Source organism: Rossellomorea sp. GAMAL-10_SWC, assembly GCF_049568075.1.
In the GTDB taxonomy this organism is placed as follows: Bacteria; Bacillota; Bacilli; order Bacillales; family Bacillaceae_G; genus Gottfriedia.
Map to the genome: position 1 here is coordinate 3,632,326 of NZ_CP144911.1, position 57,671 is coordinate 3,689,996.

The 57,671-nt window shown below is 34.1% G+C and carries 46 protein-coding genes, 1 pseudogene and 1 other annotated feature (2 of these 48 only partly in view); of the genes and pseudogenes, 3 read left to right on the forward strand and 44 right to left on the reverse strand.

All coding sequences use genetic code 11. The features are described from left to right. Nucleotides 1–246: the 5' portion of an ABC transporter ATP-binding protein gene (locus V5E38_RS17980; protein ID WP_499210980.1), read on the reverse strand. The gene continues 1,467 nt to the left of window position 1, outside the view; the window shows 246 of its 1,713 coding nt (coding positions 1–246); its start codon is at nucleotides 244–246; the stop codon falls past the left edge of the window. 336 nt (nucleotides 247–582) lie between these two features. Here V5E38_RS17980 and V5E38_RS17985 point away from each other — a divergent pair, with 336 nt between their 5' ends. Beyond that, nucleotides 583–3,609 (forward strand): efflux RND transporter permease subunit, encoded by a 3,027-nt coding sequence (locus tag V5E38_RS17985; protein WP_499210981.1) that lies wholly within the window; start codon nucleotides 583–585, stop codon nucleotides 3,607–3,609. Between the two features lie 141 nt (nucleotides 3,610–3,750). On the opposite strand, the gene V5E38_RS17990 is transcribed toward V5E38_RS17985, so the two are convergent. The 20 genes and pseudogenes from V5E38_RS17990 to V5E38_RS18085 form a co-directional block, all read right to left on the reverse strand. Next, nucleotides 3,751–3,903: a hypothetical protein gene (locus V5E38_RS17990; protein ID WP_176522634.1), complete on the reverse strand. Its 153-nt coding sequence runs from the start codon at nucleotides 3,901–3,903 to the stop codon at nucleotides 3,751–3,753. Further along, nucleotides 3,900–5,159 carry a helix-turn-helix domain-containing protein gene (locus V5E38_RS17995; RefSeq protein WP_499210982.1) on the reverse strand — a complete coding sequence of 420 codons (1,260 nt, stop codon included), beginning with the start codon at nucleotides 5,157–5,159 and terminating at the stop codon, nucleotides 3,900–3,902. The genes V5E38_RS17990 and V5E38_RS17995 overlap by 4 nt, the downstream gene beginning before the upstream one ends. A gap of 166 nt (nucleotides 5,160–5,325) precedes the next feature. Then, nucleotides 5,326–6,033: a carbohydrate deacetylase gene (gene chbG / locus V5E38_RS18000; protein ID WP_499210983.1), complete on the reverse strand. Its 708-nt coding sequence runs from the start codon at nucleotides 6,031–6,033 to the stop codon at nucleotides 5,326–5,328. Further along, nucleotides 6,030–7,361, reverse strand: coding sequence for a 6-phospho-beta-glucosidase (locus tag V5E38_RS18005; protein ID WP_499210984.1), 1,332 nt, complete (start codon nucleotides 7,359–7,361; stop codon nucleotides 6,030–6,032). The genes chbG and V5E38_RS18005 overlap by 4 nt, the downstream gene beginning before the upstream one ends. 18 nt (nucleotides 7,362–7,379) lie before the next feature. Further along, nucleotides 7,380–7,700, reverse strand: a complete 321-nt coding sequence (locus V5E38_RS18010; protein ID WP_499210985.1) for a PTS sugar transporter subunit IIA — start codon at nucleotides 7,698–7,700, stop codon at nucleotides 7,380–7,382. A 158-nt stretch (nucleotides 7,701–7,858) separates the two neighbouring features. Next, the gene (gene celB, locus V5E38_RS18015; RefSeq protein ID WP_097978232.1) at nucleotides 7,859–9,175 is read right to left on the reverse strand and encodes a PTS cellobiose transporter subunit IIC; all 1,317 of its coding nucleotides are present in this window, start codon (nucleotides 9,173–9,175) and stop codon (nucleotides 7,859–7,861) included. A 22-nt stretch (nucleotides 9,176–9,197) separates the two neighbouring features. Next, nucleotides 9,198–9,503 (reverse strand): PTS sugar transporter subunit IIB, encoded by a 306-nt coding sequence (locus V5E38_RS18020; protein WP_069035316.1) that lies wholly within the window; start codon nucleotides 9,501–9,503, stop codon nucleotides 9,198–9,200. A 488-nt stretch (nucleotides 9,504–9,991) separates the two neighbouring features. Continuing rightward, nucleotides 9,992–11,332: a germination protein YpeB gene (ypeB, locus tag V5E38_RS18025; protein ID WP_499210986.1), complete on the reverse strand. Its 1,341-nt coding sequence runs from the start codon at nucleotides 11,330–11,332 to the stop codon at nucleotides 9,992–9,994. 16 nt (nucleotides 11,333–11,348) lie between these two features. Beyond that, nucleotides 11,349–12,062 carry a spore cortex-lytic enzyme gene (gene sleB / locus V5E38_RS18030; RefSeq protein WP_098233190.1) on the reverse strand — a complete coding sequence of 238 codons (714 nt, stop codon included), beginning with the start codon at nucleotides 12,060–12,062 and terminating at the stop codon, nucleotides 11,349–11,351. 156 nt (nucleotides 12,063–12,218) lie between these two features. Further along, nucleotides 12,219–13,985: an LTA synthase family protein gene (locus V5E38_RS18035; protein ID WP_499210987.1), complete on the reverse strand. Its 1,767-nt coding sequence runs from the start codon at nucleotides 13,983–13,985 to the stop codon at nucleotides 12,219–12,221. Nucleotides 13,986–14,034: 49 nt separating this feature from the next. After that, nucleotides 14,035–16,287, reverse strand: coding sequence for a glycosyltransferase (locus V5E38_RS18040; protein WP_499210988.1), 2,253 nt, complete (start codon nucleotides 16,285–16,287; stop codon nucleotides 14,035–14,037). Between the two features lie 7 nt (nucleotides 16,288–16,294). Then, nucleotides 16,295–16,633: a hypothetical protein gene (locus tag V5E38_RS18045; RefSeq protein ID WP_499210989.1), complete on the reverse strand. Its 339-nt coding sequence runs from the start codon at nucleotides 16,631–16,633 to the stop codon at nucleotides 16,295–16,297. A 160-nt stretch (nucleotides 16,634–16,793) separates the two neighbouring features. Beyond that, entirely contained in the window at nucleotides 16,794–17,714 is a 921-nt protein-coding gene (locus tag V5E38_RS18050) for a DMT family transporter (RefSeq protein WP_499210990.1), read from the reverse strand. A 225-nt stretch (nucleotides 17,715–17,939) separates the two neighbouring features. Beyond that, nucleotides 17,940–19,418 (reverse strand): protein adenylyltransferase SelO, encoded by a 1,479-nt coding sequence (locus V5E38_RS18055; RefSeq protein WP_499210991.1) that lies wholly within the window; start codon nucleotides 19,416–19,418, stop codon nucleotides 17,940–17,942. A 255-nt stretch (nucleotides 19,419–19,673) separates the two neighbouring features. Next, nucleotides 19,674–20,225: a VanZ family protein gene (locus V5E38_RS18060; RefSeq protein WP_499210992.1), complete on the reverse strand. Its 552-nt coding sequence runs from the start codon at nucleotides 20,223–20,225 to the stop codon at nucleotides 19,674–19,676. Beyond that, nucleotides 20,222–21,133 carry a M15 family metallopeptidase gene (vanY, locus tag V5E38_RS18065; protein WP_499210993.1) on the reverse strand — a complete coding sequence of 304 codons (912 nt, stop codon included), beginning with the start codon at nucleotides 21,131–21,133 and terminating at the stop codon, nucleotides 20,222–20,224. The genes V5E38_RS18060 and vanY overlap by 4 nt, the downstream gene beginning before the upstream one ends. Before the next feature lie 102 nt (nucleotides 21,134–21,235). Next, complete coding sequence (locus V5E38_RS18070) at nucleotides 21,236–22,348, reverse strand: HAMP domain-containing sensor histidine kinase (RefSeq protein WP_499210994.1); 1,113 nt, start codon at nucleotides 22,346–22,348, stop codon at nucleotides 21,236–21,238. Then, on the reverse strand, nucleotides 22,341–23,039 hold the full coding sequence (gene vanR / locus V5E38_RS18075; RefSeq protein ID WP_499210995.1) for a response regulator transcription factor: 699 nt from the start codon (nucleotides 23,037–23,039) through the stop codon (nucleotides 22,341–22,343). The genes V5E38_RS18070 and vanR overlap by 8 nt, the downstream gene beginning before the upstream one ends. Nucleotides 23,040–23,220: 181 nt before the next feature. Next, a pseudogene (locus V5E38_RS18080) lies at nucleotides 23,221–24,332 on the reverse strand (RNA-guided endonuclease InsQ/TnpB family protein). Nucleotides 24,333–24,687: 355 nt separating this feature from the next. Further along, nucleotides 24,688–27,219, reverse strand: coding sequence for a vitamin B12-dependent ribonucleotide reductase (locus V5E38_RS18085; RefSeq protein ID WP_499210996.1), 2,532 nt, complete (start codon nucleotides 27,217–27,219; stop codon nucleotides 24,688–24,690). Between the two features lie 366 nt (nucleotides 27,220–27,585). Here V5E38_RS18085 and V5E38_RS18090 point away from each other — a divergent pair, with 366 nt between their 5' ends. After that, the gene (locus V5E38_RS18090) at nucleotides 27,586–28,080 is read left to right on the forward strand and encodes an acyl-CoA thioesterase (protein ID WP_056468078.1); all 495 of its coding nucleotides are present in this window, start codon (nucleotides 27,586–27,588) and stop codon (nucleotides 28,078–28,080) included. Between the two features lie 192 nt (nucleotides 28,081–28,272). Here the strand turns inward: V5E38_RS18090 and V5E38_RS18095 are convergent, their stop codons facing one another. The 5 genes from V5E38_RS18095 to V5E38_RS18115 all read right to left on the reverse strand — a co-directional run bounded on the left by V5E38_RS18095 (nucleotide 28,273) and on the right by V5E38_RS18115 (nucleotide 32,957). Then, nucleotides 28,273–28,980, reverse strand: coding sequence for a M48 family metallopeptidase (locus V5E38_RS18095; protein WP_499210997.1), 708 nt, complete (start codon nucleotides 28,978–28,980; stop codon nucleotides 28,273–28,275). Nucleotides 28,981–29,137: 157 nt separating this feature from the next. After that, entirely contained in the window at nucleotides 29,138–29,953 is an 816-nt protein-coding gene (locus V5E38_RS18100) for a DUF5995 family protein (RefSeq protein WP_499210998.1), read from the reverse strand. Nucleotides 29,954–30,158: 205 nt separating this feature from the next. After that, nucleotides 30,159–30,401, reverse strand: coding sequence for a hypothetical protein (locus V5E38_RS18105; protein ID WP_499210999.1), 243 nt, complete (start codon nucleotides 30,399–30,401; stop codon nucleotides 30,159–30,161). 320 nt (nucleotides 30,402–30,721) lie between these two features. Then, nucleotides 30,722–32,449: an FtsH/Yme1/Tma family ATP-dependent metallopeptidase gene (locus tag V5E38_RS18110; protein ID WP_499211000.1), complete on the reverse strand. Its 1,728-nt coding sequence runs from the start codon at nucleotides 32,447–32,449 to the stop codon at nucleotides 30,722–30,724. A 211-nt stretch (nucleotides 32,450–32,660) separates the two neighbouring features. Further along, a complete protein-coding gene (locus V5E38_RS18115) occupies nucleotides 32,661–32,957 on the reverse strand; it encodes a hypothetical protein (RefSeq protein ID WP_069035332.1) in 297 nt (98 codons plus the stop codon). Between the two features lie 368 nt (nucleotides 32,958–33,325). Here V5E38_RS18115 and V5E38_RS18120 point away from each other — a divergent pair, with 368 nt between their 5' ends. After that, nucleotides 33,326–34,057: a hypothetical protein gene (locus tag V5E38_RS18120; RefSeq protein ID WP_499211001.1), complete on the forward strand. Its 732-nt coding sequence runs from the start codon at nucleotides 33,326–33,328 to the stop codon at nucleotides 34,055–34,057. Between the two features lie 110 nt (nucleotides 34,058–34,167). Here V5E38_RS18120 and V5E38_RS18125 read toward each other — a convergent pair whose 3' ends face one another. From V5E38_RS18125 to V5E38_RS18210, 18 genes are all read right to left on the reverse strand, one after another. Continuing rightward, nucleotides 34,168–34,839: a GNAT family N-acetyltransferase gene (locus V5E38_RS18125; protein WP_499211002.1), complete on the reverse strand. Its 672-nt coding sequence runs from the start codon at nucleotides 34,837–34,839 to the stop codon at nucleotides 34,168–34,170. 15 nt (nucleotides 34,840–34,854) lie between these two features. Beyond that, nucleotides 34,855–35,526 (reverse strand): GNAT family N-acetyltransferase, encoded by a 672-nt coding sequence (locus tag V5E38_RS18130; RefSeq protein WP_499211003.1) that lies wholly within the window; start codon nucleotides 35,524–35,526, stop codon nucleotides 34,855–34,857. A 34-nt stretch (nucleotides 35,527–35,560) separates the two neighbouring features. After that, nucleotides 35,561–36,415 (reverse strand): carbon-nitrogen hydrolase family protein, encoded by an 855-nt coding sequence (locus V5E38_RS18135; RefSeq protein WP_335484259.1) that lies wholly within the window; start codon nucleotides 36,413–36,415, stop codon nucleotides 35,561–35,563. A gap of 111 nt (nucleotides 36,416–36,526) precedes the next feature. Further along, nucleotides 36,527–37,201: a ribose-5-phosphate isomerase A gene (gene rpiA / locus V5E38_RS18140; protein ID WP_499211004.1), complete on the reverse strand. Its 675-nt coding sequence runs from the start codon at nucleotides 37,199–37,201 to the stop codon at nucleotides 36,527–36,529. Nucleotides 37,202–37,664: 463 nt separating this feature from the next. Continuing rightward, complete coding sequence (locus V5E38_RS18145) at nucleotides 37,665–39,014, reverse strand: FAD-binding oxidoreductase (RefSeq protein ID WP_499211005.1); 1,350 nt, start codon at nucleotides 39,012–39,014, stop codon at nucleotides 37,665–37,667. A 104-nt stretch (nucleotides 39,015–39,118) separates the two neighbouring features. Continuing rightward, on the reverse strand, nucleotides 39,119–40,450 hold the full coding sequence (locus tag V5E38_RS18150; protein ID WP_499211006.1) for a cytochrome P450: 1,332 nt from the start codon (nucleotides 40,448–40,450) through the stop codon (nucleotides 39,119–39,121). 309 nt (nucleotides 40,451–40,759) lie between these two features. After that, the gene (locus V5E38_RS18155; protein ID WP_499211007.1) at nucleotides 40,760–42,547 is read right to left on the reverse strand and encodes a response regulator; all 1,788 of its coding nucleotides are present in this window, start codon (nucleotides 42,545–42,547) and stop codon (nucleotides 40,760–40,762) included. A gap of 94 nt (nucleotides 42,548–42,641) precedes the next feature. After that, nucleotides 42,642–43,220, reverse strand: coding sequence for a sensor domain-containing protein (locus tag V5E38_RS18160; protein WP_499211008.1), 579 nt, complete (start codon nucleotides 43,218–43,220; stop codon nucleotides 42,642–42,644). Between the two features lie 199 nt (nucleotides 43,221–43,419). Continuing rightward, nucleotides 43,420–44,760: an erythromycin esterase family protein gene (locus V5E38_RS18165; RefSeq protein WP_499211009.1), complete on the reverse strand. Its 1,341-nt coding sequence runs from the start codon at nucleotides 44,758–44,760 to the stop codon at nucleotides 43,420–43,422. A 459-nt stretch (nucleotides 44,761–45,219) separates the two neighbouring features. Next, on the reverse strand, nucleotides 45,220–46,203 hold the full coding sequence (gene asnA / locus V5E38_RS18170) for an aspartate--ammonia ligase (protein WP_097973088.1): 984 nt from the start codon (nucleotides 46,201–46,203) through the stop codon (nucleotides 45,220–45,222). Nucleotides 46,204–46,272: 69 nt separating this feature from the next. Beyond that, nucleotides 46,273–46,533, reverse strand: a binding site (T-box leader). 1,387 nt (nucleotides 46,534–47,920) lie between these two features. Further along, nucleotides 47,921–48,823 (reverse strand): DMT family transporter, encoded by a 903-nt coding sequence (locus V5E38_RS18175; protein ID WP_056471539.1) that lies wholly within the window; start codon nucleotides 48,821–48,823, stop codon nucleotides 47,921–47,923. Between the two features lie 976 nt (nucleotides 48,824–49,799). Further along, a complete protein-coding gene (locus tag V5E38_RS18180) occupies nucleotides 49,800–50,339 on the reverse strand; it encodes a hypothetical protein (protein WP_499211010.1) in 540 nt (179 codons plus the stop codon). Nucleotides 50,340–50,693: 354 nt separating this feature from the next. Then, nucleotides 50,694–50,969 (reverse strand): hypothetical protein, encoded by a 276-nt coding sequence (locus V5E38_RS18185; protein ID WP_499211011.1) that lies wholly within the window; start codon nucleotides 50,967–50,969, stop codon nucleotides 50,694–50,696. Between the two features lie 159 nt (nucleotides 50,970–51,128). Continuing rightward, nucleotides 51,129–52,301, reverse strand: a complete 1,173-nt coding sequence (locus V5E38_RS18190) for a sugar ABC transporter permease (protein WP_097973430.1) — start codon at nucleotides 52,299–52,301, stop codon at nucleotides 51,129–51,131. A 15-nt stretch (nucleotides 52,302–52,316) separates the two neighbouring features. Beyond that, complete coding sequence (locus V5E38_RS18195; RefSeq protein WP_499211012.1) at nucleotides 52,317–53,831, reverse strand: ATP-binding cassette domain-containing protein; 1,515 nt, start codon at nucleotides 53,829–53,831, stop codon at nucleotides 52,317–52,319. 111 nt (nucleotides 53,832–53,942) lie between these two features. Then, nucleotides 53,943–55,091 carry a sugar ABC transporter substrate-binding protein gene (locus V5E38_RS18200; protein WP_335448389.1) on the reverse strand — a complete coding sequence of 383 codons (1,149 nt, stop codon included), beginning with the start codon at nucleotides 55,089–55,091 and terminating at the stop codon, nucleotides 53,943–53,945. A 374-nt stretch (nucleotides 55,092–55,465) separates the two neighbouring features. Then, entirely contained in the window at nucleotides 55,466–57,007 is a 1,542-nt protein-coding gene (locus tag V5E38_RS18205; protein WP_499211013.1) for a response regulator, read from the reverse strand. Nucleotides 57,008–57,024: 17 nt separating this feature from the next. Continuing rightward, nucleotides 57,025–57,671: the 3' end of a sensor histidine kinase gene (locus tag V5E38_RS18210; RefSeq protein WP_499211014.1), read on the reverse strand. 775 nt of this gene lie beyond the right edge of the window; 647 of the gene's 1,422 nt are visible here — the last part of the coding sequence; its start codon lies beyond the right edge, outside the window; the stop codon is at nucleotides 57,025–57,027.

Here is a 57,671-nt window from a genome sequence, read left to right on the forward strand (position 1 = left end):
ACCAAGTTTATGACCCCAATAATTCACAACAAATTGCATACCAGAACTTACTAAATAAAGTACTAAAAGTCCGATACTAATCGAGATTATTTTACTCCAATTCCCTTCTGGCAGCAGTTTATCAATAAACCAAGATACTGCTAAAGGAAATCCAAGCTCCATTAATCCTACTAATATTGCACAGAAAAAGTCTATATAGAATAGCTTTTTGTGCGGGCGATAATAACTAAAAAAACGTTTAATCAAAATACTGCACCTCGAATTCTATTGATTAATCTAGTTCGTTAGATGTTATTACCTTACCACATGTGATTTAAGTGTGCTATTATTTCAGAATTTTCCAACTGACCAGCAAAAATATCGTAATACTGAATATCATTAAACAAGTATAAAAGACAAATTGTCTCATATTTTAATAAAGTATGTACTAATTCATTTATCTGTTTCCCTGTTCAAATGTCGAATTGTGCTTTTAAATATTTTGTAAATTCTAAATAAAATGTATTTTATTTTCAACATTAGTGTGTTACGATTCAACTTGTGTGTTACTGGATATTTTTACCATAAGGGAGGAAAACATGAATGTCGTGGTTTACAAAATGGGCCTTTAATAATAAAGCCGCCATTACCTTTTTATCCGTTCTCATTTTATTAATTGGAGTATTAAGTTATAAAAAGCTTCCAATGGAATTCTTACCTGCTGCAGACCAACCAATTGTTTCTGTCATTGTTATGGGCCAAGGTACTGATTCGAAAACAATGGAGGATCAAGTAACTACTCCGATTGAAAGTGCTGTCTCTGGTGTGAAAGGTAAAAGTCATATTTATTCAAGCACAAGCAATGGTTTTTCAAAAATTGATGTATATTATGAATCAGGTACAAATATGAAGGACGCTAAACAAGAAGTCCAAGAATCTTTAAATAAAGTCACACTACCTCAAAATGTTAGTAAACCTACAATTGTTCAATTAAACACTTCCATGATCCCTATCGCAGATGTTGCAATCACTTTCGAGGATGGATTAAGTCCGAATAATATTGATTTTGCAAACAAAAAAGTTATTCCCTATTTCAAAGACATAAAAGGCGTAGCTGACGTTCAAACATACGGTACAGAAAAATCTTTTGTTTCTGTAAAAATCGATAATGCGAAGCTAGCACAGAATAAAGTATCACTAGAAACTGTCATGGGTATTATTCGCGGCCAAAATTCTGCAGTTTCAGTTGGCGAAGGTATTATAAATGATAAAACTAGTAATATTAAAGTCGTTGGGAATTTAGATAATATAGACGAAGTAAAGAATCTTACGGTCGCTGATCATGTTAAATTAGCTGATATTGCAACTGTTGAAGTGAAAAAGCCAGCTAACAATCTAACAAGAATCAACGGAAAAGACGGATTATTATTAATCGTCACGAAGGATAGTAATTCTAATGCAGTTAGTATTACAAAGGATGTAAGAGAAGCTACTAAACACTTAAATAAAAAATATAAAAATATGAATTCAGATGTCATGGTCGCAACATCAGATATGGTTAAAACTTCTGTACATGCAATGATTAAAGAAGTTTTACTTGGTGCATTATTTGCTACGATTGTCATCATGTTATTCTTAAGAAATGTACGTTCAACACTAATTACCATTGTTTCCATTCCGCTATCGCTATGTTTAACATTATTTTTACTTGCAGAGTCTGGCATTACACTGAATGTTTTAACACTTGGTGGAGTAGCAGTAGCAGTTGGACGATTAGTTGATGATAGTATTGTCGTTATTGAGAATATTTTTAGAAAAACTCAATCAGAGAAATTTTCAGTTCAAATGATTATTGATGCTACGAAAGAAGTCGGAATTGCAATTACAGCCTCTACTTTAACGACTGTTGCTGTATTTTTACCAATAGGAATTATTAGCACGGGACTTAAAGATTTCATGCTTCCATTTGCCTTAACCATTACTTACTCTTTATTAGCTTCATTGTTTGTTGCATTGACTGTCGTTCCATTATTAAGTGCATTCTTCCTTAAAAAGGCTAAATTAAAAGCTCATAATCCTTCAGTACGATATAAAAAAGTTCTTACTTGGTCATTGAATCATAAATGGGTAATTATAGTCGTTTCATTCTTATTATTTGTCGGCTCAATTGGTACTTACTTTGCTATGCCAAAAGGTGCAACAGATAATTCTTCTTCAGATTTTGTTCAAACAACTTTAACGTATCCGAGTGATACACCAGTCGAAAAAGTAAAAGAAAATACTCTTAAATTAGAAAAGTATATTCTTGAACAAAAAGGAATAAAAGGAGTTTACACTCAATTAGGTAGTACAGCTGATGCTGCAAAATATGGAGATGTCCGCTCTACTACCCAAGCAATCTATTTAATTACATTAGATGATAAAAAACTGACTGATCAAGTTGTAAAGAAAATCAATACGCAAAAATCTAACTATGCGGATGCAGAATTAAGTACGATGGCATCTAGTTTATTTGGAGGTTCTAAAACTCAAATTACGATCGATGTTGTCGGAAATAATTTAAATGATTTAGAGAATACCGCAAGTGAAATTAAAAATAAAATCAAAAATATTGATGGGGTTAAAAAGGTAACAACAAATGAGGAAGATAAAAAAACTGTTTATTCATTAGAGGTTGACCCTTCAAAAGGTAATGCTGAGCAACTATCGCAACAATTATTTGTTATGTTGAATCGAACGCCACTTGGAACAGTTACGATTGATCAACAACCGACTGATGTTTATCTTGAACCAATATTAGATCTTAAAACACCTGAGGATATTAAATCAGTACCGATTATGACTAAAGCTGGAATGATTCCAGTATCATCAGTAGCTACACTAAAAGTCGAAGAAAAGTCTACTAATCTATATCATAAAGATGGCGATCCATATTTAAGTATATCTGCCGAAGTAAAGCCAGATAAGCTTTCAAAAATTAATGCAGATTTAAATAAAGTTATTTTTGGAGATAAAAAATCAAAAGGCATGAAAATTGCTGATGGTGTAAATGTATACATTGGTGGTGCCCTTGCACAACAATCACAAGATTTCTCAGATCTATATATGATCATGCTTGTCTCTATCGGATTAGTTTTCCTAATCATGATTATTACATTTAAAACATTCCGTGCACCTATTGCTATACTATGTTCTTTACCCTTAGCGGCGATCGGAGCTGTGCTTGGATTAATTATAAGTCGTATTTCAGTTGAACCAACTGCACTATTAGGAGCACTGATGCTCATCGGAATTGTCGTGACAAACGCAATCGTATTACTAGATCGAGTAAAACAAAAAGAAAAACAGATGATTCTACGTGAAGCAATTATCGATGCTGCAGTAACTCGTATTCGACCAATTCTTATGACGGCTGTAGCTACAATTTGTGCAATGTTACCATTACTATTCAAAAAAGCCGAAACTGGTAGCCTTGTATCCCAAAGCCTTGCAGTTGTCGTAATTGGCGGATTAACTGTTTCAACATTATTAACACTAATTGTCATCCCTGTTATTTATGAATTACTTTATTTTAGAAAATCTAAAAAACAGCGTAAACAACAAGATACTAGTAAACCAGTAAGTTTGTAAATAAACAAGGGATATCTCGATGTTTTTGAGATATCCCTTATTTTTAGTTAAAGATCTGTCACAAACACTTTACGAACTCGGCTTAATTCAAATAAAAAACACAAGGAAAATGAATTAACCTTGTGCTTGTTTATACCACCATCAACTTCCTGGAGGTTTTGGATCATCTTCCTTCTTATTGAATGCGTAAATTTCATTATTTGGCGAATGATGGCTTTGAATCGTATTTATTCCTACACTCACCAGCACAGTCATAACTAGAGAAAGAGCGATAAGTTTAATCTTCTTTTTCATCTGAAAACTCCTTTATTATGTGTCTTCTTCATTTGATGTAAACTGATTTGTAAATACTTATTAGCTAAAAGTGGGTCGCCTTCTCTTTGGTAATATTCGGCTATTCGTTCACTGTATTCATAAACCTTCATTCGATTACCGCGTTTCTCCATAATTGGTAAGCCGTCTGACATTAAATACCGGATTAATGCCTTCTCTTCGTTTTTTGCTTCAAAATATAATACTCGTAATTTCACATATTCTAATTTTGTTGTATCTTTGAATGACTCTAGTTCATGTTCTAGCATATTCACAACTTGTTCATTTTTTTGTAGCTTTAGCAAATGAGTAGCAATATTTCCTAATGTAAGGTAATAACTCTCAGTATATTTCTCTATTAATGCAAGTGATTTATAATAGCACTCCAACGCTTTTTCTGAAAAATTTTGAGTACCATATAAAAAACCTAAATTATGCCAAGCCATTTCTTCAATTGTTGTGTTTTGAATTAATTCTGCATCATCTAGTATTTCTTTTAATAAATTTTCTGCTCTTTCATATTCACCTGTTTCAGTTAAATGAATTGATAAAATTGTTTTCACATCTAACATTCTAATAATATTATTCCTTTTTTTGAAAACTTCTAGAGCTTTATTACCGAAATAGATTGCTAATGCAGATTGTCCTAATCTACAATGCATTAAGGATTTTAAATAATAATATTCAGTTATGTCATCTCGATACAGTTTCCTTAAATCTTTTACTTCTTCTAGTAAGTCTAAAGATTTAATAAAATTGTTCCTTTTATGATTAAAAATTGCATTTAATACATTCCAAACAAATAGTTCAAACCCAGAAAACATCTTCGTATTTTGACCCATTTTTTCAATTATTTGCTCTGCCAAATCGACCTGATTTAAAAACAAAGTATACCTTAGCATGTATAATTCATATACATAAAGCAATTCCGTATACTGGACAAACTCCTTATATACCGTTAGGTCTTGATAGAGTGTATTTGCTTTTTTATGATGCAGTCGTTCAATTGCGTCATAGAACTCCTGTAGTTTTATTTTTATATGACTAACTTTATTTTTTTCATCTTCAACTGATATACCTAACTTCATACACAATAAATTTAAAGTTTCGATATTAACTTCTTTTGAGTTGTTCTCAATCTTACTTAAATGAGAAATTGAACAAATTCCATCACATAGTTGCTCTTGTGTCATCTGTTGTTTTTTTCGATGGTAATTAATAATTTTTCCAATTTTCATAGGTATTTTCCTTAAATATTATTTTAATATTATTAATATTCATTATAGTGTAAAACTACTCCTATTTCATCTTACATTTTTTCCCAAGATTATAAAACTCTAATTATATATATATACCAAAAAAAACATAGAGTCGAATTCAGACTCTATGCTAGTAAATAATTATCTATAATAAATCAATCTCTTTTGGTAGTTTAACAGTAGATAAAACCAGCGTCTCTTTTACTCGATCTTTAGCGTAGGAAGAATTGTTTAGTATCTCGTAATCAAGATACCCAGGATGACACATGACTTCAACAGATTGACCGTCCTGAACTCGTGTTAATATCTTTTCAAAATAGTCATCTGTCACGCCTTCCCCGTAGAAATCATGAAGAAAAACATCCGTAAAAGGAGCGATTCCTTGTAAAGCATTTTCAGAAATGCGTCTAGCACTTAAATTATATTTTTGAGCTAACTTCTGTACGACTGGTAAAAAATCAGGCACGGTATGAACATGGTGGTGGCTATCAAAATGAGTTGGTTTTAGTCCCGATTCTAAGAATTTTTCTATTTGTGCAGTCCATTCTCTTTCTAATTCATCTAGTGATATATTTTTATTTTCGAAGAATTCATGTCTACTTTTAAAGTTACCATTTCCATTAACAAGTGTTGGAACATCATTTAAAAGTGGCTTTCCACAAGTTAAAACAAGATGGATTCCTACTTGAAGGCTTGGATTTTCTTTTGCTAGCTCTACAGCGTGACTTACGCCGGGCATATTCATCATCATGGTAGCTGAGTTAACAACTCCATTTTTATGTGCATCAATTATTCCATAATTAATTCCCCTTGAATAACCAAAATCGTCTGCATTCACAATTAGTTTAATCATTTAACTTTCACCTCTTTAAAAAATTGAGGTAAATATTTTTTATGTGCTTCTAGCATTTCATCAACAATTTCCTTAGCAACTTTATCTGATGCAACTAACGGGTTAATCGTTAATGCTAGAATGGCCAAGTCATAGTCACCTGTTACCGCAGCTTCACAAGCAACTCTTTCAAATGATTTGATTTGTTGAACGAGCCCTCTTACAGATACCGGTAGATCTACCATTACAATTGGTTTTGGCCCATCCTTTGTGATGACACAGCTTACCTCTACCGCTGAGTCATTGGGAATACTAGCAATCGAACCATTATTCATCGTATTAACCGGTTGAATATCACCTTTATCATTATAAATAGAAGAAATTAAGCGAACCGCTGCATCACTATAATAAGCCCCGCCTCGTTTTTCGAGCTGAGGTGGTTTGATTGATAGATTTGGATCTTTATAAAGTTCAAAAAGATCATCCTCTAATTTTTTAACAACTTCAGCACGAGTTCCTACAGTTTCGGCATTTTTGATATCCTTTTCAACCATTTCACGCGTTTTATAATAATAGTTATGATAAGGACAAGGTAGTGCGTTTAAAGCACGAAGAAACTCAGGTTCCCATCCATATCCTTGAATATTCTTAACAAAACTAGAGTTTTCTGGATTCGTTAATAATTCAATGACTTGATCTTTTACACTTTCGCCGTCAACAAATACATCTAACCCATAAACCATATGATTTAATCCAGCAAAATCAATCCGTACACGAGAATGCTCAACTTTTAATAATTTGGCAATTCCCATTTCCATTCCGATTGGGACATTACATAAACCAACTACTTTTCGATAGTCAGTGTAACGAAGTACCGCCTCAGTAACCATACCAGCAGGATTTGTAAAATTAACTAACCACGCATTTGGACATAGATCCTTCATATCTTTTACAATATCTAAAATGACTGGAATTGTTCGCAAACCTTTAAATAATCCTCCTGGTCCATTTGTTTCTTGACCAAGTACACCATATTTTAAAGGTATTCTTTCATCCTTTGCCCTCGCATCTAACAAACCTACGCGAAATTGAGTTGTAACAAAGTCAGCATCTTTAAGTGCCTCTTTTCGATCAAGTGTCAAATGAACTTCTACAGGAAGACCTGCCTTTTGAAACATTCGTTTTGCTAATTGACCAACAATCTCTAATTTCTCTTTGCCTTCTTCAACATCTACAAGCCATAGCTCTCGTAATGGAAGCTCATCGTACCGTTTAATAAAACCTTCTACTAGCTCTGGAGTATAACTTGATCCTCCACCAATTGTCGCAATTTTGATTGATTTACTCATACTATGTAAACCCTCCTCTTATTGGTTGCTTACTTCTTGCCGCAGTTCAATAATCTCTCTTGCTAAATCTTTAAGTGTCATTGCTGTCATTAAATGATCTTGTGCATGAATTAATAGAATAGGCGTATTAAAATCTTCTCCACCAGCCTCTGCTTGAATCAATTGAGTTTGAAAGCGATGTGCTTGACTAAACTCGCGATCTGCCTCTGCAAGCTTCTCAAAAGCTAGCTCAAAATTCTTTTCTTTTGCTGCATAGATTCCCTCCATTGAAAGACTTCTAGCATTTCCACTATGCAAGATTAACTGAAAGGAAAGGTTGTACAATTCTTCTTTTGTCACTAGAATCACACCCTTTATTAGAATGTAAGAAAACAATACCAAGAGCCTGCCTATAGGCAAGCTTCCAGTGTGTTTACGCAGAATCAAAAATCTGATTACCCAGACTTATTGAAAGTGAGCGCTTCTCAATAGTCTGGGCCAGCCCCTTTAAGCATTTCTTATTTTGGTGAGCCTTGCTCAGTTTGTAGATTTTGTTTATCCCACATTCTAAAGAATGGGAAGTAAATTAAGAAAGCTATAACAAGATTAATTAATTGCATTGCAGAGCCTCTCCAGTTACCTCCAGTTGCTAGCCAACCGCCGATAATTGGTGGAGTCGTCCAAGGAATTGCAATACCATGTGTTTTTGGAGCAAATCCCGTTTTCATTCCTATATATGTGGTTACAACAAGTACTAATGGCGTTAGAATAAATGGAACTAAAAGCAATGGATTCATTACTACAGGCGCACCGAACGTAATTGGTTCATTAATATTGAAAATACCAGGTCCAATCGATAGCCTTCCTAGTTGTTTTGCATGCTGACTCTTTGCAAATAATAGCATCATAAGTGCAAAACAAATTGTTGCTCCAGAACCACCCATGTAGATGAAGATATCAAAGAATTGTTGTGTAACGACATTTGGCATTGCATGATGAGCTTGAAGAGCTAAACGGTTTGCATCAGTTGCTGCTAACCATACTGGACCCATTACACCACCAACTATTGCCGCACCGTGTAAACCAACTGACCATAATAATTGAATTAATAATACGGCAATTAACGCGCCAGCTAATGATCCACCAAGTCTACTAAGTGGATCTTGTAATAGATCCCCAACGACATTGTGCAGCGTTTCATAGTGTGTATGTTCAATTAATAAACGAATGATCCATACTAAGAAAATAACTAGAAATGCAGGAAATAATGCAACGAATGATTTACTTACACTAGGTGGTACACCCTCTGGCATCTTAATAACAAAATTCCTTTGAATTACCCATCTATAAATTTCAGTTGAGAACAACGCGATTATAATAGCAACAAACAGACCCTTACTTCCTAAAAACGCCATAGGTAGTACTCCGCCTACTTTAATAGCAGCAGTTGCCCCATCTGGTGTAAACATTGTGAAGTATGGTGTTGATAAAATGAACGAGGCAATCGAGATCGCACCAGCATTCAATGCATCTACTTTATAATGTTCAGCGAGTCGATATGCGATACCAAATCCTGCAATGAGCGCCATTATATCAAATGAAGCACTTACCGGATAAAGAAGCTTTGTTTGCCAAGCGGCACCGAATGTTTTTGCCATAAAATCTGGATATCCGTCAAACGGTAAGAAGCCTAAGATTAAGAAAATAGAACCGACAATAATAAGAGGCAGTGTTAAAATAATTCCATCACGTAATGCTTGCAAGTGTCTTTGACCTGCAATTTTTCCAGCAATAGGCATTACTTTCTCTTCTAACATTTGAGTAAAGTTGGCCATCACAAATCACCCCTAAATGAAATTATGAACCTATTAAATCGATTGCAAATTTCAGGACCTCTGCTCCTTTACACATCCCGTAATGAACCGGATTGATGGCATCAACTGGTATTCCTTTTTGTAACCCTTCTTTTTTTAATTGTGGGAGTAGATACCTTACTTGGGGACCTACAAGTAATACATCTGCTTGATCAAGATGATTTTTAACATCATTAGCACTCACTGCCCAAATCCTTGCATCGATTCCTTCAGATTTTGCAGCAGCTTCCATTTTAGTAACTAATAAACTTGTAGACATACCGGCAGCACAACATAATAATATGTTCATTTAATCCCCCTTTCTCTCTAAAGGAAACGCTTACAATACAATTAAACTGCTACTAACAAGCAGAATCTACCCCTTACCTCTCTCCCTCTAGAATTTTAATCTCAAGAAATATATATTCGCCATTTTGGACATTAGGACAAATATAAAAAATATTTTTCCACTAATTGAACGCTATAAATTCCTGCTCCTAAAGTCGCTTAAAATAAAGCTTTGTACAAGCCTAAAGTATGATAACTTGCCAGACTTAACTGATAGGATTTTGCATTTAAACAATCTGAAAAAAGTCTCGTATTTGTAATAAATAATCCATGTATTTTGAACTGAAATGCTAGTTTGAAATTCCTTCCATTTTTAAATCTAGTAAAAAAGGAAATGGGTTTAACTCAAACCATTTCCTTTTTATCTTCATTATTATTAGGAAAATCCTTAAAATTAAATAGAGGACTTAAGTTCCATACTTAAGTCCTCATCGTTAAAAATTATTAGCTTCAGTCGTAGTTTTCGACTAAGACATTCAATTTTTTAATCTGTTCTTCTACACCAGTATCCGCATTTACGAATATTTGATATGTGTCATTACCTCTTGTTCCTACAAATTCATAGCAAAGTACTTCTTGATTCAATTTATTTAAAATGATCGCTTTGCGCTCTTCCATTATTTTTAAGTTTGAACTAATACTATTTCTCGCTTCTTCAACCGATATTTTCGGCTTTGGAATCGTTCGTTTTGTATATGCTGCTAAGTAATTTCTAGATGAAAATCCTACAATACTTCCGTCATCAAGTGCAATTTTCATCGTAACAGATTCAGGATAGATTCTTACACCATCCTGCTTTGTTACATATGTAAATACACCAATCGTATCATATTGTGAGCTTTCAGTTAGCTCCATATTAGAGAATTTATTACGTACTAAAAATTTAAGCCCATTAATAGAAGCCTGATTTAAATCGATTTTTTGCGCCTTAATATTTCGACGATCAATCACCCAAACTGGATATCCTCCTTTTTCGGTAATATCCATATAAATTTCGCTATTTGTTTTTGGTTCCCTAATTTCTAAGCTATAATACCGATCTGCTAATTTTCCCCCTGTAAGATCCACTTTTATTTGTGCTGTACTATTTAATTCAAGAAACTTTTTCGCAATGTCCTTCGCTTGCTCTGTCGTTATTTTTTCTCCTTTCACATTCGAAAGGCTAGCACGATTTACTTTATAATTTGTCAGTGAAGGATCTGCATTTGCATCGGAATATGTCATTACATTCCTTTCCACTGTCTTAAATCCATCAATAATTACGTTATTTTTTGGATTTTGATCTTTTGCATAAGCAAGCTCTACATCCATCCAACGTAATTTATTCTCAAATACCATATGCTGAACTTTCCTAATCTCACCTTGAATTTCAGCAGAGTTATCATATAACTTTTGCAATGTTGCGTATTCATTTTGGGTCAAAGGTTCTTTATCTAAATCTCTTACTGCAGTTCGATAACTAAAATCGCCAATATTTGTTAGAAATTCCTCCGTTTTATTAACTGGTAATAGTCTCAAAGGAAGTTGCCCTACGTTAGATCTTGCTTGAGAAGTTAGTCCCCATACTTCAACTAGTGCTGGAGAGAGGGATGACTTTGACTTCATTGCTAAAGTATCGCCAATCTTATCATGTAATAAATCTAACTCATAAGTTAGTTCATGAAATGCTCGTTGATAGTTGTTTTCTGCCTGGATATTGATTTCGTTTTTAGCCTTATGCTCTGTATAACCCCAATATGATGTTCCGATTAGTCCAATTGCCAAAACGCCTATTGCAGCTTCCTTAATCACTTAAAACACTCCTTTCTTATCGGCAAAATATATGTCTACCAATTTGTTTTATTTGTGGTCTGCTCCAAATCCAAGCACTTGTCGCTGTGTCTGGATTAAAATAATAAAGTGCACTTTCACTCGGATCCCAACCATTTACAGCGTCTAAAACAGCTTTTTTCGCCGTCTCATTTGGTGTTAAATAAATTTGTCCGTCAGACACTGCGGTAAATGCACCCGGCTCAAAAATAACACCTGACACTGTGTTTGGAAACGATGGATTGCTAACGCGATTTAGAATTACTGCAGCAACTGCTACTTGTCCGATATATGGTTCACCACGTGATTCACCATAAACTGCATTAGCCATTAGCTGAATATCATTTTGCGAATAACCATTCGGAACATTTGATCCAGCACCTGCATTTTCACCTTTTTCATATTTTGTAGCTTTTACGAGCATCGCTTTTGTCTTAGCTCCAACAATTCCATCGACAGGCATTCCGAAATTATTTTGGAAATTCCTAACCGCCCAATATGTGTTGTATCCAAATACCCCATCGACCTTGCTAGTGTAATAGCCGTTGTATTTTAAACGAGACTGTAATTCAATAACATCTTCTCCTGTAGCACCCATTTGAAGGACTTGGCTTGTAAAAGCATTTACATTTTTAAGTTGAACATTACAAAAGAAACTAAAAAATACGATTAGTAATATTAAAGGACCTTTTAAGAAAACTAGTTTCCTCATCTCAAACCTCCTAAAGTATAATTATCTCTTTTTGTATTTTTTTCAAGAACCACCAATTTATGTAAATACTTTTGAAAATGCAATATGATTTCTTTCCGAAGTCTAAAAACAAGTCAGTTTTTTACCCAATAAAAAAGGGACCTTTTGGCCCCATTTTTACTTTTTATTAAAGGTTATACCATCACCATATACTCGATCATAGATTACCCAATCCCAAATATCATTTGAATGATTTTCAAGTACCCAATCATACCATGAATGTTCAATCTGACCGTTTGTTAGAACTTTCATTAGAAGGGGGGCAATTTCGTAGGATTCTAATTTAAGATTTCCTTTTTCTAAAAATGGCTTTGAATAGTTTCTAATCTTGTCCATTGTACTTTTGTCATTACTCCAAATCCACATCGGTGTTTCATTATACCAATCTTCTCCTTCACTCTTCTCCACTGGTGCTCCCCAATGCTCGTATGTTGCCTTTTTATCACCAAATGTTGGACGATGATCACCATAAAAAAGGACGATTGTAGGATTCTTACGTTTTTTTATTTCTTGCCATACTGAAACAAGAGAATTGCCGCTTTTATAGATACCACTTGCATAACTCTCCACTTTTCCTTTTAACTCCTCATCCATAGGTACTCCACTAACTCTCATGTTCTCTTCAGGAAAATGACCTTTACGCCAATCAAAATGATTTTGCATTGTCACAAAAAATACAAATTGACTCCCCTTTTTATTAATTAGAGATAATGCTTTTTTCGAGCTACACTCGTCTGATAAATAGGAGCCAAATTTTTGGCAAGAAGATAAATCTGCTTCTGACAAGAACTGATTAAATCCTATATTAGGATAAACTTCTTTTCGTTTGAAAAATGATGTTTTAAATGGATGAAGGGCTATCGTATCCATACCAAAGTTTCTAACATCTCGAATGAAACTAGGTGAAAGTCTATTCCCCATTTTACCTTCTTGGTATGGTGTCCGATCTTCGAATTTACGTTTTAATTTTAGACTAGTTAATACTTCAAACTCTTCGTTAGCCGTCCGTCCTCCAAATGTATTACTAATTAGAGTTCCATGAATACCTTCTTTTATAGAGCGAAGAGGTGCATTGGGATCAGTGTTCCATTTTAATTTCATGTCATCTAGAATACTGTATGCCTCACTTTGAATCACTAAAATATCTGGTAATTGTTTAGGTTTAGAAAGTGGTTTTAAAGAATTGATTTCTTTAATGACCTCATTTTTTACTTTATTAGATACTTTAGGTTCTTCACGTTTGCTATTTACATAAGTTACTAAAAATGCTGGATACATACCATATCTTTCAACACTAGTCTCGTAATTCCAAGGTATATATTTTACATTTGAGTTTTTTACAAAATAAGCATAGCCTTCTTTTGAACCAAATGTAAAAAAGACCCCAAGTAATACGATTAGTAAAAAACGTAGACTATTTTTCCTTGCAGTAGCATTTCTCCATTTTTTATAGGCAAAGAAAGTTCCTAAAAAAAGAAATGTTATGATTCCAATTAGCCCTCCCCATTTGAGAAGAAATGGAAGCTTTGAAAATTGTAAAAAGACGATTGGGTCACGCAGGAAAAATAAATCACTTGGATGAAACGGCTCTCCAGTATATTTTATTTTCTCTGATAATGCATATGAAAAAACCCCAATTGATCCTACAATCGTAATTAAAATCCACCAAACATTAAAGCCTAGTACAGAAAGTCCAATTACTAGTATTGAAACAACAACTGACACAATCATAAAGTTCCACTTAAAAAAATCCGTGATAATCCAATTTTGATAAAGATTTACATTGTTCTTCCACAAATAATTATGAGACCAAATAACAAGTAAATAGCTACAGACCAATCCGATTAGAATTGGTCCTAGCAAATTAAAACTCTTTTTAATCATGAAGAATCTACCCTTTACAAAATTATTATCATTAACTTTGTTTATTTTTTTACATTAATTTCTCATTCGGTAATGCTTCATCAAGTTTGTTGAATTGTTGAATTAATTTCTCTGTAACTAATGATTCAAACACTTTAGTAGCACCTTCAATATCGCCAATTTCAGATTTGTATTTTGTTTCAAATCGACTGAGAATACTGCCTTCTTCAAAAATTCCCCATATATTATTCCCACTACCTTTGTAATCACTCAACTTAGAAGGTAAGTATGGATTAATATTTTTATAATCCTTCGTAAATGCATCATTAACAATTAGACAATCGAATTTTGTTGTAAAATTTAAAAACTCTAAAAAGTTAACGTATGGATTTACTTTTACATGTTTTTCAATTATTTCTCCCGATAGTTCGTTTGCAAGCGATTTTGGATCTGAAGTGAATACATGAAGTTTAATTTTATCTCTTAAATCAGGTTTCGTTAATTTAAGTCCCTCAATTATTTCATTTAATTTCCTTGTTTGATAAAACGTTCCGAAGTACCCTAGGTTTACCTTGTTTTCATCAATTCTATATTTACTTGCTTTAACGTGATAATATTGCTTCGGTAATGTCGGTTGATTACAAATTCTAGCTTTATTTAAAATAACTTCTTTCATTTCTTTCATTGGGAACATTTCAGACATATATTTCAATTGATTTTCATTTGTAAAAACAATTTCATCTGCAAATGCATAAGCAATATATTCACACCAAAAAAACATATTGTTATTTAATGCTAGTGGGAAGTTTTTTTTCTTTAAAAGTGCATTTACTTTTTTATAAAACCCTAAATCAATAATTGCTGACTTCCGTTCATTTCCATGAATATCTAATAGGATCGGATCAGAGAATTCTGCAACCCATTTTGCCTTTGGATTTTTTAATTTATACTCAAACGCTAAAAAGTGTGAAGCAGGCCATAGTGCTCGGCTATAAATTTTATGGTATGTACCATTTCTTTTTTCTTTCAATTTAATTTCCTTAAGGGATTTTTTAATAAAGTCTTTCATTGATTTCCACTGTTTAAAGCTACTAGTAGATGATATTTCCATCCGATTATTAATAAAACCATCCACCATTGCATTTTGTCGATAATCAGTTTCCCTTACCTTCGACATATTATTATAAATTACGTCTACCACTTCATTATTTTCGATAATACGTTTAGCCATTACTGTACCACTGGTATCAACATATGGTGGAAAACAATAAGAAATAATTAAAGAACGCGTCTCTCCATTGTATAGCTTAAAATAAGGGAAATAGACGAAACTGTGTTTATTTACTTCTTCAATTACTGTTTCTCTCAATTCATTGCTATTGTTAATATACCTGTCTATAAAGCCATATTGAGCATGTATTTTTCCTTTAATGAATTGTTGGATTGTAGGACTATTCGTTTCTCCTAGTAAAACATCAAGATGTTTCATGACTTCCAAACGTTCTTTTACATTAAACTCAAATGAATTTTTACGTCTAGAAACTGAATTATCTCTTAAAACTCGATAATAAATTGCCTGCTCTTCTAATGGAACAATCTTTAAATGAAAATGATGTAAAGCAAACAATTTAGTAAAAAACACTACATCTTCTCCACTTTTTAATCCGAGTTCGTAGCGTTGGGTTTTTACTTTCTTTGTTGGTATCAATTTACAAGCATTCATTGTTAAAACACTATTTAAATCAGTATAAGTATAAATTTTAGCATCTAACGCTTTTTTAATTTGGGAATTAACAGGATTATTAGGATTACTATTACCTTCTAGATCTACGTCCACAACTTGTGAAATGACAACAGATTCTTCATCAGCATGATTGAATAGTTTTTCAAGAAAGTTAGGTGAAATATAATCATCGTCATCCAAGAATGTAATGTATTTTTTTGATGCTTGTTGAATTCCCAAATTTCTTGCAGCTGAAACACTAGCTTCTTCTGAATGAAGAATGTTGAAATGATTAATATCATGTTCCTTAATGAAATTAATCAATATCTCTTCGGTTAGATCTTTTTCTCCATTGATAATAAAGATCACTTCAAAATATTTTGGTGACAAAGTTTGATTTTTTAATGATTCAATACATTTTTTTATCACTTTTTCACCTTTGTATGTTGGGATGATTACGCTAATACCGTTTATTAATTTTTTAAAATGATATTTTGAAAATATTAAGTCTTCCGGGATTTCCTTATTCATTCGTTGGTAAATTTCGATCTTTATTCTTTCAATTTCTTCTAATCTTTGCTGAATTTCAAACTTGTTCAAAACCTACTCACCAACCTCTTATCTTTCTAAAAAGCCATCTTTTAGCTTTCCAATATAACTGAATTAATCTGCCAAGCTTTGAGTGCATTACTTTTCGATAACGTTCTTCCATTATTTGAATTTCATTCTCTAGCTTTTCAATATACTTTATATTTTTATAATGCAGCTCTAACGCTGTTTCTTCATTAATTAATAAGGTTAAGAATTGTTCATAAAACTGAGACTCTATGTCCAAATTATTTAAATTAGATTTAAACTTGTTTAATTTTATAAACCAACTAGGTATTTCTAATTCATTCTCAATTGTTTCTGCATTTAATGAATGAGTTCTTTGATCGATTGTCATCTTTGATGAGTCCTTCCTAATAGCTTGAATACTTAATAATATGCCCTAAAAAAGCAGTTTTTTTTCATGAAATGATGAATTAGTAATCATTTCTTAAGATAAAAAAAAAGACAATCACCTTATCGGTAAACTGTCTTTTGAAACATTTATTATATTGAAATTAGAATTGGATTTGATTATCCCTTTTAAATTTGCGAGTTACATCTTCATATACTCCTGAACCAAACAACACGCCTATTAAAATTAAAATAAATCCGACTACTTGAGTTAATACAATTTTTTCACCTAAAAATAATACCGCACCAATAAGTGAAAAGAATGGATTTAAATTTAAAAATATTGCTGCCTCTGTTGTGCCAACCTTACCAAGAGCAAAATTATATAGCATATGCCCCATAGCTGTTGCAACAACTGCTGATGCAAAAAATACCGCCCAAATCCCTACTGAATGATGCACCATACTAGCCATTCCACCTGGTTCAAGTATTTGGCTAATTCCGAATAAAATAATCGAACCCATTACTAACATATATCCAGTCATTAATCTTGGATCTAATGTTTTCGAAACTTTTTTTATTAAAACAAAGCTTGATGCTTGAGCTAAGATTGCTAAAAACACATAAAAATCTCCATGCGAAACACCATGAAAACCTCCACCGCTCTGGAAAACAATAAAAGCAACACCTGCAAAACCAAATAAAACACCTAAAATTCTTACAAAGTTCATTACACTTCCTAAAAAGAAAACTGACAATAAGGCTGTTAAAAGCGGCCCCATTCCAAGAATTAGTCCCCCGTTTGATGCTGAAGTCTGGGATAGACCGATTGATAAAAAATAATGATGTGCAACTACATTCAATAGCATCGCAAAAAATACATACCCGAACTCTCTCTTAGTAAGCAAACGAACTTTTTTTATTAAAAATAAAATAGTAAAAACACTTACTCCAGCAGTGAAAACACGGATAGCTGTCATCGTAACTGGCATAAAGTTCTCTACTAGAACTTTTGTTGCAATTACATTAAATCCCCATACCACCATAATACAAAATAAAATGATATAAATTTGTTGCTTCTTCAACTTCCCCACTTCTTTCTACTGGCCTAAATATAAAAAGAGGGAAAGTTCCCCTCTTATATTAATTTTAGAAAACTTTTAATTTACTTTTTCTAATATAGTAAATTTTTAAGATTTATTCAAAGTGTATGCTCAGATTCACTAAAAATATGTTCCTCGTTTTACTTAAAAATAAATACTACCCTAGAAAAAGGTAGTATTTGTACTATAAAAAATATAAAAATATAATCATGTACCACAGAAAGTCTGATAAGGACGATCCGGATCAGGAGGTAGTGTACAATAATTTATCTGTTCTATCGATTCAATAAAAGGATTAGAAAGTGCTTTAAGCAAATTCTCCATCACGGTATAATCTCCGTTCTCTACCGCTGCTTCTAAAGCTTCTTCTACGCGATGATTTCTTGGGATTACGGTCGGATTGTTGTCTCGCATTAATTGAAGAGAAGCTTCTTTTGATTCTGATTGTCTACTCAACCTCTCCTGCCACTGCTTCTCCCATTGTTTATATTCAGATGATGTAAACAATGCGAGTTCATCTTGATTACCATATGATAATGCTCTAAATGTATTCGTATAGTCTGCTTTATACTTTTCCATTATTTCAAGTAACTCATCAATTAATGACTTATCCTGTTCTTCATCATTAAATATTCCTAATTTTCTTCTCATGCCTGCAATCCAATTATCTACATAAATAATAGGGTATTCAGAAATTGCATTCTGAGCTATTTCTAAAGCTTTTTCCTGATCATCATGCAATAAAGGTAATAATGTTTCAGCAAATCGTGCAAGATTCCAGCCAGCCATTTTTGGTTGATTTCCATAAGCATAACGACCGCGGAGATCAATTGAGCTAAATACAGTTGCTGGATCGTACGTATCCATGAATGCACATGGACCATAGTCAATTGTTTCACCACTAATTGTCATATTGTCAGTATTCATTACCCCATGTATAAAACCAACTAATTGCCATTTGATAATTAAGGAAGCTTGGCGCTTAATGACCCCTTGGAGTAATGAAAGATATCGATTTGGATCATTTAGGTCAATTTCTGAATAATGCCTTTTGATTGTATAATCAGCAAGTTCTTGAAGTTCATTCACACTACCCCATCTTGAAACATACTGAAACGTACCAACACGAATATGACTAGCAGCAATTCGGGTCATAACTGCCCCAGGTAATCGAGTTTCACGCTGGATTTGTTCACCTGTCGTTACAACAGCAAGACTTCGTGTTGTTGGTATCTTTAGTGCATGCATCGCCTCACTAATAATGTATTCGCGAAGCATAGGGCCAAGTGCTGCACGACCATCTCCACCTCGTGAATAAGGTGTTCTACCTGAACCTTTAAGTTGTACATCAAATCGCTCGTTTTTTGGAGTGATCTGTTCACCTAGTAATAATGCTCTTCCATCCCCTAGCATATTAAAGTGTGCAAACTGATGCCCTGCATATGCTTGGGCAAGTGGCAATCCACCCTCTGGCACTTGATTCCCGGCAAAAACATTTACACTTTCTTCGCTTTGAAGTGATTGAACATCTAGACCAAGTGATAAGGCCACTGGTTTATTTAGAACAACCAATTTCGGTGAACTTACTTGATTTAAGTCTTGAGTAGCAAAAAAGAATTCCGGTAATTTTGAATAACTATTATCAAAATTCCATCCTGCATCATTTTTTACATTTCTCTGGGTCATCTTATCCCCCTTTTCCACTTTTTTCTTTTTTATTATTTACTCTCTACATATAACAAAAAAACCATAGATTTACTATGATTTTGTTTTCACAATCCATTCCTCTGGTTAGTGTCTACCCACAACTTCAATATATTCTAACATTGAATAAAAAAGGCATAACTTCATTTAGATCATTTAACAAAAATAACGGCTACTCTACAGCAACCGTTACTAGTATCGTATGCCGTGTAATCGTACGATTCAACTTTCTCAATTTTAATATTCCTGTTTATCAACAATTTCTCTATCCTGGACACTGCTTGATGTATTTACGATAAGTTTAGTATAAACCTTATCACAAAGCTTGATAACACAATAGCCAAGCAATCCTCCAGAGGTATTTAGAATTAGATCATCCACATCAAAAATCCCTAGAGAAAAAACAACCTGTAAGCTTTCTATGCATAAACTAAAACTCAAAGAACTAACGAATACGCTTATGAATGACATCCCTCTATTTTTAGATAATAGAACAAGAAACATTCCAAATGGGATGAATGCTACGATATTCCCAACTAAATTACTAAAATCAGGCCAGGATGATAGACTCTGAATATTAATGAATATCGTTTTAAATGGGACAAGATTTCCCATTTTCAATTCGTTTATGAGATTAGCAGGATTCCCGAGATTATTTCGAAGTTGATACAAAAGAAAGGATAGATCTCTCCAGCGGAATTTAAATAGAATGACTCTAATTATTGCATACATATAAAAGACAAATAGTGCTGAAACAAAAATTTTGTTCAATAATTTGATTATTTTCATTCTGCTAAGCTATCCTTCTTAGTATGTGCCCCGCTGTTAACCGTCACAATCACACCATCCATATTGTTACCTGATATATCATAACGAAGATTGGTAGGCACTTGAATGGTCGTATTTTTAGTAACAGGGTAATAAGATATTTCGTATTTTTGGCCATTAATATTAGTAGAAATAGACATTTGTTTTTTTAAGAAATCCAAATACTCTTCTAAAGTAAAATTCTTTTCCTCCATGATCACACTATGCGGCAATCCAACATAGCGAATATGCCAAGGCTCATATTGAATGCCTGTAATTGCCGTTTTATCCTTTGGATAGCGTATGATAAAGCCATATTTCCAAGCATTATTTTCTAACCACTTACCTTCAAGTGCCTCATTCATTTTCATTTTGGTAGATCCTACATCAAGTGATAAACCCAAATTGTGTTCACTACGGCCTGCAGGCAAGGCATAGTCTGATCCCATTTCTTGATAAAGTGCATTTTGCTCATCAAAGTCTCGAAAGCCACTATTAATTGTAAAATGACGAACCCCTTCTTTTCTAGCATCAACGATCATCTTCGAAAATTTACGGGCAACATCCTCTGACAATTCAATTTTCGTATCAAGCAATTCGTATCCTTTTTTCAATTCTTTGTGAGTGAATAAGTTTACAACATCTGATTTTATACTTTCCTCGTGCACAGGATATTTTTTGTTTATTAAGACTAAGTTTCCTTTATAGACCTGTTCTTTTATAATGGCCTTCGTTTGGAAACCTTCTGAAATCTCACTGTGATCTAACTGTGCATTGTTAATTTTTTTATATGTTTGAATCTTTACTTTATCTTGAAGCGACGTTTCTTTATTAACGAATGTAAAAATCAGGCAAATTACTAAAGCAACTAAAAATCCCCACTTCTTCATTTTCACGTTCCTCCTAATACTGATTAATTCTAGAATAGGAAAAACTTTTTAAATAAAAAGTGGGGTAAACTTTAAATTTTTCTTAAATTCTTTATGAAACATTTAAACTTGGTCAATTGGGATAGTTTCCTGCGGGAATCGAACTTCAAATACAGTTCGGATTATACTACTTTCGGCTGTAATTGTTCCATTATGTTGCTCCACAATATTCTTTGCAATGAATAAACCAAGACCTGTGCTATCTTCTTGATGAGTTCGTGCTTTGTCACCGGTATAAAACATATCAAAAAGATATGGAAGTTCCTCCGGAGGAATACAATCCCCATAATTAACAACCTGAACAATCACTTCTTGCCCATCAACAAACCCGTTAATATCTACAAACTGACCATCATATCCATATCGATTTGCGTTGGTTAAAAGATTCTCAAACACACGAGCTAACATCTCACCATCACCCAAAATAGGTAAATTGGCCAAAAGATTCATTCGAGCGCTCAAATTGTTTTTCTCGAAAACAGGGTACAATTCTTCTTTTAATTGAAAAAGTAAATCACTTAAATTAATTTGCCTTTTTTCAAGAGATAACATGCCATAGTTCATTCTAGTTATTTCGAATAACTCATCAATCAGTTTTTCTAAACGCTGAGATTTAGTAAAGGCAATGGTTAAAAAATGTTTGACTTGTTCCTTAGTTAGCTTCTCATCCTTAAGAATTAAATCTAAATAACCTAACACAGAAGTTAGTGGAGTACGCAAATCATGTGCCAAATTTACAACTAATTGTTCTTTACTGTTTTCTGAAAAATCGCCTCTTTGTACTGCCTCTTCTAATTTTTCACTTGCTAGATTAATTGCTTGAGCAATATCTTCGAACTCATCATTTGACTGGATCGAAACCCGATGTTGAAAGTTTCCACGTGCAAGATTATGAATTCCGTTTGATATTTCATTAAAATAAGTTGAATAGGGCTTAGTGAGTAAATAGAAAAACAATATCGAAAGTGGGATAAATAGAAATAGAAAGAAGTTAACGTCTCCAATACTCTGTATGAATCGACGAAGCTGGGCCAAGGGATCACCATAACGAACCATCGTGTGATAATAAAGCTGTAATCCTTTAAAAATTATGTAAGTTATAATACCAGCCAGAGTCATACTTAAAGCAAATAATACAATGATTTTGGAGCGAAAACTGCGTATTATTTTATCCATTAAATGAATACCCCACTCCCCAAACCGTTTTGATTAGCTTATTTTTCCGCTTATCTTCGCCGAGTTTTTTCCGCAAGGTGCGAATATGTACCATTACCGTATTACCACCTTCAAAATATGCATCACCCCAAACCTGCTGAAAAATATTTTCTACACTAAAAACTTTCTTTGGATGACTGGCTAATAAATACAAAATATCAAACTCTTTCGGTGTTAGCTCGATGTTTTCACCATAATGCAAAACTGTCCGTTGATCAGGAGAAATCATTATTTCACCAAATTCCAAGAGAACTTTATGATCATCTACTTTCGGTTGGTTTAACTTCATAAAGCGCCGCAATTGAGCATTCACACGTGCAACTAATTCAATGGGGGTAAATGGTTTCGTTATATAATCGTCTGCTCCAATAACCAATCCTTGTACTTTATCGAAATCAGATGTTTTAGCACTCAAAAAAATTATTGGCATATTATGCCGCTCGCGAATGAGCCGAGTTACTTCATATCCATCCATTTTCGGCATCATAATATCCAATATCAACAAATCAATTGACCCGGTCTCGACTACATGAACAGCCTCCTGTCCATCCGAAACTTTAATAATTTGATACCCTTCTTTTTCTAAATGTAAGGCAATCAGGTCAGCAATCTCCTGTTCATCATCCGCTATTAAAATAGATATAGGCTTCATCTTATTCTCCGTTGCCATGAACTTATAAAAACCAATAAAATCTATTAATTTTATAGATCTTGTTTATTTCCCTATTCTACTTGTTCGATTTTGCCAATTAGGCTACTTTCGTTTGTATAACACTCCAAGGGCGTAAATTCGGATACAACGAATCCTACATATCAGTAGTGACGTATGGGTGTCAGTTTACTAATTTATATCGTGACAAGTTGATCGCTGCGTTTAAATCTCGATCAATTTCATGACCGTATTCACATTTGTATAATCGGTCTGAAAGTTTTAAATCCTTTTTCTTATTTCCACAACTTGAACACGTTTTAGAAGATGGGTACCATTTATCAGCTTCAACAAATTCAATGCCATATTTTTCACATTTATATTGAATTTGGCGTTTGAATTTAAATAAACACTGCTTTGCAATTGCTTTTGAAAGGTGCTTATTCTTCATTATTCCCTTGATATTTAAAGCTTCCATTACGATGCGATAAGGTTTGGTTTTCACGATTTCGCTCATGGACTGATGAAGATGGTTTAGTCTGATATTCGTCAACCTTCTATAGAGGTGTTGTATCTTCTTTTCGATTTTTATAATGTTGTTTGTTATGACGAAACGGTTTCCCTCCTTATTCATTTCATATTTACGAGAAACTTTGCGCTGCAACCTACGTAAGCGTTTCAACTTTTAACAGTGCTTGTTTTGTTAATATTTTTCTTCTTAATGCCGTCTGAACAAACGGAAAACTCTTTAATTCCTACATCAATTCCAAGAGAGACATTCGTCAGTTCAACAATTGGTTTTGATTTCTCAATCCCTACAGAAAGATACCAGTATTTTCCGTCGTGACTTATTCTAGGATTATAGTATTTTTCATCTGGTATACATTCAGAAACTACTACCCAACCGACCTTCTCAATCAATACTTTGTTTCCACCTATTTTCAACTTCACATTATCGTTATAAAAGGATGATTTTGATTTTCTTCTACATTTGAATCGTGGTTTATCAGTTAACCCTTTAAAGAATTTCTTATAGGCTACACAAAGATCTTTTATCGCTTGTTTTGTAACGTTATTGGATACTTCATACAACCAAGAAAATTCATCGGTTTGTTTTAATAAGGTTATTTCTTTTCTTAATATACCATCAGAAATAAACTTCCCACCGTTTTTATAATTTTCTTCTTGATTGGACAATGCCCAATTATATGCCCAACGAGCTGTACCAACTGATTTCCATAATTGTATTTCTTGTTCTTTAGTTGGCCTTAATCTGATTCTCTTTCCAAGAATCATTGTTTTGTCCCACTAATCGAACCAAATCTCAATTTAATCACCTCAAGTAAATTTAAACACAATAAGTGATTTTCAATTAGAACGTATTGTGATATTATTAAAAACTTTTACAAATTAAAATCAGCTGGTGTATACCTCCAATTTATCGTTAAATCCAGTGGATGATTATCCTATTAAATATACTAGCTTTAGTTCTCCAATAAACTTTAGACTCTGTATTATTTTCTATTATTTCCTCTTATTCTTCAAGAATATGGTCCATTTTGGAATAAGGCAACTTTTTCAAAATTCTTAAAGTCATAAAAAAATACCCCTTTAGATCTTCACATCTAAAGAGGTATTTCATCACTTACTTTTAAATTCCACACTTCAACTGTACTTGGCAATTATCACATGTATTACAACCACCATGTTCAACTACAGTACCAGCTAGGCAGATTGGACAAGTGTCTCCGTTTTCTACACCTACGTTACCTGTTTTAACTTGAGCAGTTTCATCAGTATCGTTTGTCGTTGCATCATTTCTATTTTCAATTGTTACTAGTTCTACATTTGTAAAATCATTTTCTTCATTCGTTAGCGATAATACTTGGGCATCACGTGAACCGTCTACATAAACAGTCCCGCCTTTTGCTCCACCTTTGTGTAATCTTTCATACACTTTTGCTACTTGTTCAACAGAATAACCTTTAGGAGCATTAACTGTTTTACTAATTGAAGAATCAATCCATCTTTGGATTATACATTGTACATCAGCATGCGCCTCTGGAGAAAGGTCCATTGTTCCAACAAATTGTTCAGGAAGATGTTCAATCATCTCATAAACATTTTCTTCAGTTACTTCATATCCATTTCCTTCTAACCATTCTAGTGCGATATCAGCTACAACTGGAATGAATTTACCTAAACGTCCTGAACGGAAGTATACGAAGTTAAAATAAGGCTCAAGTCCAGTGCTAACATTCATCATCGTTCCAGTACTTCCTGTAGGAGCAATTGTTAATAAGTGTGAATTACGAATGCCACTTTCTAAAACAGCTTCACGAATTTCTTCAGGCATTTTCTTCATATATCCCGAGTTAATAAAACGTTCGCGTCCATCTTCAAAAGTCGATAAGAATGGGAATTCTCCCTTTTCTTCCGCTAATTCAATTGAAGTTTTATAAGCAGTAGTTGCAATCACTTCAAAAATTTGATCAACTAGTTTGTTGCCAGCTTCCGATCCATATACTAGCCCACAACGGATTAGTAAATCATGTAACCCCATCACACCTAATCCGATACGACGTTCACCTTTTGCTTGCTTCGTATTCTCTTCTAGGAAATACGGCGTTGCATCGATTACGTTATCTTGCATTCGCGTTCCGATTTGAACAGTTCGCTTTAATTTTTCCCAGTTAACTTTACCATTTTCCGTCATTTCGGCTAAGTTAACAGCTGCTAAATTACAAACAGAGAATGGCGCAAGTGGTTGCTCTCCACAAGGGTTTGTTGCAACTACTTTTTGACCATAAGATACAGCGTTTGTCATTTTGTTTGCATTATCTAAGAAGAAGATACCTGGCTCAGCAGAATAAGTTGCACAAACATTGATTAAATCCCAAAGTTCTTTTGCTTTTATTGTGTGGTAAGTTCGTACACCATATCCACGTGCAGCCCATTCACGTACATCTCCACATTCCTGCCATTCTTGATCATAAATTAAACGCATTTCATCGTCATAGTTTTCTAAATCAGGGAATTGAAGCTTGTATTCTCCATCATTTTCAACTGCTTCCATAAAATCATCAGTTAAACAAACAGATATATTTGCACCAGTTAAAAACTCAGGGTTGTGAACTGAATACTTACCACCGTCATTAAGCAGTTCTTTTGCCTGTTCTATTTCAGGTGTATTTAATTTCCCTTCAATTGTTGCAATATGAATTAAAGCTTCATAAGCTGCTTTTTCAGCTGCACTAATTGGTTCGAACTTTAATTTACGCTCTACTTCTTCACGAATTAATTTCGATTTTGTTGTTTGCGCAATATAGCGTAAAACCTTTGGATTTTGGTTCTTTGATACGATGAACTCTACAATATCAGGATGGTTGACGTTCATCATAATCATTTGCGCACCACGTCTTGAACCACCTTGAATAACTAAATTTGTCAATTCAGATAAATCATGTAACCAAGAAACTGATCCACTTGAGCGTCCATTCACACTATAAACAATTGCATCGCGAGGACGTAAAGTTGATCCGTTTGTTCCAACGCCACCACCACGTGACATAATTTCCATTACCTTCTTACGGTGTTCACCAATCCCATCACGAGAATCGTGAATATGAGGCATAACATAACAGTTAAAGAAAGTTGTAGAAGCTCCTGTACCGGCACCAGCCAAAACACGTCCCGCTGGTACAAAAGTTTTGTTAGCTAAAATTTCATAAAACATCTCTTTTACTTCGGAGAATTTTTCTGGAGTTTCTGCAGATGCAAGCCCACGTGCAACACGGTCTGCAATCTGTTCGTAGAAGATTTCAAGTGGCTTGTCTACTTTATTAAATGCAACTGTAATGATTGCTCCGTCTTCGAACTGAGAATCTAATTGAACAGTTACTTCTTCCTGACTATTGTCAATAGCAATTACTTCACCATAACCACGACGAGGAAACTTTGGATCATCCTTATATGTTAGTACAACTAGGTCACCTACACCTAATGTAACAAGCTTAATATCTTTAAATGCGTATCGATCTAACATAACCGTTCTAGATACACCTTTAAATGTTGTTTTATGCATTATTGGATTAATAGGTGTAATCATTGGAAAATGCATTATGTCTTGATTTAATTTCTGTATATTCGCAGGTAATTCAGCATCAATTATTGTATTTATCATCACCTGTTCCTCCTCGCAAAAGATTATATCGATTTTACCATATATCGATATATAGGTGTTTTCTTTCTTTTTAACACCCATATGTAGTATTTATCCCGTCTCAACAAGATATAAATATACCGAGTTAAGAAGTAAAAGTCAATGTAAACGACTGAAATAAACTTATTTAAATTTGCACTATTTCCTACAAATTTCATTGACAAATATAAATTTTTAGTACGGGATGTTTAAAAACAACTACAAGAATTCCTTATACATAAATATCCTTCAATGAAAAGTTTGTTCATATAATTTTTTTAATTAAGTATGCTAATTTCTTTATTAAATAGTGTACAATTTATAGATATTAAAGAATGGAGAAATCACATGGTAACTTGTAATGAAACAAGAGTCATTAGAACAAATTTAGTTCTTCCCAATGATGTAAATAGTCATAACACTTTGTTTGGTGGAAAATTAATGAATGACTTAGATATTATCGGAAGTATTTCAGCAATGAAATTCTGCCGATCTTCAATCGTAACTGCTTCAACTGATTCAGTTGACTTTCTTCACCCAATCACGATGAAAGATTCGGTTGCATTCGAAAGTTATGTAACTTGGACTGGTACCTCATCGTTTGAAGTATTCGTTAAAGTAACTGCAGAAAATTTAAAAACGGGTGAAGAGAAAATCGCAGCAACTGCCTTTTTAACTTTTGTTGCCTTGGATCAAGATGGAAATTTAGTTAAAGTTCCACAAATCGTTCCCGAAACTGAGGAAGAAAAATTCTTATATCAAGGTGGAGAAGAACGCGCTAAAATCCGTAAAAATAGAAGACTTAAAAGCAAGGAATTAGCAGACTTTTTTTACAAAAAATAAAAAATGGGACGACCAATGTCGTTCCCATTTTAGTTTGTCTACAAACTACATTAAATTTGATTTTCAGACTGATTGCAAGCGCTTGTCTTTCGAGGCACGAAGTCTGGTGAGGAGCGGAATTACCTTAGACGGTAGTGAGCACCGCAGACAGGCGAAGTAACGAAGAAAGCGAGCGTTTGGCGGGCAGTCTAACTAAACTGTCATTTTCCAACTAGATAACGCTAACCAATTCTCTCTTTCCTTATATTCTGGAATAATTTTACCGACAAGTCGCCAAAAGGACCTGTCGTGATTCATATGAACCATATGGCACATTTCATGGACAACAACATAGTCAATCACCTTTTGAGGTGCCATTGCTAGTTTCCAATTAAAAGTTAGTTGCCTTTTTGAATCACAAGTCCCCCAGTTTGTTTTACTATCAGTAATACGAATTGATGACGGCTTTACTTTAAAATTACTTTGATACTTCTGAATACTCTTTTCAACTATTGCTTTAATTTGATGGTAATAAAACCTTTTAAGTGCTTGTTTTATTCGTTCATCCTCTAATTGTTTTACAATAATATTTAGCCTATTTCCTTCAAAAACTACCTGATCTTGTTGAATACTTTCATCGTGTGAAATTTGTATAGGATATGAATTCCCTAAATAAAGAAATGTCTCACCAAATTCATAAGTCCGTTCTTTTGGACCACGTAGTCGCTCCTTCATTTCATTTGATTTTTGAATAACCAACTCCCAATTAGCCTCTAAAACTTCAATGACACTTTTGTCTGGTGTATCTTTAGGAGCCTGAACCTCAACGTTTCCATAAGCATCTATATAAATACCCATCGATTTCCGCTTTTTATACTTTATATTAAAACTGATTGTTTCATTTAAATATGTATGTATCATTTTTTTCTCACCTATCGTTAACCTTTTAATCCTGAATCTTTACAATTATATAATATACTACAGTAGAAGTTTTAATTTTTAAATAGTAAATCAACACTCTAATATACAGTGTTGCTTGAAAATTTTTAGTTGTCCAATCTGCTTACTCACTTTGAACTTACAATTGAATATCACCAGTTAAAGTTGTTTCAAATCGATTATGATTTAAAAGATCTAAGTTTCTTTCAATATTTTTGGATTCTCGAAAACGAATTGCCCATAAACCAGCCTTCAGCATCCAACTACTTGGCCGTGCGACCATGTTGCCAATCGATTCGACCTCATGATCATGCACTTTAATCAGCCCTTCCCACTCACTTTCATTAGATGCAGCAAGCTTTTTCGCAAAATCCCATGCGTAATTTCGAGACTTCTCTAGACTAAAGTTTATGATTGCCTTTGAAGCTTTTGGGTCAACATGATCTAAAAAACCAATCCAAGGTGAAATTCGATCCATGTCATCCCTCACCTCATCCACTAAAGATGCCAAAATACTATTTATTTTCATAAAGTCATTGTAAAGTGATAAAATATCTGAGCCTTGGCATACCTTCGCAGCAGCTACTCCTAAATCCAAATTAATATGTGCATTAATGCCTAACAATAAATGCTGTAGCAAAATAGATTGTCGGTTTTCTGCGTGACGAAATGCTAAATTCCAACTGAGACTTAAAGGCTCACCTTTTAAATAGCTTTTAAGTGCTTTTAAATAGAAATTTGCAAAGTTCACATCCAAACTTTCCATTCTTGCTCCGTCTTCGAACTGATTATTTAAAATTCCAACTTTCACTTTAATTGTTACCAAGCGATATAAAGAAGCAAAATATCCTAGTTTGCTTTTTGTTTGATTGCTCATTGAAATAATTTCATCTAACTGTTCAATTACATCATCGATTGTATTTGCGTTTCCTATTTGCTTTGATAGACTATTCATTACTCACTCTCCTAACTGTTATTGCAAGTGTGTTGTATTATTTGTTAATCAATATGCTATTTGTTTTAAAAAGATACTTTTAATAGTGGGGGATATCTTTTGATATTCAGTATGTCTTTTGAGAATTCCTTCGTATGGCGAACACTTCATGAACTTTGCTTAAATTACAAAAAAGGAGCAACTCATCATGAGTTGCTCTTTTTATTTATTTTTGACCAATATTTTGTAACCAAATATCAATTGCTTTTATAGAGTAATATGGTTTACCCTCAATTTTAATGATAGGCATTGGATTTTTGCTATTTTTATATTGATTTATAAATGAAGTTAGTTCACTTTCTGTGAGACCTAAATACACTTGTAAATCTACTTCATTAATTAATTGCGAATTACGAGTTAAATCTTTATAATTCATTTCAATTTGTTGATTTCTTGTAATACTATCCAATGAATTAGAAATTAATTTTGCACTTATAAAAAAACAAATACTAAAAAAAATAATAGAAATAACTAATAAATTGTCTTATATTTCAATAACATTCTCCTTAAAAAAGTTAGATTTACCCTTTGGTATGTATTAGACTTTTATTATATTTCAGATACTCAATTAATTGGTTTCAATAATGTGAAGGAAAGATGAAATTAAATCATTATTCTAGATTTGTTCACAATTTCTCAAAATGATGTGATTACAATTGAAAAAAATCCACAAAGTAATTACCTTGTGGATTTTCTTTATATATAATCAATGAAGCACAATTGTTTCAGCTAGTTCTGATCGCTTTCATGTAATTTATCAAAATCCTTAAGCAATCCTTGAATATTTTTCTCATAAATAGAACCAATCTTTACAGTAGGTGGTTCAGGACGCGTACGTGCATAAATGCTTTCGTAAATATCTTCTATTTCTTCCCCTGTTAAGTCGCCTCTTTTTAGTAGCTCTTGTGCGATTGAGTGTACAAAATCGGCGTGTTCAGTAACAAGTTTTTTTACTTGGCTCATTTGGTCCTTTAGAAGAAGGTTAATTTTTGGTCGTAGTGCTCTAAGTCCTTCTGCTTGTGAGCCTAATGCATTCCAGCTGAATAACTCATCGCCCATTCCGACTAAACCTAAATATGCACCACCAAGTAGGGTTGCTTGTTGCAGATCAGATGTGACACCGTTTAATTTCTTGTGGAGAAACTCTTCTTCTACTGCTCTTGCTGCCAAACAAACTTGGATTGCTGCAAGTATTTCGCTGTCGCTTCGATTATATCTTTCTGTTGTTGGCTTAGTCGCAGCCAGACCAAGTGCGTCACCCCTACGAATAATGGTTACCTTCCATACTCGATCATGTGGCTTTAACAAATATTGAGCTACTGCGTGACCTGCTTCATGATACGCTACATTTCTCTTCTCATCTTCACTCATGGATCTAAGTGGCTGCTTAAGTCCCCACTCATACGTTTCCATTGCATCTCGGAAGTCAGTGTAATTTGCAACATCAGCACCTCGCTGATGAGCAATTACGACAGATTCATTCACTATATGTTTAATTTGTGCTGGACTATATCCAATCGTATCAAGTGCAGCTCGCTCTGGTGTTAAAGATGAATCGATTCTCACCTTTTTTAGATAATATTGGAAAACATCAATACGTCCATCATAATCAGGAGAATCTACCCAAAGTTTTCGGTCAAAACGCCCTGGTCGTAATAATGCTTGATCAAGTACATCAGGTAAATTAGTAGCTGCAATCGTCAGAACTGCGGGGCGCTCTGCTTTCTTTTTACGTAACCCGAGTGAGCGAAGAAATTTTGCTATTTTAGAACTATCAATGTTTGGAGGATCCATTTGTAGTAATAGCTCATTCAATAATCCAGAACCCATTCCCATACCGAACAATCCACCACCACCAGCTCCTCCTCCTTGACGAGACATACCAATTGCGTCGACTTCATCGATAAAAATGATACACGCTCCGTAAATATTAGCTAACTTTCTAGCCTTTTTGTAAATTCCCATTACTTTCAAATTCCCTACACCAAAGAACATGTTTTGAAAACTTGGAGCCGAGGCATAAGCAAAAGGTACTTGGGCCTCATTCGCAATAACCTGTGCAAGATAAGATTTCCCTGTACCAGGAGGACCACAAAGCAGCAATCCACGAATTGCCTCTCCTCCCATCTCTTTAAACGTTTTAACACCTTTTAATAGTGTTACGATTCGTTTTGCATTTTCAACAATCTCAGGGTTTCCACGATAATCATCCCACGTTGATCCAGTCTCACCAGGTAAAATCCAATAAGTACGACCTCTGGCTAGAAACCAGAAAATTGCTACAAATTGGATGATCGCCATGAAAATCATAACAGCGAACTGAAATAAAAGACTAACAATCGATATTGCTACACTCCAGTATGTTGGCCCCCCTTTAGTAAGCACAACACCAATAAAAACAATAACAGCTAACCAAATTAATACTCTTCGCCATTTAACCCATTGATATTTTGTCATAAACATTACTTCCTTCTAGGGAATTTTTTGAATATTCTATGAAAAAATTAGCCCATTGGTGCCTAGAAATATATGTATGCAAAAACTAAATAAATTTGTGTATTTAAATAAAATAAAAAATCTCTCTATCATAGCCATTTTAGTTTGTTTAAAAAGTCCAAAAAATTTGATTTCAAACTAAAAAGCCCCCATTAAATGAGGGCTTCAATATTTATTGAAATTTACTAAATATGTCTTTCAAATACTTAATAACGATTGCGATTCCAGCAATGAAATAAAATGTTATTAAAATCCATCCTGTAGGATCAAGTCCAAACATTGTTATTAAAAACTTCAGTGGAAAAATGAAGTATAGAATATCCTTTAAATATCCTAGAATAAAAGATGTATCGAATGAACCTTTCCAGAATGACCGGATAAATGCTATTACAAAATCAAGAATCATTAATCCAGTAACTGCCCAAATAGTATATAGCATCCAATCCGCAAGTCCGAAGCCTAAATCCATAGTTATCACCACCTTACATCATACTATTCAAAGAAAATAGGCTGGTGATATGAATTCACTTAATTTTCAGATAATATTTTCTAAACCGTTTAAAGACCATTGTTCTGTTCTTTATCCTTGGGTTTATCATATTAATTTAGTAAGAGATAAATTGCTAAAATGAGTCTAAGTTCCCACTTCATATTTACTAAAAATACTCTTTTACTAAAATTTATTATATGGAAAAGACAGACCATTTCACTCTTCAAATTTCCTAACAAATCGTTGTTTTTCAGCTACACAATAGCCCAACTAAACATACCCAAGTTCCCCCATCTGTACTTGAACATAAAATATTAGTAAAAAAATAGAGAGAGGGAGAAATAGTAGTGGGATTATTTATTAATAAGAATGAACACCCTGATGTCTTTAAAAATAGTGAAACAATACAAACACCGAATCAAGGACTTGTTCGGCATAATTACTTAGCTGAACTAATGGAAGAACAACAAAAAAATAACATGAGCCTGGAAAAATCACTCTCTGAATTAAAGCCACGATATGAGCAATTAGAAGAATTGCAAACAAATCAGTGGAATCATGTTAAAAATCAAATAAATAGTCTCATAGGTAGTAACCGTGAGCGTGAGCAATTTGAAAGAATCATGATTCAGCGGTTAAATACATCAGACGCAAATGAAAGTCTGGAAAAACAATCATTAATTACCCAAATGATTAGTTTAAATGAAGCTTATACAGAATTGGCAAAACGCTTGGAAAAAAGTGAAACTGATAACCAAGCTCTCTCATTACAACTAGATAAGCTAATTGAAAAACAAAATGAAGTAGCTCATGGATTATTACAGCAAGAGGAATTTCAACATGGGGTTTTAGATCGTCTTGATACTCAAGAAGCAATGATGGATAGAATCTATCACCAGCTCAACAATTTACGTTCGATTATTTTTGAACGAGCAAGCTATATCACGACTAAACTAGAAGACAGCTATAAACTAACAACAGACTATATTTATAAACTTATAAATGGATCTGATAAGCCAAAATCATATACTACTAAAGTGAGCAATAAAAAAGAGGAAAAACAAAAACAAGCAGACTAAAAATATGGTAAATTCTCAATTTAAAGTGTTCGAAAACTTTTTTAGTTTAATTAGATCGAATATAAAAAAGCTTCTCGAAGTCTTTATCGAAAAGCTTTTTTTATGTTCACTTAAAAGTAGACTAATGCGACTTTTTCTTTCTCTTCTAAGTTTTCAATCATTTCATACCAAGACTCTGGTTTATTTGATAACACTGTATAATAACGCTGTAGAAACTTTACAATCAAGTCTGATTGAAGCTCATTCATCTCCCCATCCATTGGAAGGAAACAAAGATCTAGACCTGTTACCGCTTCACCGTCATTGTTCCATGATGGATGAATATATTCAAAATCCAGACGCTTATAACCTAGGTGAGCTAATACTTCCCTGCGAACATATGGATTCATAGGTTTAACGCCGCCAAACTCATGGTGTTCTACTTGATATGGATCGTAAATTTCAGCAAACATACCTGATAACGTTTTATTATTTTCAGTTGCTAATGTCTGTAAATCTACTAATCTATTTTGTGCCAAATATGGGCCGATTCCCAAACCAGCTTGGCCAATTATTGTAAAGTCTGTCATGGCAACATTAAAATCGTCATAATAGCGGTATTCTGTAGCCCCTACTACTCTATCTTCATGGACAGCAACAAAAACACGAATTCCTGGATCCTCCAAAGGTTCTTTCCAAAGATCAAATTCTAATACTTCTTCTGGAGGAAATACATCTTGCATTAATTGATGCATTTGTTTAAATAATGGGTCATTGATATTTGTTATTCTTTTATATTCCATTTTCTTTCTCTCCCTTTAATTAGAATGTTTAAATGGATTTTTCCATTCCATTAGAGTCCCATAATTGCATGATTCTTCGTCCTCTAAATAATTCGCTACTACTTTAACCGGGGTACGACCACATCGAAGTAAAAAACTAATAACTGGATCCTTTAGCTCCCCTTTTATTACAGCATCTATGTATTGCTCGGATGACATGTTATCCGCCTCTTTATGATATCCTGGCATCCTACCTCCACCAAGCAATCTTTCCAAACCAAGATGTACAACAACATCATACATAGAAAACATTAACCATTTGCCTAAACCTAATTTTCGATAGGACGGTCTTACGCCAATATCAACGACATAAAGTGTATTTCCGTTTGGGTTGTGGTTACGAATATAACCATGATCAGTAACCTCTTCCCACGAATGGTCAGGATGGCTAGGGTCAAACTGAACTAGTAGACCTGTCATCGAACCCGCCATTTGACCATTTACTTCTATACATAACGCTCCCTCTGGAAAAAGAGTTACATGGTTCTTAAGTTGCTCCTCATTCCACCATAGTTCCGATGGGAATGGTGGTGGAAAGCTTTCTTGTTGAATACGGATTAAATCAGTAAAATCATTCTCATTATAATTTCGGATTACCACTGGGACTGGTTTGTCTTGGTCGAAAACAAAAAATTCCTTTCGATACATGTGCTAAAACTCTCTTTTCTATTTAAGAATTAATTTACCAATCTGGATAAAGGTCTGTACGTCGATCGCGCCATGTTGTAACGGATCCTTTTTCCCGAACTTTGTATAATAAATCTAAATTAAGATCAGCTGTAACAATCATATCCTGATTCATTTCACCTTCTACCATAATTCCTTTTGGAGGAAATGGGATATCATTAGGAGTAATTACAACTGCCTGACCGAAATTTGCACGCATAAAATCAACAGTTGGAAGTGAACCAATTGTACCAGTATTTACAACATATACTTGATTTTCAATTGCTCTTGCATGGCATGTATAACGAACTCGGTGGAACCCATGGCGATCGTCTGTGCATGATGGACAGAAAATGACATCTGCGCCTTTAGCTTTTGCCATTCGAACGATTTCTGGGAATTCAATGTCATAGCAAGTCAACATTGCAATTGTTCCTTTCTCTGTCTCAAAAACCTCTAAACCGTCACCTGCACTCATATTCCACTCATTTACCTCTGTTGGTGTAATATGTAGCTTTGCCTGCTCACCAATTCGGCCATCTGGATAGAACAAATGTGCAACATTATATAGTCGATCGCCTTTTTTAATAACATGCGTTCCTCCAATAATGTGCATATTGTATTGTTTTGCCAACTTTAAAAATAAAGAACGATATTGCTCTGTAAAGTTTGGTAAATCTTGAATCGTTAAAGCCTCACCTTTTTCATTACCAATTGACATAAGCTGTGTTGTAAAAAATTCAGGAAAAATGATAAATTCAGCTTCAAATTCCTCTGCTGTCTTAATATAATGCTCTACTTGTTTTTCAAACTCTTCAAAGGAGTTTATTGTGTGAAGATGATATTGAACCGCTGAAACTCTTAATTGCATATAATCCCCCTCTTCCCATTAACTCTTTTTCTCTTACCATTATTATTGAATAAATAGAAGGAACGGGCAAGTATGCACTCTTTTTTACGTCTAGCAAAATTTTACTTTGCACTATTTACTTAATATATCTACATTTTTATCTTTATCTAGGGTGATAACCAGATCAGTTAACCCAACAAATAATCCATTTTCTACCACACCTGGAATTAAATTGAGCTCTCTTTCTATGATTTGAGTTTGAATATGATTAGGTATACTGCAGTCAAAAATATAGTTTCCATTATCCGTAATAAACGGAGTCGCTCCATTTAAACGAAGTTCAGGACTTAAACCGATTGCTTTAATATGTTTCATCGTCATTTCCATACCAAATGGAATAACTTCTACTGGAAGTCGGAACTTACCTAATCTCTCTACCATCTTAGTTGGATCAGCAACTACTATAAATGTTTTAGCTGCCTTCGCAATGATTTTCTCTCTTAATAGTGCGCCTCCCCCACCTTTAATTAACTCAAAGTTTGGATTAATTTCATCGGCACCATCAATTGCTAGATCAATCTGTTCAATTTTACTAAAGTTTACGAGTTGGATCCCCACCTCTTTAGCAAGCTTTTCAGTTTGTATGGAGGTTGGAATACCCTTTATATTCAGTCCTTCCCGAACTAATTGCCCAAGCTTTTTTATCGTATATAAAACTGTAGATCCCGTACCTAATCCAACTACCATTCCATCTTTTACAAATTCTGCTGCCTTTTCTCCTACAATTTGCTTATCATTCTCAATCATATTTACACCTTCTATTTTATTGTTCTATTTCTTAACTAGTATGAGTCATAAATTCAAATTTCATTTTTCGATAGGATGTTCAATTTAATAGTACTGTAAAAAATTAGTTTGAATAAAGAATTTTAACTGAGAAAAACTAAATGAAAAAATACTAAGTAAGGTGAAGACTAGATGGATGTCCCTAATTTTGTACTTAAGTTTTGCATCATTATAATGATTTTACCTGTGACGATCGTGTGTTGTTATTTTGGTTACTTAGATAAAAACTATCAAATTGTTATTTTCGGTTTTGCACTGCTATTATTTTCAATACTCGGTAATTACTTTGTCTTTATAAGAGGCAATAAAAGTAGTAAATCGGAGCAATAAGAACCATTTGTTAGAAATCTTAGTTATGGAAAAACCGATCAATTTGGAAATTCAATCGATCGGTTTTTCACTACTATTTTTTGAATTTCCCACTTTAAAACCAACTAATAAAAGGCGGAATACTTTGGGGAAATTTAAATAGATTGAATGGATCATATTCTCGTTTCACAACTCTAAGACGATTTAAATTCCCACCATAATATGCGGTTGGCCAATTTCTAATAAAGCGATCAGGCCAATTTACGTAGTCACCAGTAGTGTATCTTGATAAAGAATTCCTTAACTCTTCGACCCATTGATTGTTTTTTCGTTCTTCTTCAGGTTTACTCCAATTAGCAAGATACTCTTGAGCGATAACAGCATCCCTGTAATAGTAGGCAGTTTCATCTGGGCTAATCCGCTTTACTGCTCCTCCAAGGGATTGGTGCCAAATACTTGATTTTCCATTTGGTGTATTTTCTAGAAAACTTTTCATAATTAAGATTGCTCTCTTTGGAAAAGTTTTATTTAGAAATGATCCTGATCTCTTTTTAAGAGCTGGAATATTACCACTTGGATCATCAAAAAAATGAACAGCTTCTATATAAGGCACTTCCTTTACCATTACTTTTATAGGTGAACCAGTTTCTGTTAATGGCCGTAACAGTTCGTTCAGCTTTGCTACTGGACCTACAAATTCCCCTTGAGCAATAATTTGATTGACCTCCCTAGATTTTAGTTCGATTTCTGAAGTTAGCTTAAAATCCGTGTTAATTGCCCAATTTTGCCAAGCATCAAAAGCGGCTTCAAAGTCTTCCCACTCCCAAATAATCGAGAAGATCGAAACAGTTGAAATTGGGTGTACTTTAAATTTAAGCGCCGTGACAATGCCAAAATTTCCGCCTCCACCGCCACAGCAAGCCCAAAAAAGATCACTATTCTTGTTCTTATTTGCTTTAATCAGTTTAGCTTTCCCATGCCCATTTGATACAACTATTTCTACTTCAAGCAGATTATCACATGTAAGACCATACAAGCGCGACAGCATCCCGATACCTCCGCCAAGTGTAAGACCGACCAGGCCAACACTACTTTCAGTACCTGCTGGGATTGTCGTACCATTTTCCCATAGTATATTATATACTTTCCCTAAATCAGCCCCGGCTTGTATTTTTGCAGTCATGCTTTTGCAATCTACACTAACTGTATTCATCTCACTAACATCGATCACAAGACCACCATCTACTAGTGAAAAATTTTCATAGTTATGCCTGCCACTTCTTACTCTAAATGGCATATTATTTTCCTTCACCCAATTCAAAGCATTTAATACATCTCGTTTGTTTTGACAAAATACAATTATTTTAGGGAATTTTGGATTATTTAAAGTATTATTTGTTCTAGCCTGTTCATAAGCCGCATCATTTGGTGTAACAATCCGTCCAGTAAGTTTTGTTCTTTCCAAAAAATATAACCCCCTTCAAACATACATACTGTAAAGAGAATGCTATATTCTATGAAATAACTCCTGGAAAAGTCACTTGCCTAAGTGTGTACATTAAATCCCGCTCATTTTCTCTTTTTTACAATCATACGCAAACCATCTTTCGGACGTAGTGTGATCAGTGGTTCTGTCTCGACTTTGTGATGATTAGGAGCTAGATCAATCGTATAATGCTGAACAATCGTTGCTAATACTAAAGTAGCTTCCATAATTGCAAAATGATTTCCGATACAAACACGTGGCCCACCACCAAAAGGAAAATACGCATATTCAGGAACACCTTCAACCTTTCCATTCTTAAACCGCTCTGGAAGAAATTCTTCTGCATGTGAGAAATACTTTTCAGAATGCTGCATGATATAAGAACTCATCATGACTGTCTCACCTTTTTGAATTTTGTAATCGCCAATGCTAACATCTTCTACAGCTTTTCTGCTAATAAGCCACGCAGGAGGATAGAGGCGTATACTTTCCCAAATAATTTGCTGAGTATAGATTAAATCTTTCATAGAATGATAATCTGCTCGTCTTTTGCCTAGAACACGATCTACTTCTTCATATAATAATTTAGCTTTGTCGGGATGCTGAGATAAAAGATATAAGCACCAAGATAATGCATTCGCTGTCGTTTCATGACCTGCCAGGAAAATCGTCATTGCTTCATCCCTTAATTGTTGATTCGTCATACCTTCATTAGACTCTTCATCCCTCGCTTGCATTAATAGTCCTAGTAAATCTTCTTTTGATTCTGAGCTATTTCTTTTTTCAATCATTTCATATAACACCTTATCAATTGCCTTAATAGCCTCTGTTAAAGATTTATTTTTTGGTGTATTCAGTTTGAGTGGAGCTTTTAAAACAGATCGAATTCGCTTAGTTGCAATATCCATAATAATGTCAAAGTGCTTCCCAACACGATCATGTCCTTGATTCAAATCCATACTAAACATTGTTTTTGCAATAATAGCTAATGTCAGCTCCATCATATCTCTACTAATGAGACGCTCTTCCCCATCCTTCCAAGAACTAATAAACTCTTCCGTGAGCAATGTCATATCCTTTGCATAGGATTGGATATGATGCTTCGTAAATGATGGCTGAATCAAACGCCGCTGTCTCATATGTACTTCATCTTCACTCGTTAACAATCCCTCACCGAGCAAGGTTTTCATCTCTTGAAATGGCTTTGATTTATGGAAGGAATGCTGCTTAGTTACTAATACCTCTTTTATTAAATCCGGCTCTAATAGCAAATTCATTTTACGATGAGCAAATCGAAATGAGACAATCGTTTCATGATTTCTATAAAGTTCACTTAAAAAAAATATTGGATCTTTCCGAAACTCATTCAAATGCCCTAAAGGTGAATAAGAAGCCAGCCCTTTTACTTCAAGCATAAAATTCACTCCATTTCAGGAAATTTTTATCATAGGATACTTTTATTATATTAAGAAGAAGAGAAGGCTAATGCTTTTTATATTTTGATATACATGTACTGAAATTTAACAGACTTGTATTTTAGGATTTTTTTAGAACTAAAAAAAGACTGCCTAATTTAGACAATCTTTCAGTTATGATACGTTAAGATGAAAAAATTGGTACAAACCTTGAAAGGATTGAATCCTGTATTATACAGGACTCAATCCTCTTAATTTTGTCTTAAGTCGTCTTTTCGCTTAGCTCTAAAGAAACAACAAACATTTTTCTCATTCAATAATTCCGATTTCTTGAGCCATCTGGACAGCTTCTTCCTTGTTACGCACTCCTAACTTTGTATAAGCCGTGGAAGCATAGTTTCTGACCGTTCCATTCGATAAATATAACCTTGATGCGATTGTATTGTAACGAAGTCCCTTTGCTACTAGCTTCAATATTTCTACCTCTCTAGCTGTTAGCTCATAAGCAGTTGCTTTTGATTGTGGTGTCTCATTTTGCGCATCAAACTTTTCAAATATTTTGTGAGACATTCCCTGATCTATCAGGGTCCCACCTCTATGAATAAGTCGGATCGCATTAGCTAGCTCCAACGTTTCAATAGATTTAAGTAAAAAACCATCCGCACCATTACGAAGGATGTCCAACGCCTGTTCCGTATCCTGAAACGTTGTAAAAATTAATACGCGGATATGTGGCCATTGTTGCTTAATCTTTTTGGTTGCTTCGACTCCATCCATGTGCTGCATATCTAAGTCCATTAGTACAATGTCGGGTTGAATGCGCCCGCATAAGTTGATGGCTTGCTCGCCATCTTCAGCCAAACCGACTACATTTAAATCTTCATATCTTTCGAGAAGCGTCCTCAAACTTTCCCGAACAAACGGTTGATCGTCGACAATTAACAAACGAATCAGTCCATCATTTATTTCAGTTTGTCGCGGTATAGTACATGTAACAAGCATTCCTTCATCTGGCTTTGTATAGACAGACAATTGACCTTGCAAATTCATTACTCGCTCTTTCATCGCTTTAATACCGAAGCCTTCCTGCCATTCTACATTTCCCTTACCATTATCTTGCACTTCCAACCTAATAAATTGTTGTTCAAACTGCAATGAAACTATCATTTCATTTCCCTGACCATGACGTACTGCATTTGTAAGTGACTCTTGTAAGCAACGGATGAATGCTATTCTCGCTTGCCGAGACAGTTCGTATTCCTCTCCAAATGCTCGAAAGCTTACATTCACCCGAGCATACTCTTGAAATTCAGCTCCAAGATTTTGTAGAGATTGAATTAAGGAAAGCGATTGACACGGAGAATCCATTTGATGTAGGTAACCTCTCACGTCCCCAATGCTTTTACGTCCCATTTCAATCAGAGAATCTAGCTTCTCTATACCCTTTTCAGAAACAAGTTCGGTACGCAGCGTTTCCATACCCAAAATAATGGAGGTATAAGCGTGACCAACTGTATCATGAAGCTCACTCGACAGCCTACTTCGTTCCTCTGCAAGTGTAATACGTTCGATCTGAGACATATATTGCTCAAGTACAGCGTTTTGTTTAGAAATCGCTTCATTTTGTTTATGATTGACGATTAATAAATGAAAAGCGAACCCCATTACATAAGCAAATCCGTAGTAGGTGACCATAATCCAATAGCTATTACTTAGTGCAACCGCATAGAAAATTCCAGTTATTATAAAAATTGTTGTTGGAGCTGTCCAATAATAGGATAAATGCTTACTGTTTGCTGCGATAAGAAACACCGATATTAGAAATGTATTGTAAGCTTCTGGAAATAAAGAAGTTAAATAGATACATAGTCCGCCATATAGCAATATTTCTGTGAACAAGTAATATTTGTAATTGAACAGTAAGGCTACCCATGGAATAGAGAAGGCAACAACCTCCCAAGGAATAATAATCCAAAGTGGTAATGTTAAACCATCCTGAAAATTTAAAGTTGCTAGGATGATAGACATACTAACAAGTAGACGGATTCCTAACATAATCCAATCATACCAAAACCAATACTTAACCATATTCAACAAGTCATTTACCTCCTAAGTAGCCTTCCTTCTTATTTCCTATATTATAGAATAATCTTTATCGCATTTTTATACTTTTAATTTAGACTGCAAACTTCTATCGATTTAGCTGCCGTATCATATTGCGTGTATAACCTCCAATTTTTTTTGCCAAACCATCTACTAATTTAATACTTATAGCGGCAGACGCTATACCCACAGACATTACAAGGAGTGACTTGGCAAAAGTATCGATCTGCATGAAAAAAATATTCATGTCGATGGATCGATACAGTAGTGGTGCCAATAGAAACATAAGTGGCATTACATATAAAATGACTGCACTTATGAGACTGAAAATTCCAATCACAAATTTCTGCATTAACCAAAAGACAGCAGACCAGGTGCGACGATTCGTAAGCCCCAATTTCACTTGAGCCCAGTCCGATGTATCCGTTGTTACACTTCTATTGTAAGAGTCTGTCGAAATATCAGTGTAAATTTTCGTTTGTATGCGCTCGAATTGGATAAAGGTTGTGGTAGTCTGAAGTACGCGTATAACTAGTGGAATCCCGACTACGGTAAATGAAAGGGTGAAACTCAATAGCAGAGCTACTAGATAAAAACAAAAATAAAACAGTCCTGTAACGAAAGTTAGCAATAAAAAATAACCATTCTGGATGAATCTTAATTTCATAAGGTCCATCACTCCTCTCTGTTCAATACCAGCATCATACTGCTTTCTTTGTCAAACTCACTAGTGTTAAAATGTCATATGACATTTTTAAATAATGCTAAAAAGGGTGAAACAGCGCCTACTTCTGTTAAAGAAAAGATAATTTTCACCAAAAAACAATCCCGTTCTTGGCTTTACAAGAAGGGATTGTTTTTTACTCTTAATTAATATGAGATGGACTTGTTTTTCGGATATGAAAAATTATATCGAACTGATCAAGCAACGAAGTATCATTATATAAAGAACAATTTGGGATGAGCTGTCCCCCTATACTCAGTAATGGCCTCTTTTCTCTAACCCATTTCTTTGCTTGACCATTAAGGTGACGATTATCTAACAAAAACATATTATATGGGACTTTTCCAAGGATATAATTGAAACTATTCACATTTTGTGGAATAGTATCCGTTGCAATCTTACCTCCAGTGGAAGGATTATATTCGCTGTATAAGGTGAATTTCCCCTCTGTAGTTGTACTACCAATTGAGACATAATTATTGTCTAAACGTTCTTTCAAAAACTGTCCCGCAACATTAGGGTAAAATTTCTCATCGATAATACCTTTGGCTATGTGAATATTGTGTGCCCATACCATAGTTTTACCGCCTAAGTACTCTTGTGCCCACATTGCATGATCGGCCAAATATTGATCGTGTAGCTTCACCATACTTGAATAATCATTAGGAAGTAGCATTGTGGTAAATTCCTCTATTACATTCGCCGTCTGTTTCACCCAGATTAACTCGGATGAAACTGTCTCTATTTTTGCTTGTTCATTTTCATCATTTAGCAATTGGACTACTTTCTCAGCATTTGCCTTGAATTTTTCTCTTATTTCAGGAGCAAGCTGCATATATTCCTGTAGACTTCCAGTGTAAGTAGAAAGCTCTTTATAGTTTTCTTCCACTTCTGCCAGTATATCTGGTCGATGCTGCTTTACATAATCTATTACTTTATTAAAGACACTTTGGTCCATTGTTTTTAAGTCAAGTCCGATAAATTGGATCTTCTTTTTATTGGATGGATCAGCATTATAATCTTTCATCCACTCAATCATGGCTATAATTTCATCAGTAGGATATAACAATTTTAAAAATTCCCTAGGATTTCCTTTTCCTGTTTGAATATATTCATTTAGCTTTAAGCCGTTTCCCCAATCCTCTTCCATTCCGAAATTCGTAAAACCCATCTCAGTAACCAAGTATTTCACAAGGCGAAACTTCATAGTGAAAATTTCAGAGCTTCCATGAGTATTCTCTCCTAATCCTACATATTGTGCGCTCCCAATCATGTTCTTAAGTGGCTTTAAATCATCAAATGGTTTTGATGGTTCTATCGTTTTTAATCGCTTTGCCTGTGATTCGATTGAATTAACGATATTATTTTGGATTGGTTGAACTGAATCCTCGACTGCTATCGTTTGAGCTTTTACTTCTCCACCAAATCCTGCTACTAATATAGCTGTACTAACCATTGCACAATACATCTTTTTCTTCTTCATTTTCTCACCTCAATTGAATTTTTCAAAAGCAAGATTAATTCATGTACTTGCACGGATCAATCAATTGCCTTTATTCAATTGTTATTTATTTAATATCACATTTTCTAGTTACATATTGTCATAAGATTAATTGACACAGGTCATATGCTTATCATTACACTTTGGTACTTTGGGTTTTATCTATAAATTTTCAAAATTAACTCTAAGCTAACTCTATTTTAAATTCTAATTGACCCTTTCAATATTCTACTAAACTGTCTCTGCCATTCAGAGCAATAAAAAAAAAATCGAATTTACATTCGATTTTTTTGTACAACTAATAGTTTTCCATTTTCATAAGTTCATCAAGAAAATGATTCATAGCCTTATGGCGTATTCTGATTGTTTGACCTCGTTTTTTTATATTGCAATCTTCTACATGACATAGACTCATGCTTTTATTTAGAGGTCCGATCTTTTTTAAAACAAATGAATGTTTTCCTTCTTACATGCTTCTCGCATTTCATCAGGCCATACAGATGATTGAACTTCACCAATATGCGCTTTACGTAAGAAGAACATGCACATTCTTGATTGCCCAATACCACCACCAATTGTTAGTGGAAGCACTTCTTCTAAAATACCTTTATGGAAATCATACTCACGTTTGAAATCTTCACCAGTCTTCGTTAACTGCTCATCAAGTGATTTGCTATCAACACGGATACCCATTGATGATAATTCAAATGAAGATTGCAATACTGGATGCCAGAATAAGATGTCTCCGTTTAATTTCCAATCGTCATAGTCAGCTGCACGTCCATCATGTTTTTCACCAGAACGAAGTAAATCGCCAATTCCAATAATAAAAACTGCACCGTGCTCTTTTGCAATCGCATGCTCACGATCTTTCGGTGTTAATTCTGGGTATTTATCTTCTAATTCTTGGGCTGTGATAAATACAATATTTTCTGGTAAATACTTCCCAAGGTACGGATATTTTTCAAATAAATAATTTTCCAAATCTTTGAAGATTCCATAAATTGTTTGTACGGTTTCTTGTAAATAATCTATTTTACGCCATTCTTTTTGAATAATTTTTTCCCAATCCCATTGGTCAACATATATTGAATGAGTTGCATCAAGTTCCTCATCACGGCGAATCGCGTTCATGTTTGTATATAAACCTTCACCAGCTTCATAACCATATTCATGCAGTGCAAATCGTTTCCATTTCGCTAGTGAGTGAACAATTTCTAACTCTTCTCCTGAATGTAGCATATCAAATTCAATTGGGCGTTCTACACCGTTTAAGTGATCGTTTAAACCCGATTTTTTTGTTACGAATAATGGTGCAGATACGCGGAACAATCCAAGACGTTTTGCTAATTGATCCTCAAAAAATGTTTTAACTTCCTTAATTGCGATTTGTGTCCCTCTTACTGTCATTAATGATTGATACATGCCTATTTCCTCCTAAAATGTTTAGATGTAGTAAAAGAAGCCAACAAAAAAAGCCCTTCTTTCCCAAAAAACTGGGACGAAAGACTTTGGTTCCGCGGTACCACCCAAATTAGCAACAGAGGTTGCTCACTTATTCAGTACGGAGATTAGAGAGATCTCGATACTGTTCTTCTTTAACGGCGAAGTTCACGGCTAAGTCTACTTTCCTTAAAAAGGATTTCGGTTAGCGACTCCAGGAGGTTCTTCATAACAGGCTTCGTATCAGGCTCACACCACCCCTGACTCGCTTTGTCTACGTCCTACTACTACTCGTCCTTTCACGGTCGTTTTGTTGTCACATCTCTGAAACATTTTATTAATGATTATTTTATAGATAAAAATGAGAAAGTCAACACTTTTTTCAATTTTTATTTTATTCTAAACAAATAAACAAGAGTATGAAATGTACTTAAACTGTTCTCTTTTGTGTTTTTTCAGTCAGTAATGGTGGTTTCATTTATTGTTGCAAACTCTTGTTTTATTGGTGGCTAAATATTAACTACCGCATTGCTTAACTCTATAAGAATTTAAAAATTTATCGTTTTTTTCGGTAACCCCTTCGAATCTTTTATAAGAGATGCAACGTTCTTTCCTAGCCAATAGATAAATGCTTCTTCATTAAAACTAACATCCCAGCGCTCTGTACCGTCTTCTTCTAAACCATAAGAAACCTAGTAGGGATGATTGTTTTTACGATCATATAGCCATATATCAAAATCTCTTTGTAATTGTCGAATGTTTCTTCCTACTTTTGCAGGACATCTAATATAAACTGTATCTTCTTCGTAAGTAAATTCAATTTTAACTATCAATTCTAACTTCTTCCATCGATTAGTCCTTTCAAGTAATTATAGCATTTCTAGAAAAAGGGTTTATTAACTTTAAATTGAATATACTCATTAACATATTTTGAAAATTAGTAACTAATAAAAAGAACAGACACGAGAAGGAAAGTTTATTATTTGGAGTTGATTATATAAAAAAATTCGTTATTTTTTTAATTCTATTTTTATTGACTAGCACTTCAACATTAACCTTAAAACCCCGTGCAACTTTTGCTTGTTCATGCGTAAAAGAACAAACTGTACAAAAGGAATTCTCTCAATCGAAGGCTGTATTCAGTGGTAAAGTAATTGATATTAAAACGACTAAATTTTCAAACCCTAACTATAAAAAAGTTCTTTTTGAAGTTTCCAAAACGTGGAAAGGTCTTAGTAGCTCGCAAGTAATTATTAAAACAGGGCAAGGTGACGGTGATTGTGGAATTAACTTCATCAAAGGACAAAATTATCTTGTTTATGCCAGAGCTTCTAAAATGTATGGAGAAAACTCTCAATCGCTTACAACTACCATATGCGATTCCACAAAAGAATTTAGCTTAGCACAAAAAGACCTTACAATTCTAGGTGAAGGAAAAAAGCCAACCAAAAATGTAAATTACCAAAAAAATTTTCAAAGAAATATTTATAAAACCCTTTTTAATTATATTTTAATTGGATGTATTTGTACGATAATTTTATTTATCATTTTTAGAATACGAAAGAAAAAAGGAGCATAGTATATCTATTCGTTTTTCATAGTTCGTCCTGAATATCGACTGTGTTCTTATACAACTATCGCATGCGATAGTTGTATAAGCTCTGACTTTGGTAAACGACAAACGAGATTGAACAGGGTACTAATTTTGTTCAATCTCGTTTTTTAATGGGACAACTTGTTCCTTTGCAAATCTACGAGCTGCAACCACGCATAGTACAACGACGATATTAACTGCCACAAGTAACCAACCAACCTTCTCGTGCAGAATCACCGAGGCAAGCAATAGTCCAAAGAAAGGTTGGAGAAGTTGTAACTGTCCAACTGCCGCTATACCTCCCTGCGCCAGTCCTCGATACCAGAAAATAAAGCCAATGAGCATGCTGAATAAGGATACATAAGCAAGACTGAAGATCGAAGGAAGTCCGATGTCCTTCCATGATTCTGGACTAAAATAGAACGTAAGTGGGAGCATAAAGGGCAACGACAGAACGAGAGCCCAAGAAATCACCTGCCAGTTCCCTAGCCGACGTGAAAGTCGAGCACCTTCTGCATAACCGAGACCACATACAATGATTGAAGCCAGCATGAAAGCATCACCGATTGTTGATGATTCTCCACCATGAATTAGGGCAAATCCTGTCACTAAGAAGCTGCCTATAGCTGAAAAGATCCAAAAGGTTGGTCGGTGGCGTTCCCCATCCCTAAGTACGCCAAAAATTGCCGTCGAGAGTGGAAGTAGTCCAATGAAGATAATAGCATGTGCGGACGTAACATACTGAAGGGCAAATGCTGTTAGTAGAGGGAAACCTATCACAACACCAAACGCCACTACGAATAGTGGAACAAGGTCGCTCTTGACAGGTCGTTTCTGCCGAAAAATTAGAAGGAGAGCTCCTGCCAATACACCAGCTATTGCCGCGCGGCAGACTGTAAGGAACAACGGATCGAAATCAGCCACAGCCAAGCGCGTCGCAGGTAGCGATCCACTGAAGATGAGTACTCCTAGGAATCCATAAATCCATCCTTTGGTTGATTTATTCATTGCAATCACTCCAAATCATTAATAGCACTCTAATTAAGGTGACAATCGAATTAAAAAGTAAATTCTACTTTTATTCCACGCTCTCTAATTCCCATAATATGTTAATTATGACACTTAAATGATATTTCATTCAATAAGTCACGTTTGAAACTACTACTCCACAAAAAAGAACCACCTAAACAACTCATGTTGTTGAACTAACGGTTGTTTTAGTTCAATAAGATATTTATTACCTATGTGTTATAAAGTTAATAATACTTACCAAGTTTGGGGCTCTAATCGTTTATTACGTCATGCACCAACATAAAGGATCAGTTCCACCACAATGAGGGCAACACCCTCCTGTATAAGTAATTCTAATTTGATCTGAATGAAGTACATAGTAATCAGTAATAGGTTCGACGCCAGGGATCACTATCCCACCTGGAATCTCCGGTAATTTGACCTCCCGCACTGTCATGTCTGACCACTTGCCGACCCAGGAACAACTACTGCACTTTAATATCTCTTCCGAAAAGTTAGGAGCATTTTGGATGACAATAATACATTCTCTACTATTTGTATTACAATTAGGACAATCGTGTACTTTCACGAATCTCCACCTCTCATCAAATTTAAAACTATTCAAGTACCTTCTTTTTACTATTCTTCTTAACAGACAATTAGTCCTTTTTAATAAAATAGAGGTTAATCAAATGATTACCCTCTAAATGTTGTACAACTAACGCTCCAGTTAGTTATATAGGAGATTCAATCTACAAACTATTGCTTTTTTTAGTTTATTGTACTTTTGGAAAACTAACACTTGGATTATGTTTAATGTGAACTCTTGTTTACTCTCTTCGTACTGTATTATGCGTAAGCCTAAATGTCTTTTTCTAGTAATTGATTCATCACTCTGTTAAACTAAAATGTTGATTTTTGCGTTCTAAAAAAGACTGTATTCACCAAACAGTCTTTTTAATGCTTTTTGAACTTAATCCACATTAAGATCGTCTAAACGTATTTCAACTACTTTATCCGCCAACCAAAATTCCATTTTGATCTTATTCTTTTTATCAACATATCCGATGATGTCACATCCTTGCTCGACATATTTAAAATAATTTGGCCCATAGAATGAAATGATGTCTTCTTTTGAATCTCCTAAACCTATTCCCTTACTGGTTTTAAGTTCAGAATCTCTTGAACTATTATTGATTTCACCAATGACCAGTCTGAGGATTTCTCCTTTATTTTTTCCATTGTTGATGGAAGCTGTTGTTAATCCATTTTTCCAAAAGTAGTAATCGTAAAAATCATTATCATCTTTTTCCAACGGTTCGCCAAACCGTTTTGTGAAAGTGGAACGATTAATGTTGTCATGTAAACGGACTCCATCAAAGGCTTCATTCGAAAGATTTGTCGATGTCACATGTTTTGTATAGAATGGACCTTCTTCAAAGAAACTGTACGATTTAACAATCAAGCCAAATGCAATTAAAAAAATAAAAACGAAAATCATTTTTTTCTTCATATAATCTCCTAACATCTACCCTTAACACATATATTTTACCATAAAATTCCAAATAATTATGTAACTAAACTGCCATTTAGCCACCCATGCAGCGCAAACGCTGCAACACAGCGAATGAAAATTAATTGGATTTGTCAATACTGATACTGACTTTATCCAGTCAACTGTAATCACTAGACTTTTTAGTTAAGCTCTCCTCTTTTTTTTTAACGATTGAGCAGGGTTTTCTTAAGTATTGTCATTTTGTTAAATCAGAACTAACTAATTTTCATGGTAGTTAAACAAAAAAAATCGACTATAAAGTCGATCATAAAAATGCACCACGTTATTTCCATAAGCAGTTATTACGCTTTTTTAATTTTTAATCCAAGTTAGCATACGTAAGATCAGAAAAGGTTCAAACCAAGTAATCAATAAAAATATGATAAAAAACGATGATACTGCAAAAAATTTAGTGTTCCCTCTTTCTCTTTTGGAAATTGCTATAAAGCTACAGATCGCCCCAAATAATATCAATAAAAAACCAATTAATGCAATAAGTTCGTTGAAGCCTGGAATCACATAAATTATGCCAAACAAAATCAATCCAATGATTAATAATATTAGTGAAATTATACTGAAATTTTTCATAGTTTCACCTCTTTTAATAATTATTATTTTTTATGTTAGCTACTAATATATTAACATATATTTCCATTTTTTGTTTTCTTTGTTCAACTATCTTGCTTTTTTAACAAAATAAAAAAACAGAAACAAGCCACTATAATCGGCTGTTTCTGTTTTAATATATTATTTCCCTTTATTACGTGTCATTACGTCAAATACAACCGCAAGAACAAGTACTGCTCCTCGAATGATGTATTGGTATGAAATATCAATACCCATTAAGTTCATCCCACTTGTTAATGAAGCCATTACGAATGCACCAATAATTGTACCTGTTACTTTACCTACACCACCAGCAGCAGAAACACCACCTACATAAGCTGCAGCAATTGCATCTAACTCAAACATTGTACCTGCTTGGGGAGAAGCAGATGCAAGTCGAGCTGTAAACAATACGCCTGAAAGGGCTGCAAGCATACTCATTGAACCGAATACAATGTAAGTGATTTTCTTTACGCTAATTCCACTTAACTGTGCTGCTTCAGGGTTCCCACCAACTGCATAAATGTGACGCCCTAAAGGAGTTCTTGTTGTAATGAAGTGGTAGACTACTACTACAATAAACATGATCACAGCAGTCCAAGAAATTCCTTGATAGCCTGCAAGAATATAGGAAATATAACCAATGATACCGGAAATAAACAATAATTTTATGATTTGCATTGGCATTGAAAGTACTTCAAAACCGTACTTTATGTTTACGCTTCTCTTTTTAAAGTCGCTCCATATAAGAAGAATAATACAGATGGCACCAATTAATAGTGTTGAGATGTGTAAACCGTTCAAATCTCCTAAACTAGGAATATAGCCATTTCCAATTGCCTTAAAGCTTTCGTTAGCAACGATAATCGTACCAGTTTTAACAAGAGACATTAGTAGTAATCCCTTGAATATTAACATTCCTGCTAGTGACACTACGAATGATGGAATTCCTAAATTAGCAACGAAGAATCCATTTATTAAACCAATAATAGCTCCAAATACTAGAACTGCAATAATAGAGATCCAAACTGGCATTCCATGTGTTAGAAATAGAGCAACCACTGCCCCTAGAAAACCAGCAACAAACCCAACTGAAAGGTCAATATGACGAATGACAATAACTAGTGTCATCCCTACAGCAAGAACAGCTACATAACCTGTCATATTGATTAAATCACTTAAATTACGAGATGACATAAATAGTCCATCTGTATTTAAAGTAAACACTAACATTATTACTGCAAGTGCAATATACATTCCATATTCACGGATGTTTTTCCTTAATAACATGCCTGCTTCTTGAAAAAAGTTCATTTTATTCAACCTCTCTTAAACGGTAGCTAGAGCCATAACGCTCTCTTGAGTTGCTTCTTCTCTTGATAATTCCCCGGTTATTTTACCTTCTGCCATAACATAAATTCGGTCACTCATACCAAGGACTTCTGGAAGTTCAGAGGAAATCATGATAATGCTCATGCCTTGTTCAACCAGTAGATTCATAAAACTATAGATTTCAAATTTTGCACCTACGTCTATTCCACGAGTAGGTTCATCGAGTATAAGTACGTTTGGATTTGTAAATAACCATTTACTCAATGATACTTTTTGCTGATTACCACCACTTAATTTTCCAACGATTGAAGTAATTGAAGGAGCTTTTATGTTTAACTTGTTTAAGTAATCATTTGCAACGACGATTTCTTCATGTTGATTAATCACGCTTGACTTAGAAATTTCAAATAAGTTCGTAATCGAAATATTATTTTTAATATCTTGTTCAAGGATTAATCCATCACCTTTACGATCCTCTGTCACATAGGCTACTCCAGCTTTAATTGCATCTTTTGGATGTTTAAAACGCTTTTGCTCACCTTGCACTAAGACGGTACCGTCAAGTTTGAAATTTGTAGGATTTCCAAAAATACTTTTCGCAAGTTCGGTTCGACCTGATCCCATCAATCCAGCAATACCGATAATTTCACCTTTTCGAACATTTAGATTGATATTATGAAGAATCTTTCTACCTAATTTTGGATCGTATACATTCCAGTCTTTTAATTCTAATGAAACTTCACCAAACTTTTGGTTTGGACGTTTCGGATAAATATCGTCAATTTCGCGACCAACCATGTGCTTTATTATTGTGTTTTCGGTGATTTCTTCTTTATTTAAAGAGCAAATTGTTTTCCCGTCGCGAAGTACAGTAACCGTATCCGCAACAGCAATTACTTCTTTAAGTTTATGCGAAATCATAATACAAGAAATTCCTTGATTTTTTAATTCTCCCATCAAGAAAAGTAGGTTTTCACTATCATCTTCATTTAAGGCAGCAGTGGGCTCATCGAGAATAAGTAATTTAACATCTTTACTAAGTGCTTTTGCTATTTCAACAAGTTGTTGCTTCCCTACACCTAACTCTTTAATTTGCACGTCAGGATTTACATCTAGTTTTACTTTTTTAAGCAATTCAATTGCTTTTACAATCGTTTCATTGAAATCAACGGTCATTCCCTTTTTAATTTCATGACCGATAAAAATATTTTCGTATACAGACAGCTCTGGAAAAAGAGATAACTCTTGATAAATGATTCCGATACCTTTTTTTTCACTATCGCTTATTTTTGAAAACTTTTGAACTTCATCTTCAAAAACAATATCGCCTGTATATGTTCCAAATGGATAAATACCACTTAAAACTTTCATTAAGGTTGATTTTCCAGCACCATTTTCACCAACTAAGCAATGTATTTCCCCTTTTCTAACCTTGAAGTTAACATCACTTAATGCTTTAACACCTGGAAACTCTTTTGTGATATTTCTCATCTCTAAAATAAATTCACTCATATGATCAGTCTCCCGAATTTGCCATCTACTTGAGTCATTGATTAAATTGAATAATTAACAAAATAGTGACGGTTAGACCATCACTATTTTGCAAGGTTTTCCTTCTATTAATTACTTCAATCCAGTGAAGTCTGAAGCACTATAGTATCCAGAATCAACTAAGTCTTTCTTCACTGTGCTTTGATCAACAACAATAATATCTGTTTGTTTTGTTTTGATATCAGCTTTACCGTTGTTTGTTACGCCTGAAGCATCAGGTGTTTCATTTTTTAAGATTGAAGTTGCAGTAGCGATTGCATCTTTAACTAAAGTACGAACATCTTTGAAAACAGTCATTGACTGTTTTCCATCGATAATGTATTGTACAGAAGCTTTTTCAGCATCTTGACCAGAAATTACATATGAAGATACGTCTTTATCTGATTTAAATGTATCAGCGATTGAACGAGCAGTTCCATCGTTTGGAGCAAGAACTAATACATCGCCTTTATCAGCTTTTGAAGCTTTTGTTAAGTTAGAAGCAGTTAAGTTTTTAGCTACATTGAAGTCCCAGTTAGTTGTAACTTGACCAATAATTTTTGCTTGCTCATCACGAGTTAAATCAGCTTTAGCTTTTAAGCTATTTGCAGCTGCTGAATTCTCAACTTTGAATGTACCATCAGCAATTTTTGGTTGAAGAACTTTCCAAGCACCTTGGAAGAATAAGAATGCATTGTTATCAGATGCAGCACCTGCATATAGATATAAAGGTTGACCTGATTTACCTGAAGCATGGTCTACAAGATATTGTGCTTGTGCAGCACCTACAGCAACGCTATCGAATGATACATAGTAATCAACTGCGTCAGTACCTGTAATTAAACGATCGTAAGAAATTACTTTAACACCAGCAGCTTTTGCAGCTTCAGCTGAAGCAGCAGCAGCAGCACCGTCTTGAGGACAAATAATTAAAACTTTGATGCCTTTTGCAATTAAAGAATCAACGTTTGCTTTTTCTTTAGCAGAGTCACCTTGTGAGAATAAAATTTCAACTGAATAATCTGTATCTTTTAAAGCATTTTTAAAGCGAGTTTCATCTTGAGTCCAACGTGGCTCATCTTTCGTAGGTAAAACGATACCAATATCAACTTTACCATTTTTACTTTTCTTACCAGCAGAAGTGCTATCACTTGATGTTGCTGAAGATCCACATCCAGCTGCAACAAGAGTCATTACTAAAAATACTGAAATTATTGCAAAAATCTTTGATAACTTTTTCAAAGTGTTTCCCCCTTTTTTTCTGGTTACGCTTACATAAATAAGGTTATCACGATTTTTATTGGAAACGCTTACCCATTTCCTTCACTCTTTTGTCTATTATCTGCACTAATTTACCTAAACTTAGAAAACGTTTACATTCAGAATATTAAAACTAGCATTATCTTAACTTTGGGACATATTAGTACAGTTAATTTCGATTCAAAACAAAAAAGAGTCAAACAGCAACTTGATAAAAGTATGTACAAATTAAAAAGCAATTCGTAAATACGATCATTAAGTATGTCGTTAGACTCTTTTAACAATAAATATTCAAATACAGTAAATAATCGTTTATCAGTTCAAATTCAAGTATTCAAATTCTCCTCTTATTCCCTTTAAATATTCATTAATACCTTTTTTCGATATTCCTTAGGAGATTCATTCGTACATTTTTTAAATACTCGGCTAAAATAATTTGGATCATTATAGCCCACTTGGTAACAAATTTCTTTTAAATTCAATTCTCTTTTTTCCATTAATTGTTTTGCTTTATTGATTCTCAAATTCATTAAATAATCACTGAAAGTCTCACCTGTTTGCTTTTTAAATAGTTTGCTAAAGTAGACTGGATTCAATTTTAAATAATTAGCCACTTGCTCAAGTGAGAGATCCTCAATGAAGTGATGAGCGATATATTCCCTCGCCAGTATCATCAGATGATTCGTTTTGATTTCTTTTTCTCGATCAATCTTTGTAATTAAATTAATGATTTGTTGCTCCACAAACATCTTCAATTGACTGATTTCATTAATGTCTGGAATATGAAATTTCTCAACTTCAATCGATGAACTACGGAGAGATTGGAAAATTTGATTAAATAGTGAATTTAATTCCCTTCTAACTTGCTTAACATGATAATTAACAAATCTTTCATACAAATTATTAAATTGGTTCATAACTTCTTCCAAATCAGCTTTTCTAAAAGTATCAATTAAAACTTGTTTTTCCTCGTTCGGTATACTTAAAGAAAGATTTACTGAATGCAGATTAACACGTGTTAACTCATCACATTCTAAACTTGCATGAAATGCCTCATTATAAGATTGTCGTAAACCTTCAATTCCTTGCTTTAAAGACCCAATACCAATCACTGTTTGATAACCAGTTTGATTTTCTATGTATTCAATGGTTTTTAAAGCATCTTGATAGAGTACAAGCGATTGAAGATCAGCTTCTCGATTTGGCTGTACTGGAATAAATATGGCTAATTGCCCATCTACAACAGGGCTAATTAAACAATTCCTAGAAGATTTCATAAAATGCCTTACACATTCATAAATTCTCCTCTGCTCCTTGTCATTTTGACTAATTTCTTTAGGCAATTTAATGACGTTCGCATATCCTAACTCGATTTCAAAACCGAGAATACTAGACAGTTGAGACACATTTAGTTCTTGAACAGTGTTAAACATTAACATTAACGTATATTCATTTTCAGTGAGAGGACGTATAATCGATAAATTTTCAATAGCCTCTAATTCTTGTAATCTTTTCTTATGATCATCTTCTATTTCATCAATCATCTTTTGAAGTAATGAAATGATATGATCCTTTTTAGCAGGCTTCAAAATATAATCTTTAACACCTAATGAAATGGCTTCTTGTGCATACGTAAAATAGTCATATGCTGTGACAATGAATATTTTCGTATCAGGTAGTTTTTGCTTTATAACCGATACAGCTTCAAGCCCTTGAATACCAGGCATTTTTATATCCATAAAGATAATATGAGGCTGGTATTCTATTGATTTTTCAATCGCAACTCGTCCATTTTCAGCCTGTTCAAATTGAAATAGATTAGGCATTGAACGGTTAATCATCAGTTCAAGTCCCTCGCGCTCTATTGGTTCATCATCTACAATTAATAAGCGGTACATAGTTACCTCCTTCAATTTTAAAATTTTGATGAGACAGGCAGCTTTAATATAATGGTTGTCCCTTTATTTATTTCACTCTTAATATCAACAATATCTTCTTCACCGTAAAAGAGGCGCCAGCGTTTAAATACATTTGTTGTACCTAATCCAGTTGAGCTTTTTTGAGAGATGATTGGCATAGACGACGTTAAAAGGGCCTCTCTAGTCTCTTCTTTCATACCAGCACCATTATCATAAATTTCGATGTAAATATATTTTTCTTGATTCTTGATTGTAATCCCTATTACTGCTCCTTGCTCCATCCCCTCGATACCGTGTATAAATGCGTTTTCAAGAAGTGGTTGCAATGTTAAACAAGGAACTTTATTTCCTAAACAGGACTCATCTATATTTAATTCAAAGCGTACACGATCTCTAAACCTCGCTTTTTGAATTGAAAAATATTCCTCTGCATTTCTAACTTCTTCGAAAAGAGTTACCGGCTCGTCTAATTTTCGTAAATTATAACGTAGCAAATTCGATGTCGATACAGTTAGATCGCTCGTTTGCTCAGCCCCTTCAATATAAGCTAACTTAGATATAACGTTTAACGTATTGAACAGGAAATGCGGGTTGATCTGACTTTGTAAAGCTTTTAACTCAAGCTCCTTTACAAGGCGATCCT

Coding starts and splice junctions, on each gene's coding strand:
- V5E38_RS17985 (WP_499210981.1), top strand. CDS start 583: ATGTCGTGGTTTACAAAATGGGCCTTTAATAATAAAGCCGCCATTACC.
- V5E38_RS17990 (WP_176522634.1), bottom strand. CDS start 3,903: ATGAAAAAGAAGATTAAACTTATCGCTCTTTCTCTAGTTATGACTGTG.
- V5E38_RS17995 (WP_499210982.1), bottom strand. CDS start 5,159: ATGAAAATTGGAAAAATTATTAATTACCATCGAAAAAAACAACAGATG.
- chbG (WP_499210983.1), bottom strand. CDS start 6,033: ATGATTAAACTAATTGTGAATGCAGACGATTTTGGTTATTCAAGGGGA.
- V5E38_RS18005 (WP_499210984.1), bottom strand. CDS start 7,361: ATGAGTAAATCAATCAAAATTGCGACAATTGGTGGAGGATCAAGTTAT.
- celB (WP_097978232.1), bottom strand. CDS start 9,175: ATGGCCAACTTTACTCAAATGTTAGAAGAGAAAGTAATGCCTATTGCT.
- V5E38_RS18020 (WP_069035316.1), bottom strand. CDS start 9,503: ATGAACATATTATTATGTTGTGCTGCCGGTATGTCTACAAGTTTATTA.
- sleB (WP_098233190.1), bottom strand. CDS start 12,062: ATGAGGAAACTAGTTTTCTTAAAAGGTCCTTTAATATTACTAATCGTA.
- V5E38_RS18035 (WP_499210987.1), bottom strand. CDS start 13,985: ATGATTAAAAAGAGTTTTAATTTGCTAGGACCAATTCTAATCGGATTG.
- V5E38_RS18045 (WP_499210989.1), bottom strand. CDS start 16,633: ATGACAATCGATCAAAGAACTCATTCATTAAATGCAGAAACAATTGAG.
- V5E38_RS18055 (WP_499210991.1), bottom strand. CDS start 19,418: ATGACCCAGAGAAATGTAAAAAATGATGCAGGATGGAATTTTGATAAT.
- V5E38_RS18060 (WP_499210992.1), bottom strand. CDS start 20,225: ATGAAAATAATCAAATTATTGAACAAAATTTTTGTTTCAGCACTATTT.
- vanY (WP_499210993.1), bottom strand. CDS start 21,133: ATGAAGAAGTGGGGATTTTTAGTTGCTTTAGTAATTTGCCTGATTTTT.
- V5E38_RS18070 (WP_499210994.1), bottom strand. CDS start 22,348: ATGGATAAAATAATACGCAGTTTTCGCTCCAAAATCATTGTATTATTT.
- vanR (WP_499210995.1), bottom strand. CDS start 23,039: ATGAAGCCTATATCTATTTTAATAGCGGATGATGAACAGGAGATTGCT.
- V5E38_RS18085 (WP_499210996.1), bottom strand. CDS start 27,219: ATGATAAATACAATAATTGATGCTGAATTACCTGCGAATATACAGAAA.
- V5E38_RS18090 (WP_056468078.1), top strand. CDS start 27,586: ATGGTAACTTGTAATGAAACAAGAGTCATTAGAACAAATTTAGTTCTT.
- V5E38_RS18095 (WP_499210997.1), bottom strand. CDS start 28,980: ATGATACATACATATTTAAATGAAACAATCAGTTTTAATATAAAGTAT.
- V5E38_RS18100 (WP_499210998.1), bottom strand. CDS start 29,953: ATGAATAGTCTATCAAAGCAAATAGGAAACGCAAATACAATCGATGAT.
- V5E38_RS18110 (WP_499211000.1), bottom strand. CDS start 32,449: ATGACAAAATATCAATGGGTTAAATGGCGAAGAGTATTAATTTGGTTA.
- V5E38_RS18115 (WP_069035332.1), bottom strand. CDS start 32,957: ATGGATTTAGGCTTCGGACTTGCGGATTGGATGCTATATACTATTTGG.
- V5E38_RS18125 (WP_499211002.1), bottom strand. CDS start 34,839: ATGGAATATAAAAGAATAACAAATATCAATGACCCATTATTTAAACAA.
- V5E38_RS18130 (WP_499211003.1), bottom strand. CDS start 35,526: ATGTATCGAAAGGAATTTTTTGTTTTCGACCAAGACAAACCAGTCCCA.
- V5E38_RS18135 (WP_335484259.1), bottom strand. CDS start 36,415: ATGCAATTAAGAGTTTCAGCGGTTCAATATCATCTTCACACAATAAAC.
- rpiA (WP_499211004.1), bottom strand. CDS start 37,201: ATGATTGAGAATGATAAGCAAATTGTAGGAGAAAAGGCAGCAGAATTT.
- V5E38_RS18150 (WP_499211006.1), bottom strand. CDS start 40,450: ATGCTTGAAGTAAAAGGGCTGGCTTCTTATTCACCTTTAGGGCATTTG.
- V5E38_RS18160 (WP_499211008.1), bottom strand. CDS start 43,220: ATGAAATTAAGATTCATCCAGAATGGTTATTTTTTATTGCTAACTTTC.
- V5E38_RS18165 (WP_499211009.1), bottom strand. CDS start 44,760: ATGAAGAAGAAAAAGATGTATTGTGCAATGGTTAGTACAGCTATATTA.
- asnA (WP_097973088.1), bottom strand. CDS start 46,203: ATGTATCAATCATTAATGACAGTAAGAGGGACACAAATCGCAATTAAG.
- V5E38_RS18175 (WP_056471539.1), bottom strand. CDS start 48,823: ATGAATAAATCAACCAAAGGATGGATTTATGGATTCCTAGGAGTACTC.
- V5E38_RS18180 (WP_499211010.1), bottom strand. CDS start 50,339: ATGAAGAAAAAAATGATTTTCGTTTTTATTTTTTTAATTGCATTTGGC.
- V5E38_RS18185 (WP_499211011.1), bottom strand. CDS start 50,969: ATGAAAAATTTCAGTATAATTTCACTAATATTATTAATCATTGGATTG.
- V5E38_RS18190 (WP_097973430.1), bottom strand. CDS start 52,301: ATGAACTTTTTTCAAGAAGCAGGCATGTTATTAAGGAAAAACATCCGT.
- V5E38_RS18195 (WP_499211012.1), bottom strand. CDS start 53,831: ATGAGTGAATTTATTTTAGAGATGAGAAATATCACAAAAGAGTTTCCA.
- V5E38_RS18205 (WP_499211013.1), bottom strand. CDS start 57,007: ATGTACCGCTTATTAATTGTAGATGATGAACCAATAGAGCGCGAGGGA.